This is a genomic window from Ewingella sp. CoE-038-23, from assembly GCF_040419245.1.
Classification (GTDB): Bacteria; Pseudomonadota; Gammaproteobacteria; order Enterobacterales; family Enterobacteriaceae; genus Ewingella; species Ewingella allii.
On record NZ_JAZHOH010000001.1, the window covers coordinates 1319518 to 1377188 of the forward strand.

The 57671-nt window shown below is 54.5% G+C and carries 44 protein-coding genes (1 of these 44 running past the window's edge); 19 read left to right on the forward strand and 25 right to left on the reverse strand.

Features of this window, described 5'->3' with window-relative positions; translation table 11 throughout:
• The 7 genes from V2154_RS06330 to V2154_RS06360 all read right to left on the reverse strand — a co-directional run.
• Window positions 1-1455: the 5' portion of an NAD-dependent malic enzyme gene (locus V2154_RS06330; protein ID WP_353501516.1), read on the reverse strand. It extends 243 nt beyond the left edge of the window; the window shows 1455 of its 1698 coding nt (coding positions 1-1455); it begins with the start codon at window positions 1453-1455; its stop codon lies off the left edge, out of view.
• Between the two features lie 285 nt (window positions 1456-1740).
• Window positions 1741-2625 carry a cytidine deaminase gene (gene cdd, locus V2154_RS06335; RefSeq protein WP_353501517.1) on the reverse strand — a complete coding sequence of 295 codons (885 nt, stop codon included), beginning with the start codon at window positions 2623-2625 and terminating at the stop codon, window positions 1741-1743.
• Window positions 2626-2856: 231 nt separating this feature from the next.
• A complete protein-coding gene (gene artM, locus V2154_RS06340) occupies window positions 2857-3525 on the reverse strand; it encodes an arginine ABC transporter permease ArtM (RefSeq protein WP_353501518.1) in 669 nt (222 codons plus the stop codon).
• Window positions 3525-4241, reverse strand: a complete 717-nt coding sequence (gene artQ, locus V2154_RS06345) for an arginine ABC transporter permease ArtQ (protein ID WP_353501519.1) — start codon at window positions 4239-4241, stop codon at window positions 3525-3527. Before artQ ends, artM begins: the two co-directional genes overlap by 1 nt.
• Window positions 4242-4253: 12 nt before the next feature.
• A complete protein-coding gene (gene artJ, locus V2154_RS06350) occupies window positions 4254-4985 on the reverse strand; it encodes an arginine ABC transporter substrate-binding protein (RefSeq protein ID WP_353501520.1) in 732 nt (243 codons plus the stop codon).
• Window positions 4986-5005: 20 nt separating this feature from the next.
• Window positions 5006-5734: an arginine ABC transporter ATP-binding protein ArtP gene (gene artP, locus V2154_RS06355; RefSeq protein WP_353503930.1), complete on the reverse strand. Its 729-nt coding sequence runs from the start codon at window positions 5732-5734 to the stop codon at window positions 5006-5008.
• Between the two features lie 262 nt (window positions 5735-5996).
• The gene (locus tag V2154_RS06360; protein WP_353501521.1) at window positions 5997-6572 is read right to left on the reverse strand and encodes a lipoprotein; all 576 of its coding nucleotides are present in this window, start codon (window positions 6570-6572) and stop codon (window positions 5997-5999) included.
• Between the two features lie 214 nt (window positions 6573-6786).
• Between V2154_RS06360 and V2154_RS06365 the strand changes: the two genes are divergently transcribed.
• On the forward strand, window positions 6787-7632 hold the full coding sequence (locus V2154_RS06365) for an N-acetylmuramoyl-L-alanine amidase (RefSeq protein ID WP_353501522.1): 846 nt from the start codon (window positions 6787-6789) through the stop codon (window positions 7630-7632).
• A gap of 11 nt (window positions 7633-7643) precedes the next feature.
• On the opposite strand, the gene V2154_RS06370 is transcribed toward V2154_RS06365, so the two are convergent.
• The 7 genes from V2154_RS06370 to V2154_RS06400 form a co-directional block, all read right to left on the reverse strand.
• A complete protein-coding gene (locus tag V2154_RS06370) occupies window positions 7644-8678 on the reverse strand; it encodes an NAD-dependent epimerase/dehydratase family protein (protein ID WP_353501523.1) in 1035 nt (344 codons plus the stop codon).
• A gap of 157 nt (window positions 8679-8835) precedes the next feature.
• A complete protein-coding gene (locus V2154_RS06375; RefSeq protein ID WP_353503931.1) occupies window positions 8836-10290 on the reverse strand; it encodes a DUF2867 domain-containing protein in 1455 nt (484 codons plus the stop codon).
• 78 nt (window positions 10291-10368) lie between these two features.
• The gene (gene ltaE, locus V2154_RS06380; protein ID WP_353501524.1) at window positions 10369-11385 is read right to left on the reverse strand and encodes a low-specificity L-threonine aldolase; all 1017 of its coding nucleotides are present in this window, start codon (window positions 11383-11385) and stop codon (window positions 10369-10371) included.
• Window positions 11386-11483: 98 nt separating this feature from the next.
• Window positions 11484-13205, reverse strand: coding sequence for a ubiquinone-dependent pyruvate dehydrogenase (poxB, locus tag V2154_RS06385; protein ID WP_353501525.1), 1722 nt, complete (start codon window positions 13203-13205; stop codon window positions 11484-11486).
• A 239-nt stretch (window positions 13206-13444) separates the two neighbouring features.
• Window positions 13445-14458: an NADH oxidoreductase gene (hcr, locus tag V2154_RS06390; RefSeq protein WP_353501526.1), complete on the reverse strand. Its 1014-nt coding sequence runs from the start codon at window positions 14456-14458 to the stop codon at window positions 13445-13447.
• A 45-nt stretch (window positions 14459-14503) separates the two neighbouring features.
• The gene (gene hcp, locus V2154_RS06395; RefSeq protein WP_353501527.1) at window positions 14504-16156 is read right to left on the reverse strand and encodes a hydroxylamine reductase; all 1653 of its coding nucleotides are present in this window, start codon (window positions 16154-16156) and stop codon (window positions 14504-14506) included.
• A gap of 171 nt (window positions 16157-16327) precedes the next feature.
• On the reverse strand, window positions 16328-17227 hold the full coding sequence (locus V2154_RS06400) for a LysO family transporter (protein ID WP_353501528.1): 900 nt from the start codon (window positions 17225-17227) through the stop codon (window positions 16328-16330).
• 164 nt (window positions 17228-17391) lie between these two features.
• Between V2154_RS06400 and V2154_RS06405 the strand changes: the two genes are divergently transcribed.
• Window positions 17392-19125 carry a DUF2813 domain-containing protein gene (locus V2154_RS06405; protein ID WP_353501529.1) on the forward strand — a complete coding sequence of 578 codons (1734 nt, stop codon included), beginning with the start codon at window positions 17392-17394 and terminating at the stop codon, window positions 19123-19125.
• On the opposite strand, the gene V2154_RS06410 is transcribed toward V2154_RS06405, so the two are convergent.
• Entirely contained in the window at window positions 19122-20045 is a 924-nt protein-coding gene (locus tag V2154_RS06410; RefSeq protein WP_353501530.1) for a VirK/YbjX family protein, read from the reverse strand. The genes V2154_RS06405 and V2154_RS06410 overlap by 4 nt on opposite strands.
• Before the next feature lie 381 nt (window positions 20046-20426).
• Window positions 20427-20648: a cold shock-like protein CspD gene (gene cspD / locus V2154_RS06415; RefSeq protein ID WP_034789106.1), complete on the reverse strand. Its 222-nt coding sequence runs from the start codon at window positions 20646-20648 to the stop codon at window positions 20427-20429.
• A 388-nt stretch (window positions 20649-21036) separates the two neighbouring features.
• Here cspD and clpS point away from each other — a divergent pair, with 388 nt between their 5' ends.
• Both clpS and clpA read left to right on the forward strand, forming a co-directional pair.
• Window positions 21037-21357, forward strand: coding sequence for an ATP-dependent Clp protease adapter ClpS (gene clpS, locus V2154_RS06420; protein WP_034789108.1), 321 nt, complete (start codon window positions 21037-21039; stop codon window positions 21355-21357).
• A gap of 27 nt (window positions 21358-21384) precedes the next feature.
• Complete coding sequence (clpA, locus tag V2154_RS06425) at window positions 21385-23667, forward strand: ATP-dependent Clp protease ATP-binding subunit ClpA (protein ID WP_353501531.1); 2283 nt, start codon at window positions 21385-21387, stop codon at window positions 23665-23667.
• A gap of 231 nt (window positions 23668-23898) precedes the next feature.
• Here clpA and infA read toward each other — a convergent pair whose 3' ends face one another.
• From infA to trxB, 5 genes are all read right to left on the reverse strand, one after another.
• Window positions 23899-24117 (reverse strand): translation initiation factor IF-1, encoded by a 219-nt coding sequence (infA, locus tag V2154_RS06430; RefSeq protein ID WP_002211347.1) that lies wholly within the window; start codon window positions 24115-24117, stop codon window positions 23899-23901.
• Window positions 24118-24210: 93 nt separating this feature from the next.
• Entirely contained in the window at window positions 24211-24945 is a 735-nt protein-coding gene (gene aat, locus V2154_RS06435; RefSeq protein WP_353501532.1) for a leucyl/phenylalanyl-tRNA--protein transferase, read from the reverse strand.
• Window positions 24946-24976: 31 nt separating this feature from the next.
• Complete coding sequence (gene cydC, locus V2154_RS06440; RefSeq protein WP_353501533.1) at window positions 24977-26698, reverse strand: heme ABC transporter ATP-binding protein/permease CydC; 1722 nt, start codon at window positions 26696-26698, stop codon at window positions 24977-24979.
• A gap of 2 nt (window positions 26699-26700) precedes the next feature.
• Complete coding sequence (gene cydD / locus V2154_RS06445; protein WP_353501534.1) at window positions 26701-28473, reverse strand: heme ABC transporter permease/ATP-binding protein CydD; 1773 nt, start codon at window positions 28471-28473, stop codon at window positions 26701-26703.
• Between the two features lie 313 nt (window positions 28474-28786).
• The gene (gene trxB, locus V2154_RS06450; RefSeq protein ID WP_353501535.1) at window positions 28787-29752 is read right to left on the reverse strand and encodes a thioredoxin-disulfide reductase; all 966 of its coding nucleotides are present in this window, start codon (window positions 29750-29752) and stop codon (window positions 28787-28789) included.
• A 736-nt stretch (window positions 29753-30488) separates the two neighbouring features.
• Between trxB and lrp the strand changes: the two genes are divergently transcribed.
• From lrp to V2154_RS06510, 12 genes are all read left to right on the forward strand, one after another.
• Window positions 30489-30983: a leucine-responsive transcriptional regulator Lrp gene (gene lrp, locus V2154_RS06455; RefSeq protein ID WP_013574775.1), complete on the forward strand. Its 495-nt coding sequence runs from the start codon at window positions 30489-30491 to the stop codon at window positions 30981-30983.
• Window positions 30984-31104: 121 nt separating this feature from the next.
• Window positions 31105-34578 carry a DNA translocase FtsK 4TM domain-containing protein gene (locus tag V2154_RS06460; protein WP_353501536.1) on the forward strand — a complete coding sequence of 1158 codons (3474 nt, stop codon included), beginning with the start codon at window positions 31105-31107 and terminating at the stop codon, window positions 34576-34578.
• 180 nt (window positions 34579-34758) lie between these two features.
• A complete protein-coding gene (gene lolA, locus V2154_RS06465; RefSeq protein ID WP_034789137.1) occupies window positions 34759-35370 on the forward strand; it encodes an outer membrane lipoprotein periplasmic chaperone LolA in 612 nt (203 codons plus the stop codon).
• Between the two features lie 7 nt (window positions 35371-35377).
• A complete protein-coding gene (locus V2154_RS06470; RefSeq protein WP_353501537.1) occupies window positions 35378-36721 on the forward strand; it encodes a replication-associated recombination protein A in 1344 nt (447 codons plus the stop codon).
• Window positions 36722-36827: 106 nt separating this feature from the next.
• On the forward strand, window positions 36828-38120 hold the full coding sequence (gene serS, locus V2154_RS06475; RefSeq protein ID WP_353501538.1) for a serine--tRNA ligase: 1293 nt from the start codon (window positions 36828-36830) through the stop codon (window positions 38118-38120).
• A 286-nt stretch (window positions 38121-38406) separates the two neighbouring features.
• Window positions 38407-40860 (forward strand): selenate/tellurate reductase subunit YnfE, encoded by a 2454-nt coding sequence (ynfE, locus tag V2154_RS06480; protein ID WP_353503932.1) that lies wholly within the window; start codon window positions 38407-38409, stop codon window positions 40858-40860.
• 92 nt (window positions 40861-40952) lie between these two features.
• Window positions 40953-43400: a dimethylsulfoxide reductase subunit A gene (gene dmsA / locus V2154_RS06485; protein ID WP_353501539.1), complete on the forward strand. Its 2448-nt coding sequence runs from the start codon at window positions 40953-40955 to the stop codon at window positions 43398-43400.
• A gap of 11 nt (window positions 43401-43411) precedes the next feature.
• Window positions 43412-44029, forward strand: coding sequence for a DMSO/selenate family reductase complex B subunit (locus tag V2154_RS06490; protein WP_100937623.1), 618 nt, complete (start codon window positions 43412-43414; stop codon window positions 44027-44029).
• 1 nt (window position 44030) lies between these two features.
• A complete protein-coding gene (locus V2154_RS06495) occupies window positions 44031-44888 on the forward strand; it encodes a dimethyl sulfoxide reductase anchor subunit family protein (RefSeq protein ID WP_353501540.1) in 858 nt (285 codons plus the stop codon).
• A 54-nt stretch (window positions 44889-44942) separates the two neighbouring features.
• Window positions 44943-45551, forward strand: a complete 609-nt coding sequence (gene dmsD / locus V2154_RS06500; RefSeq protein WP_353501541.1) for a Tat proofreading chaperone DmsD — start codon at window positions 44943-44945, stop codon at window positions 45549-45551.
• The gene (gene napF / locus V2154_RS06505) at window positions 45551-46111 is read left to right on the forward strand and encodes a ferredoxin-type protein NapF (protein WP_353501542.1); all 561 of its coding nucleotides are present in this window, start codon (window positions 45551-45553) and stop codon (window positions 46109-46111) included. Before dmsD ends, napF begins: the two co-directional genes overlap by 1 nt.
• A 139-nt stretch (window positions 46112-46250) precedes the next feature.
• Window positions 46251-47396, forward strand: a complete 1146-nt coding sequence (locus V2154_RS06510) for an MFS transporter (protein WP_353501543.1) — start codon at window positions 46251-46253, stop codon at window positions 47394-47396.
• 73 nt (window positions 47397-47469) lie between these two features.
• On the opposite strand, the gene pflA is transcribed toward V2154_RS06510, so the two are convergent.
• From pflA to ycaO, 4 genes are all read right to left on the reverse strand, one after another.
• Window positions 47470-48210 (reverse strand): pyruvate formate lyase 1-activating protein, encoded by a 741-nt coding sequence (gene pflA / locus V2154_RS06515; RefSeq protein ID WP_034789169.1) that lies wholly within the window; start codon window positions 48208-48210, stop codon window positions 47470-47472.
• A 312-nt stretch (window positions 48211-48522) separates the two neighbouring features.
• Window positions 48523-50805 (reverse strand): formate C-acetyltransferase, encoded by a 2283-nt coding sequence (gene pflB, locus V2154_RS06520; RefSeq protein WP_353501544.1) that lies wholly within the window; start codon window positions 50803-50805, stop codon window positions 48523-48525.
• A gap of 75 nt (window positions 50806-50880) precedes the next feature.
• Window positions 50881-51738 (reverse strand): formate transporter FocA, encoded by an 858-nt coding sequence (gene focA, locus V2154_RS06525; RefSeq protein ID WP_353501545.1) that lies wholly within the window; start codon window positions 51736-51738, stop codon window positions 50881-50883.
• A 493-nt stretch (window positions 51739-52231) separates the two neighbouring features.
• The gene (gene ycaO, locus V2154_RS06530) at window positions 52232-53995 is read right to left on the reverse strand and encodes a 30S ribosomal protein S12 methylthiotransferase accessory factor YcaO (protein ID WP_353501546.1); all 1764 of its coding nucleotides are present in this window, start codon (window positions 53993-53995) and stop codon (window positions 52232-52234) included.
• Between the two features lie 283 nt (window positions 53996-54278).
• On the opposite strand from ycaO, the gene serC reads away from it, so the two are divergent.
• The 3 genes from serC to cmk all read left to right on the forward strand — a co-directional run bounded on the left by serC (window position 54279) and on the right by cmk (window position 57656).
• Window positions 54279-55364, forward strand: coding sequence for a 3-phosphoserine/phosphohydroxythreonine transaminase (gene serC / locus V2154_RS06535; RefSeq protein WP_353501547.1), 1086 nt, complete (start codon window positions 54279-54281; stop codon window positions 55362-55364).
• A gap of 94 nt (window positions 55365-55458) precedes the next feature.
• Window positions 55459-56742 (forward strand): 3-phosphoshikimate 1-carboxyvinyltransferase, encoded by a 1284-nt coding sequence (gene aroA / locus V2154_RS06540; protein ID WP_353501548.1) that lies wholly within the window; start codon window positions 55459-55461, stop codon window positions 56740-56742.
• Window positions 56743-56957: 215 nt separating this feature from the next.
• Entirely contained in the window at window positions 56958-57656 is a 699-nt protein-coding gene (gene cmk / locus V2154_RS06545; RefSeq protein ID WP_353501549.1) for a (d)CMP kinase, read from the forward strand.
• Window positions 57657-57671 lie beyond the last annotated feature (15 nt).

Consider the following 57671-nt stretch of genomic DNA (forward strand, 5'->3'; position numbering starts at 1 on the left):
CTCGTCAGTCACGCGGGTTGCACCCGATGCCACGACACCCAGGCCGATGCCAGGGAAGATGTAGGAGTTGTTGCACTGGGCAATCGGGTAGACAGTCTCTTTGTAGGTCACTGGAGAGAACGGGCTGCCGGTCGCGACCAGCGCGTTGCCGTCGGTCCAGGTGATGATATCCACCGGCTGGGCTTCCACGCGAGAGGTCGGGTTGCTCAGTGGCATCACGATTGGGCGCTCGCAGTGCTTGTGCATTTCGCGGATAAGCTCTTCGGTGAACAAACCAGGCTGGCCGGAAACGCCAATCAGCACGGTAGGTTTTGCATGGCGAACCACGTCCAGCAGGGAGATGCTGTCGTTATCCAAGCCCCAGCCGGAGAGGTCGGCGCTTTTTTGCGTCAACTTGCTCTGGAAATCTAACAAGTTTGGCAGTTTGTCGGTCAGCAGGCCGAAACGGTCTACCATGAAGATGCGCGCACGGGCTTCTTCGTCGCTCAGACCTTCGGCTTTCATGCCGGCGATGATCTGCTCGGCGATACCACAACCGGCAGAGCCTGCACCCAAGAAGGTGACGGTCTGGTCGCGCAGGCGGCAGCCCGCGGCTTTACTGGCGGCAATCAGGCTGCCCAGCGTTACGGACGCGGTGCCTTGAATGTCATCATTGAAGCAGCAAAGCTCGTCGCGGTAGCGCGTCAGCAGCGGCATGGCGTTTTTCTGCGCGAAGTCTTCGAACTGCAACAGCACGTTCGGCCAGCGCACTTTCACGGCTTCGATGAACATGTTAACGAATTCGTAGTACTCGTCACCGGTGATGCGCGGATGGCGCCAGCCCATGTACAGCGGGTCGTTCAGCAACTGCGGGTTGTTGGTGCCCACGTCGAGAACCACCGGCAGGGTGTAAGCCGGGCTGATACCGCCACAGGCGGTGTACAGGGAGAGTTTACCGATTGGAATACCCATGCCGCCGATGCCCTGATCGCCAAGGCCCAAAATGCGTTCGCCGTCAGTCACTACTACCACTTTTACGTGCTGTTTGGTGGCGTTCTGCAACATATCGTCGATGTGAGCGCGGTTTGGGTAGGAGATAAACAGGCCGCGGGCGCGACGGTAGATATCAGAGAAATGCTCGCAGGCTTCGCCAACGGTTGGGGTGTAAATCACCGGCATCATTTCACTGAGGTGGGAATCAATCAGGCGGTAAAACAGGGTTTCGTTGGTGTCCTGAATATTGCGCAGATAAATGTGTTTATCGATATCGCTTTTGAAGTCTTGAAACTGGCGGTAAGCACGTTCGGCTTGTTCTTCTATGGTTTCAACGGCTTCCGGCAGCAGTCCATGCAAGTTAAAGTTGTTACGTTCTTCTTCTGTGAAGGCACTACCTTTATTCAGCAGCGGGAATTCAAGCAGGATTGGGCCAGCATGTGGAATATACAGCGGGCGTTTACTCTCGTATTCAAGTTCCATTGATTTTACTCTTCGGCTATCGGAGCGGGTTGCTGTTTTCTTATTATTTACTATCTCAGGGAGCTGATCCTAAAAGATAAAGTAAATATGTACAGTATTTGTTATCAGCCTATGACGAAAGGCAGAGGAAATGTGATTTGTGTCCTATTTCTGCACAGAAGGGTAACAACGGAAAATAACTATTTCAAATGCCAGACGGGGAAAGGGAATTAGGTAACTAAAAAAAGTGATTTCCGACGACAGAGGGTGGGTTTAATCCCTGCCGTCGGGGGAACAAATAATAATTTACAGCGTAATTGCCGTTAATTGCTGGCAGCCCAACGCGGCGAGGGTGGCGCGGGTGGCATCGAGCTGGCTGACCAGCGGCTGGTGGCGTTCGACGATCACCGCACGGCGGATTTTCAGGCAGTCTTCACCGGACAGATTCAGCAAAATCAGCGCCCCTTGCAGCGGCGGCAGGCTCGGATTAAATGCGGCGTTCTCCGCGTAGCGCCCGGCGAAAATCTTGCCAGTTTCCGTTTCCAGCGCGACGCCGCTGTGTGACTGGCTATAAGGTGCATGGCTCTGGTTACACGCATCTAAAGCCTGTTGGCTCAGGGCGTCTTGCTCGGCAATCTGATAACCGTGATTGACCTTGTCCATCAGCAGCGTGGTGATATCCAAGTCTTTCGGGCCGAAGGAGTAGGGCAGGTAGTCGCCCAGTGTGGCGACATCGCGGTCCGGTAGATGGATATTCAACTCAGTGCCGCTGTTCAGCTCATTCATAAACTGACGGCAGTGGCCGCACGGTGTGTAGTTGACGGTGATCGACGCCAGTTTGGCCTCTCCGCGCAACCAGGCGTGCGTCACCGCAGACTGCTCCGCGTGCACGGTTTGCTGCATGGAAGCGCCACTGAACTCCATATTGGCACCGAAGTACAGGTTGCCAGAAACACCTCGCGCTACGGCACCCACGTGGAAATGGGAGATAGGCGTCAGGGAGCAGGCGGCGGCCAGCGGCAGCAGGGTAAACGCCAATGCATCATCATCCAAGCCCGTCTGCGCTTTGACGTTCGCGACCTGATCGGCTGTCAACATGGCCGGGAAGTCGTCACGGCTGAGCAACGGTTCGAGTGCGGTCTGAAGAGTGGCGGGCAGTGTGGCGAATGCGTCGAGGAAACGAGAATGCATGGGTGTGATCCTTCAGGATTTACGGGAAATCATTCTATGAGTCTTTTGGGGAATGTTGTGTGACTTTCGTCACTATTTTTATGAAATGAGGTGATGTTGTTGCAGTAATGCGAGATATCTCGCAAGTTTCGGCTATGCCCACGAGGAATTGCATTGCATTCGGCATAAAAAAAGCGACCCGCAGGTCGCTTTTTAATCAAGGCAGAGCTTGCCGTGCAGTTTAGCTGCGGCTTAGTTGCGGCGTTCAAACGCCAGCGCGCGGCGCTCGATCAGGCGCATCATCAGCGTCAGCAGGCCGTTAACACACAGATAAACCAGACCCGCCGCGCCAAACACCATCACATCATAGGTTCGGCCATACATTAATTGGCTGTGGCCCATCACGTCCATCAAGGTAATGGTGTACGCCAGCGACGTACTTTTAAACACCAACACCACTTCGTTCGAATAGGACGACAGGGCGCGTTTAAAAGCAAACGGCAGCAGAATGCGCAGCGACTGTTTCTTCGACATGCCCAGTGCTTCGCAAGATTGCCACTGACCCGACGGAATAGCGCGCATGGCACCGGCAAACAGCTGGGTAGTGTAAGCCGCGCTGTTCAGCGCCAGCGCAAACATCGCACAAAGCCAAGGCTGTGACAGCAAGTCCCACAACCAAGGGATTTCGCGAATCGAGGGGAACTGGCCCGGCCCGTAATAGATAAGGAAGATCTGCACCAGCAGCGGCGTGCCGGTGAACAGCGTGATGTAACCTTTCACTATTTGGCTGAGTACCGGCACTTTGAGTGTCAGCACCACGGTAAAAATCAGCGCCAGCAGCAGCGCGACGATCAGCGCCGCAATGGTCAGCGTCAGGCTGGTGTGCAGCCCTTTGACAACTTCGGGTAAGTAATCCCACATCAGGAAGCACTCCGTTCAAAGCGGGTGGTACGGAGTTCGATGCGTTTGATGACAAACTGGCTGAACAGGGTAACTAACAGATAAATCGCGGCGGCAATCATGTACCAAGTGAAAGGTTCTTGAGTGCGGGTCGCGATGCTCTTGGTTTGCAGCATCAGGTCGTTGACGCTAATCAGCGACACCAGCGCGGTATCTTTCAACAGCACCAGCCACTGGTTGCTCAAGCCCGGTAGGGCGTGACGCCACATTTGCGGCATGATTAAGCGGAAGAAAATTGCTGTTTTCTTCATGCCCAGCACTTGTCCTGATTCCCACTGGCCTTGCGGCACGGCTTTCAGCGCGCCGCGCAGGGTCTGCGAAGCATAGGCCGAATAGAGCAGGGAGAGGGCAATTACGCCACAAACAAAGGGGCTGACTTCAAAGTTATCAATAGGCAGCTTCACCGGGATTTGGAACAGGCCCAAGTTGATGTTGAAGCCGTCGGCCAGCACCACTAATAGCTGCGAAGAGCCGAAATAGATAAACAGCACCACCAGAATTTCCGGCAGGCCGCGCAGAATCGTCACCCACGCCGTACCCAGCCAGCTGACGGGTTTCCACGGTGCAGATTCCCACACCGCAAAAATCATCGCCAAAAACAGGCCGAGGACCAGCGCACAAACGGCAAGGCCGACGGTCATCCCGGCGGCGCTTGCGAGAGGTAGAAGTTCAGTCATTGATGGCAAAACTTACTGTTGGAACCATTTTGAATACAGAGTCTGGTAAGTGCCGTCAGCCTTCACTTTTGCCAGTCCGTCATTCAGTTTTTTCAGCAACTCGGTGTTGTTCTGGCGAACAGCAATGCCCAGACCCACGCCGAAGTAGTCTTTATCGGTGATTTTGTCGCCGACGGATGAGAGGTTAGGATTCTGTTTCAGCCACTCGTTCACCACGGCGGTGTCACCGAATACGGCGTCAAGACGGCCATTTTTCAGATCCAGCACGGCGTTCTGATAGCTGTCGTAAGGCACGGCGGTGATCTCAGGGTGTTTTTCCATCAGGTATTTCTGGTGGGTACTGCCGTTTTGCATCCCAACGCGTTTGCCTTTCAGCGCGGCGAGGTCAGCGAACTTACCTTTCTCAGCGATGAACAGCGCGGAGTTTTCATAGTAAGGCGTGGAGAAGGCAACCTGCTTTTCGCGGTCAGGCGTGATGTCCATGCCGGAGATTACCGCGTCAAAACGGCGGAACTTCAGGCTTGGGATCAGGCTGTCGAACGCCTGATTGGTGAAGGTACAGTTAGCCTGAATCTCTTTACAGACGGCATTCGCCAGGTCAACGTCAAAGCCCTGAATCTTGTTGCCGGAGTCCACAAATTCAAACGGAGGATAAGAGGCTTCCATCGCGAAACGAATGTTTTCAGCTGCGCTGGCAGACAGAGTGACGCTCGCCAAAACAGCAGCAATTAATAATTTTTTCATCGCAAACTCCGTAGTAAACATCAATGAGACAGATAGCTGGCAAACTCTTTGGTTTGCGACTGGGTAAAGCAGGTGGCATCGCCTTGTTCAACGACGCGACCGTTTTCCATGTAAACCACGCGGCTGGCGGTTTTACGCGCAACTTCCACTTCGTGGGTCACGATAACCTGAGTAATACCGGTACCGGCCAGTTCGCGAATAATGCTGACGATTTGCGCGGTGATTTCTGGATCCAGCGCGGCGGTCGGCTCATCAAACAGCAGCACCTGCGGCTCCATCATCAGGGCGCGGGCAATGGCAACGCGCTGCTGTTGGCCACCGGAAAGATGCAGTGGGAAGCGCGACGCGTAGTCAGTCAGGCGCAGGCGGGTCAGCAGCTTTTCTGCCCGCTTCATGGCGACATCTTTGCTTAAACCCAATACGCGGATTGGCGCTTCAAGCAGGTTGTCGAGCACCGTGCGGTGCGGCCATAAGTTATATTGTTGGAAAACCATCCCGACGTTTTGGCGCAGTTCACGCACCGCCTTTTCGTCAGGTTTTTTGGTGAAATCGAAGGTGTTCCCGGCTATCTGCAACGTGCCTGAACGCGGCATTTCTAGCAGGTTTAACACGCGCAGAAGAGAACTTTTCCCGGCACCGCTTGGCCCGAGCAACACGAGGGTTTCTCCGGCTGGGCAGTCGAGCTGAATGTCGAACAACGCCTGATGTGCGCCGTAGAAGCAGTTGATGTTATTTAGTTGAATACTCATGCGCAAATAGTGAATAGCCATTGATGCCGCGGATGTTAACTTCTGTAGCATAGTTATGCAACGATCGCGGCTTAAAATTTATGAGTGAGGTGCTTTAGTAGTAAACCATAGCACATCATATTGTCTCCCCTTCATCCTTCAAGCCGTTTCTGCGTTGGCTGCCTTCACTCACCCCGGTCACTTACTGGAGTAAGCTCCCGGGGATTCGCTCAGTTGCCGCCTTGATCCAACTCGAATGATTTAGGGGAGCTACTCATCGCGATTATTGATTTTCCAGAACCTGACGCAGGGTACCGCTGGAGGCGAAGTCGAGGTCGGCCATGTAGCGCACGTCGTCGACAGTCCAGCATTGGCCTTCGCGCACCATCAACACTTCATCTTTCCAGGTTGAATTCGCGCCGTTGTCTTTGGCGTGGGTCATGGTCACGCGCAGCGGGATGTTGCGGGCGTCGGTATTCGGAATAGTGGAGGCATCATCAACCCAGGCCGAAGTCGGGCCGTCGAACAGGCTGGAGAACACGTCGCCGTCGCTAGCACCCTGTTTTTCATTCGGCGTGGCGGCGATATCTACTTTACGTTCAGACTGTGCCTTGAGCAGCGCGTTATACAGGCCGGTGCTCAGGTAAGGGCGGTATTGCGCCAGCTGGCTGCTATTCGGCAGGCCAGAACCGCCATTTTTAATGCGTAAATCATAGAATTTCTGCGCGACGGTGTCCGGGCCTCCATCAACGCAGGGCGCAGTGCGGCTGCCAATATCCTTAAAAGCCGGTTCAACCGTAGTACATGCGCTGAGGGTCAGCACCAGGGGGATCGCGGCGGCAAGTGTTTTATATTTCATCGTATTCCTTACTGAAAGATTGAACGTTTTCACCATGACTTTCTTTAGCATACAGTATAAAACCGATTTGGATTGATGCACGGTGCGGTGCGAAATCAACCTTAGCTCATAAGCTATACTCAAGGCTTTGGCCGATGACTGGCTGGCAAACGGACGAAAACTAATAAGGAATACTTATGCAACATTTCCTCACTGCTTCCTTTGAATTCTGCTTATGAAGGCGTTATGGCGCAACGGCGGAGCGATGATTGCCGCCATAATGCTGCTGACGGGCTGCCAAACCTCGCCGTCTTCCGAGCAGAATTTACCCTATCGGCTAGAAAGCCAGCGCCAGGCGCAGGGCGCTGACCAGCGCGTGCGTTTTCTGGTGATCCATTACACCGCCGAAGATTTCCACAACGCATTAAATACGCTTACTGATGAGCACGTCAGCGCACATTATTTAATTCCGGCGCACCCGCCGGTGGAAAACGGCAAACCCGTGGCGTGGCAGCTGGTGCCAGAGTCGCAGCGCGCCTGGCACGCCGGGGCCAGCGGCTGGCGCGGGCGCACCAATCTCAATGACACCTCTATTGGCATTGAGCTGGAAAATAAAGGCTACAGCCGCCATCTGCTGGGCAAGCATTTTTACCCATTCCCGCCCGCGCAAATTGACCTGCTTGCCGATCTCAGCCAGCAAATTATCCAGCGCTACCAGATTGAGCCGCGCAACGTGGTCGGCCATAGCGATATCGCGCCGCTGCGCAAAGACGATCCGGGGCCGCTGTTCCCATGGCGTGAACTGGCGAAGCGCGGCATAGGCGCGTGGCCCGACGCCCAGCGAGTCAGGGATAATCTGGCGGGGCGCGATCCGCATCAGACAGTGGATAAAGCCGACCTGCTAGCGAAGCTTCAGCAATACGGCTATCCGGTGACGCCAGACATGAACCAAGCCCAGCAGCGGCGGGTGATTGCCGCTTTCCAGATGCATTTTCGCCCGGCGGATTATCGCGGCGAGGCCGATGCTGAATCTGACGCCATTATCAGCGCGCTGTTACAACAGTATCCGGCAGGGAATTAAGAAGGGTGGGGTTAGTCGCGCTTATTACCGACGCCCTGCAAACCTTGCAGACGGCCGTGGTCGCGCAGCCAGTTGGCGGTGCGGATAATGCCCTGATCGAGTGAGATCACCGGGCGATAGCCCAATTCATCCTGCGCGCGCTGCGTGTCGAGGGTGAGATCGAAATTGAGCTTGGCGACGCTGTAGTGGGTCAACACCGGCTCTTTGTGCGAGTTCTTGCTGATCTTCTCCATGCCGCGCGCCATCATGTCCAGCAGCGGATAGGGCACCGAGCGAATGCGGTAATTCATCTCCAGCGCGTCCATCAAATGCTCCACCATGGTTCGCAGCGGTCGCGGCTGCTGGTTGGTGATGTTGAAGGCGCGGCCGGATTCGGTCTTTTGGGTCTGCGTCGCCAGCCACATGGCGTGCACGGCGTTTTCCACATAAGTCATGTCGACCAGCGCTTCACCACCGCGCGGCAGCATCAGCGTCCCGCCGTATTTCAACATTTGCAGCAGGCGCGGCAGCAGCACATTGTCGTGCGGCCCAAACACCCCCTGCGGGCGTAAAATCGTGAAGTGAGTCTGTGGATTGGACAGCGCCAGCGTGGTGATCACCTGTTCGGCCGCTGCCTTGCTGCGAGCAAAGGAGTTAGCAAAACGGTTGGGGCGAAAATCTTCTTTTATATTGCGATGATGGTGGAAGTCGAAGTAGATCGCGGGCGAAGAGAGGTGGACGAAGTTTTCGACACCGTAGGCCGTGGCCCATTCGCCAAGGCGGCGCGTGGCGCGCACGTTGGCCAGTTCGAACTCCTGCTCGCTGCCCCATGGGGAAATCATCCCCGAGCAGTGCCACAGGGTGTCCACATCTGCCAGCAGTACTTTGGCCTGCGATGACACCAGGCTGGTGAGGTCCGCGTGGACGAACTCCGCGCCCATTTTTTGCAACAGCGAGCCCATTGCAGCGTTACGCCCCGTCGCCCTGACGCTAATGCCTTTGTTACGCAGAAATTCTACGGCATTGCGGCCAAGACCGCTGCTGGCGCCTGTCACGAGTACTTTCATAAATAGGTCAATTCCAACGCTTTTTTACGGGGCTGAGGTTCAATCCAATACCCATGAGCAATAAGGGTGCCATTCTTTCGTGAAATTGTGCTACTTGCAATCGGAAAGGCGGAAAGCGTGACGCCAGCCGGTGCGACTGCGCGGGAAATAATCCGCGTCACAGGCCGCAGCGATCTTTTTGCCGGGCGAGGCTGGCAATGCGCTTCGCCATGCCACGAAAAATAAACTGATGAGCGGGCATCATGCTGAACCAGTAGAGCAAACCGCTAAAGCCCGCCGGGTGCCACCATGCCCGGACGTCGATGCTGCGGCTGTCGCCGTGATCGGTAATGGTGAAGGTGAGCCGCCCCAGCCCCGGCGCTTTCATGCCAAACAGCAGCGACAGTTCGCGCTGGGGCTGCAGCCCAATCACTTTCCAGCCGTCAATCTTGTCACCCAGCCGCAGCTGCGGGCGATCCGGTCGGCCATACTTCACGCGCCCACCGAGCAAATCATCGATTCTGGCGCGCAGCCGCCACAGTTTGTTGGCGTAGAAATAACCCTCTTTGCCGCCTAATTGCTGAATGACCTGCCACAGCGCAGCTTTAGATGCCGTGGTTTCCAGCTTAAATCCGGCCTGCTTCGGGTAGTAGCCGTAACCCGGACGCCAGCGGGCGCGGGCGTCAGCGTCGTAATGCCAGTCTGAGGAGTTGAGCACCTGCTGCTCTTCCTGCGCCAGCGTAGCGCGAATCGACTCGTTTACCGTGATGAGTTTCTGCGGAATAAGCTGGCGCAGCGCCGCGCTGTCGGCGGGTAAATCATGTTTCAGCCCCTGGATCAGCGCCTTCGCCAGCGGCGTCGGCACCGAGGTAATAAGACTCAGGAAGTAGACTGAAATCAGCGACGTCGGCAGAGGTAATGGCAGCAGCCAGCGGCGTTTGCCACTGATGGCGATAAAGCGTTCAAACAGCGTCTGGTAACTCATATATTCCGGGCCGCCCGCGTCGAAATGGCGATGTGACTGCGGGGGAAGGGCAATCAGCCCGCTGAGATAATTCAGCAAGTTTTCCAGCGCCAGCGGGGATGATTTCGAGCGTACCCAGCGCGGCGGCGTGAGGATTGGCAGGTTGTAGACCATGTCGCGCATCACTTCGAAGGCGGCAGATCCTGCGCCGATCACAATGCCTGCGCGCAGTTCCGTCACCGGAATATCACCACGTCGCAGCAGGTCGCCGGTGAGTTTTCGCGCTTGCAGATGGGCGGAGTGGCTGGCTTGCGGCTGCATCGAGCCGAGATAGACAATATGTTTGATGGAGGACTCTTTCAGCGCCAGCAGGGTGTTTTGCGCCGCCTGTCGCTCTTTCTCCAGCAGGTCGTCATCCTCGCTCATGGAGTGAACCAGATAGACCAGCACGTCGGCACCTGCGAACGCTTCTTTCAAACTTTTGCTGTTATACACATCCGCGAAGCAGCAGCGCACATTGGGCCATTTCTGCTGCTGTAGCCACTCGACGCGCCTTGCTGCCGCAGTGACCTGATAGCCCTGCTGGCTGAGATGTGAAGTCAGATGCTGGCCGATGTAACCGCTGGCCCCAAGCACCACGACCCTTGTGGTTGGTATTGACACTGGCATCATCCATTTCGCTCATTGAGGAAAAAATCGATGATAAAAAAGCGGCGCTTAAGCCGCTTTGTTTATTCATCGCAAAGCTTACTTGGCGTGATGTTGCAGGAAGTCTTGCCACAGAGACACGACTTTTTGCAGATCAGCCCGACTAATGTCGATATGTGTGATCAGACGAGTCAGCGGACCGGCGCTGAGGATCACCCCACGCTCGCGCATCCACGGGCCAAGTTTGGCGGCCAACTCGGCAGATTGCTTGATGTACAGAATGTTGGTCTGCGCGCCCGGCGCGGCGATTTCCACGCCAATTGCCCGCAACTGCTGCTCAAGCCAGACCGCGTTGTCGTGGTCTTCTTTTAGGCGTTCAACGTTGTTTTCTAACGCATAAATCCCCGCTGCTGCCAGAATGCCCGCCTGACGCCAGCCACCGCCGGTCATCTTGCGCCAGCGATTGGCGCGGGTAATGTACTCGCGGCTGCCGCACAGCACCGAGCCAACCGGCGTCCCCAGACCTTTCGACAGGCAGATGGTCAGGGTGTCGCAATATTGGGTTATCTCGATCAACGGCACGTTCAGCGCGACGCTGGCATTCATGATGCGTGCGCCGTCAATGTGCAGCGCCAGCCCTTTTTCGCGGGTAAATTCAAAGGCTTTTTGCAGGTAATCCAGTGGCAGTACCTTGCCGCTGTGGGTATTTTCCAGACTCAACAGACGAGTCCGCGCGAAGTGAATGTCGTCCGGCTTGATGGCGGCAGCCACTTTGTCGAGAGGAATGGAGCCATCGGCGTCCATCTCCAGCGGCTGGGGCTGGATACTGCCGAGCACGGCGGCACCACCGGCTTCATACATATAGTTGTGGGCTTTTTGGCCGACAATGTACTCGTCGCCACGCTGACAGTGGGTCAGCAGAGCCACCAAATTGGCCTGAGTGCCGGTCGGCATAAACAGCGCGGCTTCTTTGCCGGTAAGCCTGGCGGCCAATTCTTGCAATGCATTAACCGTCGGGTCATCCCCGTACACATCGTCGCCCACTTCTGCATGAGCCATAGCCTGACGCATTGCTTCGCTCGGGCGAGTCACTGTATCACTGCGTAAATCGATCAACGTCGGAGTCCTTTTGAAAAGTGGAGAAGGGGCGGAAGCTGCGCGGGCCGTTTTGCAACAACCCGCGCAGTACTCACAGCACTATATCCCCGACGGGGTTATCGCAGCCAGTTGGTTTTCGCCAGTTCTACCACTTCGTCGCCACGGCCGTTGATCACCGCGCGCAGCATATACAGGCTGAAGCCCTTGGCCTGCTCAAGTTTGATTTGCGGCGGCATCGCCAGCTCGTCGGTGGCGGTCACCACGTCAACCAGCACCGGGCCTTCGTAGGCAAAGGCGTCTTGCAGCGCGGCATCGACGTCGGAAGCTTTCTCCACGCGAATGCCTTTGATGCCCGCGGCTTCAGCCATGGCGGCGAAGTTCGGATTTTTCAGCTCGGTGCCGTCGGTCAGATAGCCCCCGGCCTTCATCTCCATCGCCACAAAGCCCAGCACGCTGTTGTTGAAAATGATGATTTTCACCGGCAGTTTCTGCTGCGCTAGCGTCAGGAAATCCCCCATCAGCATGGTGAAGCCGCCGTCGCCGCACATGGCGACCACTTGACGGTTACGGTCAATGGCCTGTGCGCCCAGTGCCTGCGGCATGGCGTTAGCCATCGAACCGTGGTTGAAGGAGCCAATCAGGCGGCGCTGGCCGTTCATCTGCAAGTAGCGGCAGGCCCAGACGGTTGGCGTGCCCACGTCACAGGTGAACACCGCGTCGGCATCAGCAAAGCGGCTAATCTGTTGCGCCAAATACTGCGGGTGGATCGCCTGTTTGTCATTCATCGTGGCGAGGCCGTCGAGGTCTTTGCGCGCCTCTTGATAGTGTTTCAGCGCCTTGTCGAGGAATTTACGGTCGCTTTTCTCCTGCAACTTCGGCAGCAGTGCGGTCAGCGTGGTTTTAATATCACCCACCAGCGCCATGTCCACCTGACAGTGCGCCCCAATGCTGCCCGGATTGATATCAATCTGGATGATAGTGGCGTCTGTTGGGTAGAAGGCGCGGTAAGGGAACTGGGTGCCGAGCAGGATCAGCGTGTCGGCATTCATCATGGCGTGGTAGCCGGATGAGAAGCCAATCAGGCCGGTCATCCCGACGCTATAAGGGTTGTCCCACTCAATATGCTCTTTGCCACGCAGGGCGTGAACCACCGGCGCTTTGAGGGTTTCTGCCAGTTTCACCACTTCATCATGGGCACCGGCACAGCCACTGCCGCACATCAGGGTGATGTTTTTCGCACCCTTGAGCACTTCCACCAGCTTTTCCATTTCGGACAGATTTGGCAGCACCAGCGGCAGCTGCGGCGGATACCATTTGGCCGTCGCGTCTTCCGGTGCAGGCTTTAGCGCCACGTCGCCCGGCAGCACTATCACCGACACGCCGCGATTGAGAATGGCTTTGCGCATGGCGATGCCCAGCACCTGCGGCAACTGGTCGGGATGGGTGATCATCTCACAATAGTGGCTGCACTCGCGGAACAGCTCGGTAGGGTGAGTTTCCTGAAAATAGCCGGTACCGATTTCGCTCGAAGGGATGTGGGCGGCAATCGCCACCACCGGCACGTGGTTGCGGTGGCAGTCAAAAAGACCGTTGATTAAGTGCAGGTTGCCCGGCCCGCAGGAGCCGGCGCATACCGCCAGTTCGCCCGTCAGCTGGGCTTCCGCGCCGGCGGCAAAGGCGGCCACTTCTTCATGTCGGGTGCCCATCCATTCGATGGTTCCCATGCGGTTTAAACTATCGCTAAGCCCATTAAGGGAATCGCCGGTGACGCCCCAAATCCGTTTAACGCCAGCCTCTTCAAGTGTTTTTGCCAGCAACGAAGCCACGGTGTGTTTCATAGATCCCTCCAGATAGACTGTTTAATCGATCGCATCGATAAGTTAAAAGCTCCGCTAATCATAGTTCATGATGCAAATGTGATTTGTTTCGAGAATGCTTTTAAGATTTCGATAGATTTCCGTATTGGTCTTCAACCTTACAGAAAAGGTCAGGGAGTGGGGTTGTAGTTTTGTAAATCTACCCGGCCTAACTGTAAATCCAGATGTCTACAGGCAGGCCGGGAGTCTGGGAAAGGGGATTAGGCTAAGGTCACGTCGCCATGCAGCTGGCAGCTACAGGCCAAGACGTAGCCTTCGGCTATCTCGGCGTCGGTCAGGGTCATTTGGCTGGTGGTCGTGAAATCGCCGCCGATCACGCGGGTTTTACAACTGCCGCAGACACCGGCGCGGCAGGCGGCATTGACCGGCAGTTGGTGCTGCTCCATCGCCGCCAGCAGGGTAGAACCGACGGGCACCTTGTAGTGGGCAAGCGGCGTCAGGCGAGTCATCGTCAGCAGCTTATTGCTTTGTGGCTCGGCAATCGGCTGGTGGAACTGCTCGGTGATGACGCTATTGTCCGCCGCGCCAAGGGCTTTAACCCACTGTTCAGCCAGCCGCATATAAGGCGCCGGGCCGCAAATCATCACCCGTCGCGCCGCCATGTCTGTCACACCAGTCTCCAACAGGTCTTGGCTCAGTCGCCCGGCGATAAAGCCCTCTGTTGCATTGTTCTCGGATAATAAAATTAAGCTTAACTGCGGGTGACGTGCGGCCAACTGCTGCCATTGGGTAGCGAAAATCACATCCTGAGGGCTGCGCACGCTGTAAAACACCGTCACGGGTCTGGCGGGCGTTTGCTGTAGAACTGCGCGACAAATCGACATAATCGGCGTCACGCCGCAGCCCGCCGCCAGTAGCAGCAGGGGCTGGTCGCCGTCGCAGACAAAGCTGCCCTGAGCATCTGAAAGCCAGAGATAGTCGCCAACTGTCACCTGTTGAGTCAGCCAATTCGAGCCTTGGCCGTCGGCAATTTGGCGAACCGTCAGGGTGATAAACGGACTGACGCCAGGAGTGGAGGAGAGGGTGTAAGCCCGCTGCACCTGGCCGCTAGTGCCAATATTCACCAGCGCAAACTGGCCGGGCTGGTAGTCATAAGGCACATGGCTGAACAGAGATAAAGTCCAGACATCGGCGGTTTCTTGTTGAATGTCATGCACCTGCAGGCGATTGGGGCACAGCAGCGTGGGTTGGTCGGCAAACAGAGGGAAAGTCATGGCGAGTTCCTCAAGGGGCCGGTGGGGCGCACCGGCCGGGTGAAATTATTGTGGCAACATCTGGCGCAGGTCGTCCTCAACCGAGGTGATGGCGCGCAGGCCGAATTTTTCATTCAGCACGTTCAACAGGTTTTCTGTCAGGAAGGCCGGAGCCGTCGGGCCGGTGGCAATATTCTTCACCCCGAGTGAGAGCAGAGTCAGCAAAATAACAATCGCTTTCTGCTCAAACCATGACAGCACCAGGCTCAGCGGCAGGTCGTTGACGCTGCAGCCCAGCTTGTCGGCCAGATGCACCGCCAGCATGATGGCCGAGTAGGCATCGTTGCACTGGCCGACGTCCAGCAGACGCGGCAGCGGGCCGAGGGTGCCGAAGTCCAGCTTGTTGAAGCGATATTTGCCGCAGGCCAGCGTCATGATCAGGCAGTCGTCGGGCACGGCGCGGGCTAAGTCGGTGAAGTAGCTGCGTTCGCCACGACTGCCGTCACAGCCGCCAATCAGGAAAATGTGGCGCAGCTGTTTGCTGGCCACCAAGTCAATTACCGTGTCGGCCGCGCCGAGCAGGGTTTCGCGGCCAAAGCCGACGGTGATCTCCTGCTCGATTTCACTGTATTTGAATCCCGGCTCGGCCAAGGCTTGAGCAATCACCGGCGCAAAATCTTCCCCTTCCAGATGCTTCACGCCCGGCCAGCCGACAATGCTGCGGGTCCAGATCCGGTCACCGTAGTTGCCGACATTCGGGTCAATAATGCAGTTGGAGGTCATCACCACCGGCCCCGGGAATTTGGCGAATTCAATTTGCTGGTTCTGCCAGCCGCTGCCGTAGTTGCCCGCCAGATGCGGATACTTCTTCAACTCCGGGTAGCCGTGGGCGGGAAGCATTTCACCGTGGGTATAGATGTTAATGCCAGTGCCGGCGGTCTGTTCGAGCAGCATCTGCAAATCTTTCAGGTCATGGCCGGAGATCAGAATGGCTTTCCCGGCGCGAGGCTTGACGTTCACCGCCGTCGGCTGCGGGTGCCCGTAGGCGTCCGTTTCGCCTTTATCGAGGATCTCCATCACGCGGAAATTCATCTTGCCGATGCCCATGGCATTTTCCAGCAGGGTGGCCATGTCGGCGGGCTGGGTGCCGAGCCACGCCATGAGGCGGTGATAATCGGCATAGATATGGGTGTCGGACTGGCCCAGCACGTGGGCGTGTTCCATATAGGCGGCGGCCCCTTTCAGGCCATACAGGCAGAGCAGGCGCAGGCCGTGGATATCGTCACCGACTTCGGCTTTATCGCTGTTTAAGGCAAACTGCTGGGCCTGAATCTGTAGCTGGTCGATGGCGTCGCTGGTCAAAGTCAGATTTGCCAAAGGGTGCGGGTTGCTGATGGCCGGATCCATCAGGCGGCAGCGGCTGGCAAGGGATTCGCGATAGCTAATGGCTTCGCGGGCATAAGCCACGATGCGCGCCGAGTCAAAGTTAACGTTGGTTAAGGTTGAGAAGAAGGCGCGGGGCGCAAAGGCGTCAATTTCGGCATCAATGATGTCATAGCCCCGGGCGATGAGCGCCCACGAGGATAGGCCCTGTAGCACCGCCACCAGCAGGTCTTGCAGGTCAGAGGTTTCAGCCGTTTTGCCACACATCCCCTGCGCATAGGCGCAGCCGCTGGTGGTCGGGGTTCTCACCGTTTGTTCACATTGCACACAAAACATTATCCACTCCTTTTATAAGTTGCATTTATAATGCATGTTTTAAGTTAAGCCTAAGACGCAACAGGCAAGAATTGAAGTGCTTTGTGGAATAAGTGCAGATGGGTTGATTTAGCGCAATTTCTGAAGAAAGGCCGTCGCGCTGGCGCAGAGGCCAGCGCGAGGTAAAACAGGTCAGGCGGAGAAGAAGGCCATCAGGATTGGCGCGATCAGGCTCAGCAAGAAGCCGTGCACCACCGCCGGTGGCACCATGTCCAATCCACCGCTGCGTTGCAGCACCGGCAGGGTGAAGTCCATGGAGGTTGCGCCACACAGGCCCAGCGCCGAGGAGCGGCTGGAGCGCACCAAGGTTGGGATCAGCATAATGGCGCACAGCTCGCGGGCTAAATCGTTAAAGAACGCCGCGCTGCCGACCACCGGGCCGAAAGCGTCCGTCAACACAATGCCGGAGAGGGAGTACCAGCCGTAGCCGGAGGCCATCGCCAATCCGGTATTCAGCGGCAGGCCGAGCAGCAGCGCGGCCAGCGCGCCGCCGACCAGTGAGCTGACGGCCACCACCGACGCCACTAATATGCCACGGCGGTTAAGGATGATTTGGCGCAGCGTCATGCTGCTATTGCGTAGCTGCATCCCCACTAGCGCCAGCAGGAAAATCAGCGCCACTTCGCTGGCTTCTGAGGCGTAAGTCAGCCAGTGCCACTGGGTCAGGCCGAGCAAGAAACCGGCGATCACCACGCCGCACAGCTTGAGTGAATCAATCGCCATATTCAGGCGAGAAGGCAGGGACTCTTGCTGATGATTGGATTTCCAGGGTTTACGCTTTTCCAACAGCCAAAGTGCGACAAAATTGAAAATGAAAATGCACAAGAAACAGACCGCCGCGTATTTGAAAATCAGCAGCAGATTCGTACTCAGATTATCGAGAAAGGCTAAGCTGACGCCCATGATGAATAGGATCACATACACCATCCAACTCAGCAGGCGGTTAATGGCATAAAGCAAAGCCGATTTTTTTAATGGAATGAGATAGCCGATGATCAGCGGCAAAAGAATGATCAGTAAACCTGAATACATGAAGCTTTCCGTGTAGTTGCGAGTCCTGAAGGGGCGGTCAACACGCTAACCAAAAGCCGTGTCGCTGTAAAGTCGCTTTAACCAGCAAATGGCGCGGCAATATCTTGACCAAACAGCATTTTTAACGCCATGCTGAACACAGGTGAAGCAGAAGGGAGCGCCCGATGTATCTGGAACATATCGATATTGCAGGATTTCGTGGTCTAAATCGGTTATCGCTAACCTTGACCCAACCCACGCAGCGCGGCGCCTCCATCAGCGGCCCGCTGGGCGAGGAGGGCGTCTCTTCCGTCACCACCAATACCGTGCTGGTGGGGGAAAATGCTTGGGGTAAGTCCAGCTTGCTGGATGCCCTGACGCTGCTGCTTTCGCCTGAACCCAAACTCTACTGCTTCAAAGAGGAAGATTTCTATTTCCCCGCCGGGGAACAGCAGTCCAAATCGAAATATCTGCACGTGGTTTTCACCTTCTGCGAGAATCAGGCCGGGCACCACACCTCGCCGCGATTCAACCCGCTTTCTCCTTTATGGGTGAAGTGCGCGGACAAGCTCACGCGCATCTATTATCGGCTAGAAGGGGAGCTGGACGATGACGGCAGCGTGCTGACGCTGCGCAGTTTCCTTTCCGCCAACGGCCAACCGCTGAACTTGCAAACTATTGATCCACTGGCGCAGGCGTTAATCACTTTAAATCCGGTGCTGCGGCTGCGCGATGCGCGGTTTATTCGCCGTTTGCGTAGTGAAACGCTGGCCCCGCGCCTTGCTAAAAATAATGAAGAAATGGCGAAGCAGCTCGACGACTTGACGCGCGGGCTGATCCATAACCCACAGAACCTAACCAACAGCGAATTGCGCAGCGGGCTGGCGGCGATGCAGCAGCTGTTAGAACACTATTTTGCCGAGCAGGGCACCAGCAGCAGCGCGCCGTGGCAGCAAAAGCGCCACGGCCGGGCCGAGAGCCGCCGCGCATGGCGCTCCCTCGACAATATCAACCGAATGATTGCCGAGCCGAACAGCCGCAGTATGCGCGTTATGCTGTTGGGGATGTTTTCCACATTATTGCAGGCCAAGGGTTCGGTGGTGCTGCATCCCGATGCTCGCCCGCTGCTATTAATAGAAGACCCGGAAACCCGTCTGCACCCGATTATGCTGTCGGTGGCGTGGGGGCTGCTCGACCAGCTTCCCTTGCAGCGCATTACCACCACCAACTCCGGCGAGCTGCTGTCGCTGGTGCCGGTAGAGCAGATATGCCGATTGGTGCGCGAGTCGGGGCGAGTCGCGGCTTACAGCATTGGCCCGGAAGGGCTAAGCTCGGAGGACAGCCGCCGCATCGCGTTTCACATTCGCTTTAACCGCCCGTCGTCGCTGTTTGCCCGCTGCTGGCTGCTGGTCGAAGGGGAAACGGAAGTGTGGCTGCTCAACCAGCTGGCGCGGCAGTGTGGCTACCACTTTGAGTCAGAAGGTATCAAGGTGATTGAGTTCGCCCAGTGCGGCCTCAAGCCATTACTGCGCTTTGCTCGTCAGATGGGAATTGAGTGGCACGTGCTGGTGGATGGCGACGAGGCTGGGAAGAAGTATGCCGCGACGGTGATCAGCAATGTTGAGAAATACGACGATACGCTGCGCTACCGGCTGACCGCGCTGCCTTCGCAGGATATCGAGCATTTCCTCTATCGCGGCGGCTTCGAAGATGTCTACCGGCGCAACGCGGCACTGCCAGACACGCTACCCATGTCGCCACGGCGTATCATCGACAAAGCGATTCACCGCACGTCGAAACCCGACTTGGCCATCGACGTCGCGCTGGCGGCGTCTCAACGTGGCGTGGGGTCTATTCCACCATTGCTGCGGCAAATGTTTTCCCGCGTCGCGTGGCTGGCGCGGGGCAGGGCTGACTAATCGTCGGTTTTACGAGGTGCGGCAAAACCCTGCGAGAAGGTTTGACGAATTTGCGCTTCCAGTGAATCCAGCAGCTGGTAACGACGGCGGTACTCAGAGCGGCGCTTGCTGGCGATCTCTTCCAGCGGACGGTGTGGGATCTGACGAGGCAAATGGTAATAATCGTCTTCCTCTAGCTCGCCCTGCAGCGTTTCCCAGAAGCTGTCGTAATCAGCGAAGATCATGCCCTTGCGTTTCTTATAGCGGGCATTTTCATAGATGTGGGTTTTATTGGCGACGGCAACAATTTGCGTCATTTGAGTCAGCTCGGCCAGCAGCAGGGTGGCCTCCATCACCAGTTTCTTCGGGAACAGGCCGTGACAGGCTTTGGTCGCTGATTGAATCTGCGAGTGCTCGACGTGGGCGCGCGGGCCTTGGATTGCTCCAATAAACAGCGTCGGCTGATCCCGGTAGTTAATCAACGCGAAGGTGACGGTAGCCAGCGGCTCGCCGTTTTCCAGCGTGAACATCAGCGTGGCTTCGCCTTCTTTATCTAAACGCCCGGCGGCGTTGAACTGAATAAAGTAGCGCTGGCCTTCTTTACCTTCTAGCGTGGCAATGTGCAGCGGCTGGCCGGAGAAATGCGCATGCCCCAGCGCGGGCGGCACCTGCGCCGCGAAGTGGTCGTAGTGGGCAATAATATTTTTCAAGGCTGTCTCGCGGTTCACCTTCACTGATTGATAAACGCGGTGCAGCTTGCAAGGCAGAGACGGCGCTGCGCGCAGCATCTCGTCGCGCATCGGGTGGCTTGCCAGATAATCCAGCAGCAACAGCGTGGATTTCGGCGCCAACAGCGTGCGCAGTAAAAATTTCAGGCGATAGCTGGTCCGGTTCCAGGCAGGGCCAGGCACCATGCGGCGGGAAACCAATGCGGATAACATCTGCATACCAGAGTGTATTTTTCTATTTTCGATTGGGTAGCTGATTGCACTCATCGTTATGTACCTGCTCTTCACAAGCCTCCAAGGCTGAATGACGTTATTTGAGCAGTTGGTGAATAAACCAAATATCAACGGTGATTTTGATCACAGCGGAATACTTACAATTGTTTGGGTTCTGTTTAGCTGAAGTTACAAAGTGTAAATCGTTAGCCTGCGAGGGATAAACGGCGGGTCAAAACTGACAATAATGTGCTTTTTTATTTTTCGGGGCTTGAAGGCCAATCGTTTCTCCCCCATAAATAAAAATGCCAGTCAAGATGAGACTGGCATTTGGCAAAGAGTACGCAACATGATGGTGCGGCAAAAAGGCAATGAGTACGGTCAGGCGACCGCTTCACTTTCCACCGGAATAATGAGGCTTGCATGATTTCCTTTTGGCCCTTCATGGACATCGAAGCTGACTAGCTGCCCGGCTTTGAGGGTGCGATAACCCTCCATCTGGATAGTGGAATAATGAGCAAAGATGTCTTCACCGCCGTTTTGCGGACAGATGAAACCAAAGCCCTTAGCATTATTGAACCATTTAACAGTACCCGTCTCCATGCTTCTACTTCCCTCTCAAGACTATTTGGTGAGTTGAAGAGATTGAGCTAATAAGTGAGCACGAATGCCCGTACGTCGCTGAATACAGGCACTTATCGCCGGTATTTTGCACACGAAATTACACTCTAGTGGAATTGATTTGGACGTCAAGGGAAGGGCATTTGTCATGCCGGAGCAGATAGCCAAACTTTGAAGCAGGTAACGATCCTGAAATAATGTGGTCATTATTTCAACGATTTTACCGATAGCAAAGAGTGGAAGATGCGCGGGGGCATGATGCTTTAAGAGATGGTAAAATGAATGTTAAACGTCATGACGAAAGCTAAGGCGCAAGGGTGCCAGACAATGCTGACGTCATAACAGACCTTCAGAAGGTGATGGACAGGCAATGGGTAACAATCAAGACTGGCTAAATTTCGAACACTTGGCGGCGGATAAGCTAAAGGATGAGGTAAAACCGCCATCTATGTATAAAGTTATATTAAACAACGACGATTACACTCCGATGGAATTTGTGATTGACGTTCTGCAAAAGTTCTTTTCTTATGATATTGAACGTGCAACGCAACTGATGCTCCAGGTGCACTATAAAGGCAAAGCTATTTGCGGAGTCTATACCGCTGAAGTAGCCGAAACCAAAGTCGCACATGTGAATAAGTACGCCAAGGAGAACGAGCATCCGTTGCTGTGTACGCTGGAAAAAGCCTGATTAAGGCAATCTATTTGGGAGGTGCCTATGCTCAATCAAGAACTTGAACTCAGTCTCAACATGGCTTTCGCAAGAGCCCGTGAGCACCGGCATGAGTTTATGACCGTGGAGCACCTGCTGTTGGCGTTGCTAAGCAACCCTGCAGCCCGTGAAGCGCTTGAAGCTTGTACCGTTGACCTGGTGGCGTTACGCCAGGAACTGGAAGCGTTCATCGAACAAACCACGCCCACCTTACCTGCCAGTGAAGAAGAGCGCGACACCCAGCCTACGCTGAGTTTCCAGCGCGTTCTGCAACGTGCGGTATTCCACGTGCAATCTTCCGGTCGTAGTGAAGTGTCTGGCGCAAACGTTCTGGTCGCGATCTTCAGCGAACAGGAATCCCAGGCCGCATATCTGCTGCGCAAACATGACGTTAGCCGTCTCGACGTGGTCAACTTCATCTCTCACGGTACCCGTAAAGATGAGCCAGGTCAGGCGCCAAATAACAACGCAGAGAACCCAGTTAACGAAGAGCAGTCGGCGGGGGAAGATCGTATGGAGAACTTCACCACAAACCTTAACCAGTTGGCGCGCGTGGGTGGTATTGACCCGCTGATTGGCCGTGACAAAGAGCTTGAGCGTGCGATTCAGGTTCTCTGCCGTCGTCGCAAAAATAACCCACTGCTGGTGGGCGAGTCAGGCGTCGGTAAAACCGCTATCGCCGAAGGCCTTGCTTGGAGAATCGAGCAGGGCGACGTGCCTGAAGTGATGGCCGACTGCACGCTGTACTCACTCGACATCGGCTCACTGCTGGCGGGCACCAAATACCGCGGTGACTTCGAAAAACGTTTTAAATCACTGCTCAAGCAGCTTGAGCAAGACAAAAACAGCATCCTGTTTATCGATGAAATCCATACCATCATCGGGGCGGGCGCGGCGTCTGGCGGCCAAGTTGATGCAGCCAACCTGATTAAGCCACTGCTTTCTAGCGGCAAAATTCGGGTTATCGGCTCAACGACCTATCAGGAGTTCAGCAACATCTTCGAAAAAGACCGTGCCTTGGCGCGTCGCTTCCAGAAGATTGATATTACTGAGCCAACCGTCGAAGAGACCGTGCAGATCATTAATGGTCTGAAAACTAAATACGAAGCTCACCACGACGTGCGTTATACCGCGAAAGCCGTGCGCGCCGCGGTTGAGCTGTCAGTGAAATACATTAATGACCGTCATCTGCCGGACAAGGCGATTGACGTGATTGACGAAGCGGGCGCGCGCAGCCGGTTGATGCCGGTCAGCAAGCGTAAGAAAACCGTTAACGTCAGCGACATCGAAAGCGTGGTGGCGCGCATCGCGCGTATTCCAGAGAAAACAGTATCGGCCACTGACCGTGACGTGCTGAAGAATCTGGGCGATCGCCTGAAAATGTTGGTATTCGGGCAAGATCCGGCGATTGAAGCACTGACCGAGGCGATCAAAATGAGCCGCGCCGGTCTGGGCCAGGATCACAAACCTGTCGGTTCCTTCCTGTTCGCAGGTCCGACCGGGGTCGGTAAAACCGAAGTGACCGTACAGCTGGCGAAAGCGTTAGATATTGAGCTGCTGCGTTTCGATATGTCCGAATACATGGAGCGTCACACCGTCAGTCGTTTGATTGGTGCACCTCCGGGCTATGTCGGCTTCGACCAAGGCGGTTTACTGACCGACGCCGTGCTGAAGCACCCGCACGCGGTTGTGCTGCTGGATGAAATCGAGAAAGCGCATCCGGACGTCTTCAACCTGCTGTTGCAGGTTATGGACAACGGTACGCTGACCGATAATAACGGCCGTAAAGCGGATTTCCGTAATGTCATTCTGGTCATGACCACCAACGCCGGCGTGCGTGAAACTGAGCGCAGATCTATTGGTCTGGTGCATCAGGATAACAGCCCGGACGCGATGGAAGAGATCAAGAAAGTGTTCACGCCAGAGTTCCGTAACCGTCTGGACAACGTGATTTGGTTCAACCACCTGTCTACTGAAGTTATTCAGCAGGTTGTCGACAAATTCATCGTTGAACTGCAGGCGCAGCTGGATGCGAAAGGCGTGTCTCTGGAAGTCAGCGACGAAGCGCGCGACTGGTTGACAGTCAAAGGCTACGACCGCGCCATGGGCGCACGTCCAATGACCCGTGCCGTGCAGGAAAACCTGAAGAAACCGTTGGCTAATGAACTGCTGTTTGGTTCGCTGGTTGATGGCGGTTCAGTCTCCGTGGGCCTCGATAAGAGTGCCGATAAACTGACGTACCATTTCATGAGTGCGCAGAAGAAAAAAGCGGAAGGCGCGGTGCACTAAGCATCAGCAGCAGTAGCTGAAAAGTAAAAAGGCGATGGAGATATCGCCTTTTTTTATGCCTGTTTTCCGCCGAGTATCAGTGGGATGGGGTAGATAACCTGAAGCTGATACCAGAGGGAAATAGCAGAAATTGCCGAATTGCGGATACCACAAAACGCCCTTGCAAAAGCAGGAAGGGCGAAGAGGGTATCCTCGGGTATCGCTGGAAATCAGCGATGAGTGAGCCGCCTGTTAGCGGCTACGGAAGACAATGCGGCCTTTGCTCAGGTCGTAAGGAGTCAATTCTACAGTGACTTTGTCACCCGTCAGGATGCGGATGTAGTTCTTACGCATTTTACCGGAGATGTGTGCGGTGACTACGTGCCCGTTTTCCAACTCAACGCGGAACATAGTGTTTGGCAGCGTATCAAGTACGGTGCCCTGCATTTCAATATTGTCTTCTTTGGCCATCGAATCCTCTAGGTCTAACTACCATAGTTTTTAACCGGCGTGATAATGCCGAAAAACCCACATTATGTAAAGAAGTATGGTTGACGATCGCATCTATTCCCTATCCATCGGGACTGTCGGCAGGTCTTCATAACGTGGGGATAAGTCTTGGGGCAGCCAGCATTCCGGCGGTAATTGTTGCTGTGAAAGCCGGGAAAGCGACTGCAAAAATTGGCGGCGTGGGATCTCTCTCGCACCCAGCGACGCAGTGTGAGGGTTGAGCACCTGACAGTCAATCAGTTCTCCACCATAGCGGGTAAAATGTTGGCAAAAAATCATTACGGCACACTTTGAGGCATTATCTCGGCGGCTGAACATTGATTCTCCACAGAATAATCCGCCGACGTTTACGCCGTACATGCCGCCTACCAGCTCGTCGCCATCCCACACTTCAATCGAATGCGCATGGCCCGCTTCATGCAGCTCCTGATAACCGCGCTTCACCAGCGGGCCAATCCAGGTGCCTTCATCACGCTGCTGAGAGCACGCGTGAATCACCTCAGCGAACGCTTTATTAAGAGTGAAGCGATAGGGTTCCCGACGCATAAAACGGCGCAGGCTGCGGCTGATATGACGTTCTTCGGGGTAGAGCACGGCCCGTGGGTCAGGGGACCACCAGAGAATGACTTCCCCCGGCTCGAACCAGGGGAAGATACCGCTGCGATAAGCCGAAAGCAGGCGAGGGGAGGTTAAATCCCCGCCCAGCGCCAGCAGGCCGTTAGGTTCATGCAGCGCCGTCTCCGGGTTAGGGAAGACGACGGAATTCGCTTCAAGCTTGACTAACCGCATAGGGTCCTTATTTATTGATCAAAAGAGTTTGTCAGCCGCGCGCCCGAAAACGTGCATAGCGACCCGCCATGCCGATCAGCGCTTGGTGAGTGCCTTCCTCAACTATTTGACCCTCTTCCATCACGCAGATCTTATCCATATTTTCCAAGCCGTAGAGGCGATGGGTAATTAAGATTAGCGTCTTTTTTTCACAATGTTGGCGCAACAGCGCCAGAATATGACGTTCGGTTTCTGCGTCGAGACCCTCTGTCGGCTCATCCAGCAGCCACAGCGGGGCGTCGTGCAAGATGGCGCGCGCCAAGCCAAGGCGACGCTGTTCGCCGCCTGAGAGCTGCCTGCCGCCTTCTCCCAGCCAGCTGTTTAAGCCATCACCGGCCAGCAAAGCTTGAAGATCAACGGCTTCCAACGCCTTGACCAGCTGCTCGTCGCTGCTGGCCGGGGCTACCATACGCAGGTTTTCCCGCAGCGTGGTGTTGAAGATATGCACCCGCTGGCTGACCACGGTCATCATCTGGCGCAGCGTGGCTTCATCGTAATCCGCAATGGCCGCGCCGTTAATGTTCAGGATGCCCTGGTTGCTGTCCCACGCGCGGGTGATGAGCTGTAACAGCGTCGACTTACCGCAGCCGGTTTGGCCGAGCAGCGCCACGTGCTCACCAGAATTAACCCGCAGATTGATGCCTTTGAGCACTGGTAGTGGCTGATCGGGATAGGTGAAGCTGAGATTTTCAATTTCCAACGCGACCTGCTGTTCAGCCTGTGGGCCGTGGGCCGGGAAGGTGACGGCGGGTTGCTGCTCAATGATCTGCGTTACTCGCTGGGCGGAGGCAATCACTTGCCCCAAATGTTGGAAAGCCGCCGCGACTGGGCCGAGTGCCTCAAAGGCGGCCAGCGGGGTGAAGACAAACAGGGCAATCAGCGCGCCGGGCTGGGCGATATCACCAATGCCACCGGCAGCCAGCCACAGCATCAGCGTGACGGTTAAACCGGCGCTGGCAATGATCATCGCCTGCGACAGACCTGAAAGCTTGGCTTGCTGCTGTTGGCGGCTCACCCAGCGGCTCTCCGTCTCATTCATACTCTGGCGAAAACGCGCCTGCGCGCCAAACACGGCTAATTCCGACTGGCCCTGCAACCATGAATTGAGCTGGGTGCGATAGGTACCGCGCAGCTCGGTCAATTCGCGGCCAATCGGCTGGCCCGCGCGGTAAAACACCAAGGGAAGCAACAGCATCAGTAACAGCATGATGCCGCCGAGTGTTAAGGCCAGATGCAGGTCGAGGAAGCTCAGGCCGAAGGTGACGACCAGAATAATCACCAGCGCGCTGACCAGCGGCGAGATAACCCGCAGGTAGAGGTGGTCGAGGGTGTCGACGTCGGCCACCAGCCTGTTAAGCAAATCTGCCTGACGGAAGCGCGCCATGCCCCCCGGAGAGAGCGGCATGATTTTGGTGAAGGTAAACACGCGCAGGTGCGCCAGCACGCGGAAGGTGGCGTCGTGGCTCACCAGACGCTCCGCGTAGCGCCCGGCGGTGCGGAAAATCGCCGCGCCGCGCACGCCCGCAGCGGGCAGCATGTAGTTGAAAGTATAAAGCCCTGCGAGGCCCGCCAGCGCCGACGCCGCGAGGAACCAGCCCGAAAGAGTCAGCAGGCCAATGCTCGCCAGCAGGGTGATGATCGCCAGCACGATGCCGAGCGATAAACGCAGCCAATGGCGGCGATAAAGCGCCAGATAAGGCAGTAGAATTTTCATGTTTATAGCTCCTGACTGCGCTGAGCTAACAATCGGGAAAATGCGCCATTCCCGCTCGCCAATTGTTGATAGCCGCCTTGCTCGATCAGCTGGCCTTTATCCATCACCCATACTTCATCGTACTGTCGGGTGTCTTCCAGCTGATGGGTCACCAGCAGCGTGGTTTGTGCTTGAGAGGCGTCGCTCAGCGCCTGCATCACCCGTTTTTCGCTGTGGGCGTCAAGGCTGGCTGTCGGTTCATCTAACAGCAGCAGGTGGCAAGGCGAGAGCAGGGCCCGAGCCACGGCCACGCGCTGAGCCTGCCCGACGGAAAGGCGCGCCGCGCTGTCGCCAAGCTCGGTGTCCAAGCCTTCGGGCAGTAGAGGGAGAAACTCGCTGACATAGGCGCGCTCGATGGCCGATTGCAGCTGCGCTTCGCTGGCATCCGGCCAGCCCAGCAAGATATTAGCCCGCAGGCTCTGCTCCGGAAGGTGCGGGTTTTGTCCCACCCAGCTGAGCTGCTGGCGCCAGTCCGCGCGGGCTATTTCCTGCAACTCTATGCCATTGGCTTTCAGCGAGCCTTGATAAGGCAGGAAGCCGAGCAGGGCGTTGAGCAGCGAACTTTTCCCAGCGCCGCTCAGGCCAACCAGCGCCACGCGTTTACCCGCGGGCAGGGTGAAATTAAGTGGGCCAGCCAGCGTTTTGCCGTCCGGCGAGCGGATAATCAGGTCGACGGCTTCCAGTGAAATGGCGCTCTCGGCTGCCGTCGGCCAAGACTGGGTGCCTTCTCCCTGACTTTCCGCTTCAGCACTCAGGAAGGTCAGCAGGCTCTCTGCCGCGCCCACCGCCTGTGCTTTAGCGTGATAGAAGGTGCCTAAATCGCGCAGCGGCTGGAAAAACTCCGGAGCCAGTATCAGCACCAGAAAACCGGCAAACAGCGTGACAGGCGTGCCGTAGCTGCCGAAATTCAGTTCACCAAGATAGGAGAAGCCAAAGTAGACCGCGACCACGGCAATGGAGATTGAGGCGAAGAACTCGAGCACGGCGGAAGACAAGAACGCCAGTCGCAGCACGTCCATAGTGCGGGCGCGGAAACTTTCGGTAGAGCGTTGGATCTGCGCGGTTTCGGCCTGAGCGCGGTGGAACAGGCGCAGCGTATCCAAGCCGCGCAGGCTGTCTAAGAAATTGCCGCTCAGGCGGGCGAGGGCGGTAAAGTTGCGGCGATTGGCATCGGCCGCGCCCATGCCGACCAAGGCCATAAAAATAGGAATTAATGGCGCGGTGACCAGCAGAATCATACCCGCGGCCCAGTTGATTGGGAAAATACTCACCAGAATCAGCAGGGGAATAATCCCCGCCAGCGCAATCTGCGGCAGATAGCGGGAGTAGTAATCCTGCATCTCTTCGATTTGCTCGAGAATGATGGTGGCCCAGCTTCCGGCTGGCTTGCCTTGGATCCACGCTGGGCCAAGCTTCTCCAGCCTGTTCAGCACGAGCTTGCGCATTTCGCGACGAATAATCTTGCCGCAAATAAAGCCCACCTGTTCACGCAGCCAAGTCACTACGGCGCGAAGAATGAAGGTCAGCGCCAAGAGCAGGAAGCTTTGCACCAGTTGGTCGCGCGGCGTGTTTTGAATAATTAAGCTGTGGAGCAGGCCCGCCATTAACCAGGCTTGGGCAAGAATTAATAAACCAGAGAGTAAACCCAGCATCATCGACAGGCGTATCCAGCCTTTGGCGCGTGAGCTTTGTTGCTTTAACCAGCGGGTGAGTTCTTGTTGTCGTGTTTTATTCATCAGGCAATCAGTCTGCGCAGCAATACAGAAATCACAGGGGTATTTCCGTATAGAGTGACATGCGATTGAACGGAGAGTCAGGATGACGCTGAAGAAGCCCGCTCGCAGGTCGCATGATCCAAAAAAGCGCCGCCACGGCGGTGCTATTACCCGTTGCATTCCGAGCTGAGTCGAAAGCTCGCTCATGTTACATGTTCGGACTTACGCTGAAAAATCTATTTCTATAAAAACGGTTATTTCCATAAAAAACAAAACAATGAGGCGGCCAATTGGCCGCCTCATGAGGAGTTAATACTTGTCTGGCATTCAGCGATTAGACAGCAGGTTTCGCCAAGCCGTCCAGATAGCGTTCTGCATCCAGCGCGGCCATACAGCCGGTGCCCGCAGAGGTGATCGCCTGACGATAGATATGGTCCATCACGTCGCCAGCGGCAAACACGCCAGGAATGCTGGTCTGAGTGGCATTACCCTGGATGCCGGATTGCACCTTGATGTAGCCATTTTCCAGCTCCAACTGACCGTCGAAAATGGCAGTGTTAGGGCTGTGGCCGATGGCGATGAACACGCCCGCGACGTCGAGCTTGCTCAGCTCGTCGGTGCGCGCATCGCGCAGGTTAGCGCCGGTTACGCCCATCTGGTCGCCCAGAACTTCGTCCAAGGTCTTGTTGGTGTGCAGCACCACGTTGCCCTTGGTGGCTTTCTCGTTTAGACGGTCGATAAGAATTTTTTCAGCGCGGAAGCTGTCGCGACGGTGAATCAAATGCACTTCTTCGGCAATGTTCGCCAGATAAAGCGCTTCTTCAACCGCGGTGTTACCACCACCGACTACCGCGACTTTCTGGTTGCGATAGAAGAAACCGTCACAGGTCGCACAGGCAGAAACGCCTTTGCCTTTGAACGCCTCTTCAGAAGGCAGGCCGATATAACGTGCAGACGCCCCGGTGGCGATGATTAACGCGTCACAGGTGTACTCTTCGCTGTCACCGAACAGGCGGAACGGGCGGTTCTGCAAATCAACTTTGTTAATGTGGTCGAAGATGATCTCGGTATTAAATTTCGCAGCATGTTCGTGCATGCGCTCCATCAGCCCCGGACCTGTCAGCCCCTCTGGGTCGCCCGGCCAGTTTTCCACTTCTGTGGTGGTAGTCAATTGACCGCCTTTTTCCATACCGGTGATCAATACCGGATTCAGGTTGGCGCGCGCGGCATAAACCGCTGCCGTGTAACCTGCTGGACCTGAACCTAAAATCAATAGTTTACTGTGTTTAACCGTACTCATGAGCAATTCATCTCCGTGATGGCGACTAGCAATGAACCGATTGTAGGGAAAACCGCGCAGTAAAAAAAGCAAACTCAGATGTTGTTAACGATTTGTCTGATAGTTTTTAATTTCAAACCCACGTACAACTACACCCCGGTTAGCTCTCATTTGAGGTAACCGATTGAAGATTGGACAAATAACCGGCAATGAATATGTTGTGAGCTTGTTATTTTTCCATCAAACGCTGGCCTTTTCGCGGCAAATCCCGACTTTATGTAGGCTTTAGCACGAAAAAGTAGGTTAATTGTTTTGTTATTATTGGTCGTTGAAAGATAGGTAAAAACGAGGCCGTGAGATTTCAATCTGGCACGTTCTTCTGATTTTGCTTCTTTTACTTTGACAATCCGCTGTGCATTTGCGAAAACATCTAGGGACGAAGAAATTAATCGCCTGCCTGTGACTTGAAATTCTACGATCAGCTGCTACCTGACTTGTTCAAGGTGTTGTTTCGCTGGTTTTTTCTTGTGCAGGATTTAGTGAAAACAGCGAGCGTTGCGCAAGCTATTCATTTCACAGCGATATTTCTTCTCGGTATAACGTCATTGAATGCGTTTTCTTTCGACAGGGGACTCACGCAATCAAACGGCATACTCAAACCTAAAACTATCGGGTCTTCGCTTGGGACAAACCCTGACACATTGAAGTTGGCTAGGGTATGGCAGGTGCAGGGAAGGACAGCAGAGAGACAATAATAATGGTAGACAACAAAAAGCGTCCGGGAAAAGATCTCGACCGTATTGACCGTAACATCCTCAACGAACTGCAAAAGGATGGCCGGATCTCCAACGTCGAGCTTTCCAAACGAGTGGGATTATCTCCAACACCGTGTCTGGAGCGCGTTCGTCGTTTAGAACGTCAAGGCTTCATTAACGGATATACCGCGTTGCTCAATCCACACTATCTGGATGCATCGCTGCTGGTGTTTGTTGAGATAACACTCAACCGTGGCGCACCGGACGTGTTTGAGCAATTCAATGCAGCAGTACAAAAACTTGAAGATATTCAGGAGTGTCATTTGGTTTCTGGGGATTTCGACTACCTGTTGAAAACCCGCGTGCCTGACATGTCAGCCTATCGTAAGTTGTTAGGTGAGACATTACTTCGACTGCCGGGCGTTAACGACACCCGCACCTACGTGGTGATGGAAGAAGTAAAACAAACTAACCGTCTGGTTATTAAGACCCGGTAAAGGTTCAGGTGCAAAACCTTATAAATTTAGCTACACTCCTGTGTATCTATACAGCCCCGGCGCCGAGGCCCGTTCTCGGCGCTGTTGCTTTTTCAGCCCACAGGAACCTGGAGAGCCTTTCTTGAGCCAGGAATATACAGAAGATAAAGACGTTACCCTGAAAAAACTGAGCAGTAGCCGCCGCGTGTTGGAAGCTGTTCTGGTAGTGGTAGCCGTTTTCGCCGTTTACCTTATGGCGGCGCTGGTGAGTTTTAACCCCTCAGATCCAAGCTGGTCGCAGACCGCATGGCATGGACCTATTCATAACTGGGGTGGTGGTGTAGGTGCGTGGATGGCCGACACCTTGTTCTTCATTTTTGGCGTATTGGCTTACGCTATTCCCCCTATCATGCTTTGCCTGTGTTGGGCGGCGTTTCGTCAGCGTGATAATCAGGATTACATCGACTATTTCTCTTTGTCGCTGCGACTTATTGGTACGCTGGCGTTGATTCTTACGTCTTGTGGACTGGCAGCCTTCAATATTGATGACCTTTATTACTTTGCCTCAGGCGGCGTGATTGGCAGTTTGCTGACCACGGCGATGACCCCTTGGTTTAATAATGTCGGCGCGACCATGGTTCTGCTCTGTATTTGGGCGGCGGGTCTGACACTGTTTACCGGCTGGTCATGGCTGACGATTGCAGAGAAAATTGGCGGCGTGGTGCTGGGTGTTACCACCTTCATGACCAACCGTTCGCGTCGTAACGATGATGATGACTATGAAGATGATCACCATGAAAATGTTGCTCATGATAGCCATGACGATCCGTTACTCGACTCTGATTACGTGCCTTCCGCAGCCGCTAAAGCCGCCGCGGCTGCGACCGCCAGTGCCAAAGTCGCACCGGCCAATGCCGCCGTGGATGATGAAGATGACGTACTGTTCTCCGCGCCGTCGCTGCATGACAATGCCGAGGCTAAAACTCAGCCAGAAACCGCGCCAGTTCAAACACCTGCTCCAGCGCCAGAGGTGACTCAGCATGCTGCGAGTGAGGTGAGGGCGCCAGCACCTGAAGTTGAGATGCCTGCTGCGCCGGAGCCAACTATTGCTCCCGCACCGCCGCTCTATAGCTTTGAAATTCCGCAAGAAACACCAGCTCCGCAGCAGCCAACCAAATCGCCATCTTATGATGACGATGAGCCACGCTTAGGCAATTGGCAGGCCAGCGCGCCTTCCGAGCCGGAACGTTCACCTTTTGACTTCAGCACCGCCCAGCGCGACAGCAGCGAAGTCAACAGTCTGGCGGCCACTGCGGCATTGGCGACAGGTTTGGCACAGGCCGGGCAGTCAGCCAGCTCTGCCAGCAATACCTTTATGCCTGCCTTCAGCGCGGTCAGTGACGGCAATTCGCAGGTCAAAAAAGGCGTGGGTCCCGAGCTGCCAAGGCCGAATCCGGTGCGTATTCCAACGCGACGTGAGCTGGCTTCTTATGGCATCAAGTTACCTTCACAACGCATTGCCGAGCAGCAGGAGCAGCTTGCTGCCCAGCAACAGCCCGTTATAGATGAAGCGGATAGCGAGCAGGGCGATGATCAAGCCGCATTACAAGAAGCGGCGTTGCGCCAGCAGTTTGCTGAGCAGCAGAGTCAGCGCTATGGCGATGAACACGTTGCTTCAGAAGAAGATGAAGAGGCGGCCTTGCAAGAAGCCGAGCTTCGTCAGGCTTTCGCTGCCCGTGAGCAGAACCGTTATCAGCAGGATGAGCAGCAGGACACTCAGCCTGCTTACTCTCAGCACAGCGCGCCACAGCAGAACCCAGTCTCTTCTGCGGCGGCGGATGCACTCGCGGCTGCCGCGATGAACATCAGCACGCATGATGCTTTCACCTTCTCGCCGATGGCGGATTTGGTGGATGACACGCCAACCGAACCTCTGTTTACGCTGTCACCGCACAAAGAAGAAGATGAGCCAGAAGTGCCGACCTTCGGCCAAAGCTATCGACAGACAGCGCCGAAGCACCAGCCAATCGAACAATATGAGGCGCCGGACCAATCTCAACCTGCTCAGCCGAATATGGATAGCCTGATCCATCCATTCCTGATGCGTCACGAGCAGCCGTTGGTGAAACCGACCACGCCGCTGCCGTCGCTCGATTTGTTGACCTCCCCGCCAGCCGAATCTGAGCCGGTGGATGAGTTTGCACTGGAACAGATGGGCAACCTGATTGAAGCGCGTCTGAACGATTACCGCATCAAAGCCGATGTTGTCGATAAGTTGCCAGGGCCGGTGATCACCCGTTTCGAATTGGATCTGGCGCCGGGCGTGAAAGCCGCGCGTATTTCGAATCTCTCGCGCGACTTGGCGCGTTCGCTCTCGGCGGTTGCGGTGCGCGTGGTTGAAGTTATCCCTGGAAAACCTTATGTCGGGTTGGAGCTGCCAAACAAGAAGCGCCAGACCGTTTACCTGCGCGAAGTGCTGGACTGTGACAAATTCAAAGACAGTCCGTCGCCGCTGACCATCGTGCTGGGCAAGGATATCTCTGGTGAGCCAGTCGTGGCTGACTTAGCGAAAATGCCACACTTGCTGGTGGCCGGTACCACCGGTTCTGGTAAGTCGGTCGGCGTCAACGCCATGATCCTCAGCATGCTCTACAAGGCAACGCCGGAAGAAGTTCGCTTCATCATGATTGACCCGAAAATGCTCGAGCTTTCGGTCTATGAGGGCATTCCACACCTGTTAACCGAGGTGGTAACTGACATGAAAGACGCCGCCAATGCGCTGCGTTGGTGTGTTGGCGAAATGGAACGCCGTTATAAGCTGATGTCGGCATTGGGTGTGCGTAATTTGGCGGGTTATAACGAGCGAGTTGAGCAGGCCGAAGCCATGGGCCGTCCGATCCCCGACCCATTCTGGAAACCGGGTGATGGCATGGCCGCTGAGCCGCCTTATCTGGAAAAAGAGCCATTTATCGTTGTGTTGGTCGATGAGTTTGCTGACCTGATGATGACGGTAGGTAAAAAAGTTGAAGAACTGATTGCGCGTCTGGCTCAGAAAGCCCGTGCGGCCGGTATTCACTTGGTTCTGGCGACTCAGCGCCCATCAGTAGACGTTATTACCGGCTTGATTAAGGCCAACATTCCGACCCGTATCGCCTTTACCGTGTCGAGTAAAATCGATTCCCGTACCATTCTGGACCAAGGCGGCGCCGAGTCCCTGCTGGGAATGGGTGACATGCTATACATGGCTCCAAACTCGTCGATTCCGGTTCGTGTTCACGGCGCATTCGTCCGTGACCAGGAAGTCCACGCCGTGGTTCAGGACTGGAAAGCGCGCGGGCGTCCTAAGTACATCGACAGCATCCTTGCGGGTGGTGAAGATGGCGAAGGGGGCGGCGGTGGTTTGGACAGCGATGAAGAGCTGGATGCGCTGTTTGATCAGGCCGTAGCCTTTGTGGTCGACAAGCGTCGTGCTTCGATTTCCGGCGTTCAGCGCCAGTTCCGCATCGGCTATAACCGCGCGGCGCGTATCGTTGAGCAAATGGAAGCGCAGGGCATTGTGAGTACGCCGGGCCACAACGGTAACCGTGAAGTCTTAGCCCCACCTTCTCACGAATAATATCGTCGAATGCACAAAGGTCGCCATGGTGGCCTTTGTGCAAAGAAGCGTAAACCCCTAGTTTTTCAGACGAATGAGCTACCTTTGTGCCAGCGCCTCGGCTAGAGTTCGCAACATGGGCCTGTGTATTAACACAAGGCAACGTCTGAATCAAAAATGGTTTCTGAGGTAGAGATAAGAATGAAAAAATTGTTAGTTGTTGGTTGTTTATTGACAGCATTTACTTCCGCCTCGGTTTTAGCCGATGCCAGCAGTGACCTGAAAAGTCGCTTGGGCAAGCTGAATACTTTCCATGCCAGTTTCACGCAAACCGTTACCAGTGATGACGGCGCCGCCGTGCAGCAAGGTGAAGGTGAACTGTGGGTTAAACGTCCTAACTTGTTTAACTGGCACATGACCTCGCCGGATGAAAGCATTCTGGTTTCCGATGGTAAAACCCTGTGGTTCTATAACCCATTTGTTGAGCAAGTCACGGCAACCTGGCTGAAAAACGCCACCGGTAACACGCCGTTTATGCTGATCACGCGTAACGACAGCAGTGACTGGGCCAAGTACAACGTTAAACAAAAAGGCGATGATTTCGAATTAACGCCAAAAACGGCAGCCGGTAATCTGAAGCAGTTTGCGATCACCGTGACACCAACCGGCACCATCAAAAGCTTTACCGCGGTGGAGCAAGATGGTCAGAAAAGCGCGTATAGCCTGAAAGGCGAGCAGAACGCGTCGGTTGATGATGCCAAATTCAAATTTACACCGCCGAAAGGCGTGACGGTGGACGACCAGCGTCAGTGAGGTCCCTTTGAGTAATCTGTCACTCGATTTTTCTCATAATGAGTTCCAGCCACTGGCCGCAAGAATGCGGCCAGTTTCACTTGCAGAATACATCGGCCAGCAGCACCTTTTAGCCGCTGGCAAGCCGCTACCGCGCGCGATAGAAGCGGGGCAGCTGCATTCGATGATTTTGTGGGGGCCGCCGGGCACCGGGAAAACGACGCTGGCGGAGCTGATAGGGCGCTACGCCAACGCCGACGTCGAGCGTATCTCGGCGGTGACTTCAGGCATCAAAGAGATCCGCGAAGCCATTGAACGTGCGCGGCAGAATCGCGACGCGGGCCGTCGCACCATCCTCTTTGTGGACGAGGTGCACCGTTTCAACAAAAGCCAGCAAGATGCTTTCTTGCCGCACATTGAAGATGGCACCATCACCTTTATTGGCGCGACCACCGAAAACCCCTCTTTTGAACTGAATTCGGCACTGCTGTCCCGCGCCCGTGTCTATCTGCTCAAATCGCTCACTGCAGAGGATATTGAAAAAGTTATCGAGCAGGCGCTGACCAACAAAGAGCGCGGCTACGCCGATCAGAAAATTGTGGTTCCCGCTGAAACTCGCCGCATGCTGGCCGAGCTGGTCAACGGCGATGCGCGGCGTGCGCTAAATAGTATCGAGATGATGGCCGACATGGCCGAAATCGACAAAAAAGGCGTGAGAACCCTGACGCCTGAATTGTTGAAGGAGATCTCCGGTGAGCGCAGCGCGCGTTTCGACAATAAAGGTGATCGATATTATGATTTGATCTCCGCGCTGCATAAATCAGTGCGCGGCTCATCTCCCGACGCCGCGCTGTACTGGTATGCGCGTATCATCACCGCTGGTGGTGACCCGCTCTATGTGGCGCGCCGCCTGTTGGCTATTGCCTCAGAAGATGTTGGCAATGCCGACCCGCGCGGCATGCAGGTAGCAATTGCCGCCTGGGACTGTTTCACCCGCGTCGGCCCGGCCGAGGGCGAGCGGGCGATTGCGCAGGCCATCGTCTATCTTGCCTGTGCGCCAAAAAGTAATGCTGTTTACACTGCGTTTAAAGCCGCGATGCGCGATGCCCGCGAACAGTCTGACTACGACGTCCCAGAGCATTTACGCAATGCGCCGACCAAGCTGATGAAAGAGATGGGACTGGGCGCAGAGTACCGTTATGCCCATGATGAACCCAATGCCTACGCTGCCGGTGAGAACTATTTCCCTTCACAAATGGCTAACACCCAGTACTATTATCCTTCTTCTCGCGGTCTGGAGGGTAAGATTGGTGAAAAGCTGGCATGGTTGACTGAACAAGATCAAAATAGCCCGACAAAACGCTACCGCTAATATTGCTGTTGCGGTAAGGTTACTTCTGATAACTCTTTGACATGCTGCCTATTCAGGCGGCGTGCTTCATCTAATTCACATTCAAAACAACACGTACAGGATTAGCATGCTCGATCCCAATCTGCTGCGTAATGAGCTAGACGCAGTTGCAGAAAAACTGGCTCGCAGAGGTTTTAAACTCGATGTGGAAACGCTGCGTTCTCAAGAAGAACGTCGCAAAGTCTTGCAAGTAGAAACGGAAACTCTGCAGGCAGAACGTAATGCACGATCGAAATCGATCGGTGCAGCGAAAGCCCGTGGCGAAGACATCGAGCCCCTGCGTCAGGAAGTTAATGAGCTGGGTGAGAGATTGGATGCGGCGAAAGCAGAACTTGATGCTTTGCAGACGGCTATTCGCGACATCGCTTCTGCGATCCCGAACCTGCCAGATGACTCTGTTCCAGCCGGCAAAGATGAAAACGATAATCAAGAAATCAGTCGCTGGGGCACTCCGCGCCAGTATGGCTTTGAAGTTCGCGATCACGTTTCACTGGGCGAACTGGCCGGTGGGCTTGATTTCGCTTCCGCCGTTAAGCTGACGGGTTCGCGCTTTGTGGTGATGAAAGGGCAGATCGCTCGCATGCACCGTGCGCTGGCCCAGTTTATGCTGGACCTGCATACTGAGCAGCATGGCTACAGCGAAACTTACGTGCCTTACTTGGTAAACCAAGACACGCTGTTCGGCACCGGTCAATTACCGAAGTTTGGTGAAGACCTGTTCCACACCAAGCCTTTGGGAGAAGAAGCGGGGAGCAGCAACTACGCGCTGATCCCAACGGCTGAAGTCCCACTGACCAACCTGCTGCGCGACGAGATTGTTGAAGAAGAGTCACTGCCAATCAAACTGACTGCGCATACTCCGTGCTTCCGCTCCGAGGCTGGTTCTTATGGTCGTGACACCCGTGGTCTGATCCGTATGCACCAGTTCGACAAAGTTGAGATGGTGCAGATTGTTCGCCCGGAAGACTCCATGCAAGCTCTGGAAGAGCTGACTAGCCACGCTGAAAAAGTGTTGCAGCTGCTCAACCTGCCATACCGCAAAGTGCTGCTGTGTACTGGCGATATGGGCTTCGGCTCAACCAAAACGTATGACTTAGAAGTCTGGTTGCCAGCGCAGGACACTTACCGCGAAATCTCTTCCTGCTCCAACATGGGTGATTTCCAGGCTCGTCGCATGCAGGCTCGCTGCCGCAGCAAAACTGAGAAAAAGCCGCGTCTGGTTCATACCCTGAACGGTTCTGGCTTAGCGGTTGGCCGTACTCTGGTTGCCGTGCTGGAAAACTATCAGTTGGAAGATGGCCGCATTGAAGTGCCAGAAGTTCTGCGTCCGTACATGCGTGGACTGGAAGTGATCGGTTAATAGCGCTATATATTTTATAATATAGCGAAAGGGCGCCTTCGGGCGCCTTTTTTACGTTTTAAAGTGTGCGCCACTCGAAACAATTCACTGCTCTGCTTAAGTAAAGCCCTCCTTTCTTGATAGCAAACAAAGTTTGCTAACCACTAATGAGTAATATCCCCTGCGTAAGAGTGGGTATAAATCATCTGATCATAACGTCTTAGCCCGCTCTCCCTTACCTGATAACTGATCTTCAATGCCCGTGTCGACATGGACTCGCTATCAGGAAAATCACATGGAGCAGAGCATGCGGGATAAAAAGCCAACACAACCTGTCGAAAAAGGCGGTATCAGCCGCCGTACCCTGATGAAATCATCAACTCTTGCCGGGCTAGCGCTGGCTTCGGGGAGTGTCTGTTTACCATTCAGCCGCAAAGCCGTCGCCGATGCCATCCAACCCGCTGCCCATCAGGCAGCAGAGAAAGTGGTCTGGGGCGCGTGCTCGGTCAACTGCGGCAGCCGCTGCGCTCTGCGGCTGCACGTGCGCGACGAAGAAGTTTATTGGGTTGAAACCGACAACACCGGCAATGACCAGTATGGCGATCATCAGGTGCGCGCCTGCCTGCGCGGGCGCTCTATTCGCCGCCGCATGAATCACCCCGAGCGACTCAACTACCCGATGAAGCGAGTAGGCAAGCGCGGCGAAGGCAAGTTCAAACGCATCAGCTGGGATGAAGCTTTCGACGAAATTGCCAATAATTTAAAGCGAATCGTCGCCAAGTACGGCAATGAAGCGGTTTACATCAACTATACGTCCGGTATCGTCGGCGGCAATATTACGCGCTCCTCGCCTTATGCCTCTTTAGTGGCCCGTCTGATGAACTGCTACGGCGGCTTCCTCAGCCATTACGGCACCTACAGTACCGCGCAGATCAGCTGCGCCATGCCTTACACCTATGGCAGCAACGACGGCAACAGCACCTCAGATATTGAAAACAGCAAGCTGGTAGTACTTTTCGGCAATAACCCGGCGGAAACGCGCATGAGCGGCGGCGGGATCACTTACTACCTCGAACAGGCCCGCGAGCGATCTAATGCGCGCATGATTGTCATCGATCCGCGCTATACCGACACCGCCGCCGGGCGCGAAGATGAGTGGATCCCCATTCGTCCGGGCACCGACGCCGCCTTGGTCGCCGGCCTGGCGCACGTGTTAATCACAGAAAATCTGGTCGATCAAGCCTTCCTCGACAGCTATTGCATCGGTTATGACGAGAAAACGTTGCCAGCAGGGGCACCAGAAAATAGTCATTACAAAGCCTATATTTTAGGGACAGGGACAGACGCCACGGCGAAAACCCCGGAGTGGGCTTCGCATATCACCGGTATTCCGGCCGAGCGAATTATCAAGCTGGCGCGTGAGATGGGTCAGGCGAAACCGGCCTATATTTCTCAGGGCTGGGGGCCGCAGCGCCAAGCCAACGGCGAGCTGACTTCGCGGGCTATCGCTATGTTGCCAATCCTGACCGGCAATGTGGGCATCAACGGCGGCAACAGCGGAGCGCGTGAGTCCACTTACACCATCACCATTGAGCGCATGCCGGTATTAACCAATCCGGTGAAGACGCAGATCTCCTGCTTTAGCTGGACCGACGCTATCTTCCGCGGTCCGGAAATGACGGCCGAAAAAGATGGCGTTCGCGGCAAAGCCAAGCTGGACGTGCCGATCAAGTTCATCTGGAACTATGCCGGTAACACCATCACCAATCAGCATTCGGACATCAATAAAACCCACGACATTCTGCAAGACGACAGCCAGTGCGAAATGATTGTCGTGCTGGAAAACTTCATGACCTCCTCGGCGAAATATGCCGACATCCTGCTGCCAGATCTGATGACCACCGAGCAGGAGGACATCATCCCGAATGATTACGCTGGCAACATGGGGTATCTGATCTTCATTCAGCCCGCCACCAAACCCAAGTTTGAGCGCAAAGGCATCTATGAGGTGATGAGTGAAGTCGCCCGTCGCCTTGGTCCAGAGGTACACAGCAAGTTTACGGAAAACCGTACCCAGCGCGAATGGCTTCAGTATCTGTACGCCAAAATGCTCGCCAAAGATCCGACATTACCGGCCTATGAAGAGCTGCGCCAGATGGGTATCTATAAGCGCAAAGACCCGAATGGCCACTTTGTCGCGTATAAAAAATTCCGCGAAGACCCGCAGGCTAACCCGCTGAAAACCCCTTCCGGCAAGATTGAAATCTACTCCTCGGCGTTGGCGGATATCGCCTCGCGCTGGGAGTTGGAGAAGGACGAAACCATCAGCCCGCTGCCGGTTTATGCCTCGACCTTTGAAGGCTGGGATGACCCAATGCGCAGCCAATATCCGCTGCAGATGTTCGGATTCCACTACAAGGCGCGTACCCACTCGACCTACGGCAATATCGATATTTTGCAAGCCGCCTGCCGTCAGGAGGTATGGATCAACCCACTGGATGCACAGGGCCGTGGCATTAAAAACGGCGACGCGGTGCGCGTATTTAACGGGCGAGGAGAGGTGCGAGTGGCCGCCAAGGTGACGCCAAGGATCATGCCGGGCGTGGTGGCGATGGGGCAGGGAGCCTGGCATCAGGCCAACATGGCCGGAGATCGCGTCGATCATGGCGCCTGTATGAACACCCTGACCACGCATCGCGCCTCGCCATTAGCCAAGGGCAATCCGCAACATACCAATCTGATTCAAATAGAAAAAGTGTAAACCGAGGCAATGGACCAAGAGATCCATTGCCCATCTAGCCATACCAAGTTTCGCCTCTGGGCAACACCCGTGAGGATATTTAGGAGCAAGTAATGTCGATAAACAAACAAGGGAAAGCGTCGCAGGGCGCGGGGTTAAGCCGCCGCACCTTGATGAAAAGTTCCGCTCTGGTTGGCCTGGCCGCCGCTGCCGGTGGCATCTCGTTGCCATTCCGACAGGCACGCGCCGACCAATCGCCAGCCACGGCTACCGCTCAGAATGAAAAAGTAGTCTGGAGCGCCTGTACCGTGAACTGCGGCAGCCGCTGCCCGCTGCGGATGCACGTGGTTGACGGCGAAATTCGCTATGTGGAAACCGATAACACCGGCAATGACGATTATGAAGGGCTGCATCAAGTTCGTGCCTGCCTGCGCGGCCGCTCCATGCGCCGCCGCGTGTATAACCCGGACCGCCTGAAATACCCGATGAAACGAGTCGGCGCGCGCGGCGAAGGCAAATTCGTGCGCATCAGCTGGGAGGAGGCTTTCGACACCCTCGCCGGCAGCATGAAGAAGATCATCAGCCAGTACGGCAACGAAGCGATTTATCTCAACTACGGCACCGGCACGCTGGGCGGCACCATGACCCGTTCATGGCCACCGGGCGCGACGCTGATTGCCCGCCTGATGAACTGCTGCGGCGGCTACCTCAATCATTACGGCGACTACAGCTCGGCGCAGATTGCTGAAGGACTGAACTACACCTACGGCGGCTGGGCGGATGGCAACAGCCCGTCGGATATTGAAAACAGCAAACTGGTAGTGCTGTTCGGCAACAACCCTGGCGAAACGCGGATGAGCGGCGGCGGGGTGACTTACTACATTGAACAAGCGAGGCAAAAATCCAAGGCGCGGATGATTATCATCGATCCGCGTTACACGGATACTGGCGCAGGCCGTGAAGATGAGTGGCTGCCGATCCGCCCTGGCACCGACGCCGCACTGGCCGCCGCGCTGGCCCACGTGATGATCAGCGAAAATCTGGTCGATCAGCCCTTCCTCGACAAATACTGCGTTGGCTACGACGAGAAAACCCTTCCTGCTAGTGCGCCGAAGAATGGTCATTATAAAGCCTATATTCTTGGGCAGGGCGCGGACGGTATCGCTAAAACCCCAAGCTGGGCGGCCAAAATTACCGGCATTTCGGCTGATAAAATCATCAAGCTAGGCCGCGAAATTGGGCAGGCCAAACCGGCGTTTATCACCCAAGGCTGGGGGCCACAGCGCCACTCCAATGGCGAAACCGCCACTCGCGCGATAGCCATGCTCGCCATACTGACCGGCAACGTGGGCATTAACGGCGGTAACTCAGGGGCGCGTGAAGGCTCTTACAGCTTGCCTTTTGTACGCATGCCGACCTTCGAAAACCCGGTTCAGACCAGCATTTCCATGTTTATGTGGACCGACGCGATTTTCCGCGCCACGGAAATGACTGCCACCCGCGACGGCGTGCGCGGCAAAGAGAAGCTGGATGTGCCGATTAAGTTCATCTGGAACTATGCCGGTAACTGCCTGATAAACCAGCACTCCGACATCAACCGCACCCACGATATTCTTCAGGATGATAAAAAGTGCGAGATGATTGTGGTGATTGATAACCACATGACTTCCTCGGCCAAATACGCCGATATCGTGCTACCGGACTGTACCGCCTCTGAGCAGATGGATTTCTGCCTCGACGCCTCGGCGGGCAACATGTCCTACGTGATTTTTGCCGATCAGGCCATCAAGCCGCGTTTTGAATGCAAAAACATTTATGAAATGACCAGCGAACTGGCCAAGCGCATGGGCGTGGAGCAGAAGTTCACCGAAGGGCGGACGCAGGAAGAGTGGCTGCGCCATCTCTACCTTCAATCCATGCAGGCTATTCCGGCGCTGCCGGATTTCGACACTTTCCGCCAGCAAGGCATGTTCAAACAGCGCGACCCCCAGGGCCATCACGTGGCTTATAAAGCCTTCCGCGAAGACCCAGTGGCAAACCCGCTGGCTACGGCGTCGGGCAAAATCGAAATCTATTCTGCCCAACTGGCAGACATCGCCGCTACGTGGCAGTTGGAAAAGGATGATGTGATCGACCCTCTGCCTGTCTACGCCGCCGGTTTTGAAAACTATGACGACCCGCTCGCCAGCACCTATCCGTTGCAATTAACCGGCTTCCACTACAAGGCCCGCGTGCACTCCACCTACGGCAACGTCGACCTGCTCAAAGCGGCCTGCCGTCAAGAAATGTGGATCAACCCATTAGACGCCGCGGCGCGGGGTATCAGCAATGGCGATATGATCCGCATTTTCAACGCGCGTGGTGAAGTGCAGATTGCCGCCAAAGTGACGCCGCGCATGATGCCTGGCGTGGTGGCTCTCGGGGAAGGGGCCTGGTACTCGCCGGACAGCAAGCGCATCGACCGCGCCGGCAGCATCAACGTTCTGACTTCACAACGGCCTTCCCCTCTGGCGAAAGGTAATCCTTCTCATACCAACCTTGTGCAAGTGGCGAAGGTTTAAAGGACTAAATTATGACAACCCAATACGGTTTTTATATAGATTCAAGCCGCTGCACCGGGTGCAAAACCTGCGAGCTGGCCTGTAAAGATTTCAAAAACTTAACGCCGGACGTCAATTTCCGCCGCATTTATGAATATGCCGGCGGCGACTGGCAGCAGGACGGCGACGGCTGGCATCAAAACGTCTATGCCTACTACCTCTCTATCTCCTGCAACCACTGCGAAGACCCGGCGTGCACCAAAGTCTGCCCGAGCGGCGCGATGCATAAACGCGAAGATGGCTTCGTGGTGGTCAATGAAGAGGTGTGCATCGGCTGTCGCTATTGCCACATGGCCTGTCCTTACGGCGCGCCGCAGTACAACGCGGCTAAGGGGCACATGACTAAGTGTGATGGCTGCTACGAGCGCATTGCCGAAGGCAAAAAGCCGATTTGTGTCGAATCTTGCCCGCTGCGCGCGCTGGATATGGCACCGATTGAAGAGCTTCGCGAGAAATACGGCACGCTGGCGCAGGTCGCTCCACTGCCGGGCGCGCACTTTACCAAGCCGAATATTGTGATTAAGCCGAACGCGAACAGCCGCCCGGTGGGCGACACCACGGGTTACTTAGCTAACCCGAAGGAGGTTTAAGATGGGAAACGGATGGCATGAATGGCCTTTGATGGTCTTTACGGTGTTAGGCCAGTGCGTGGTCGGCGGTTTTATTGTGCTGGCGATCGCGCTGTTGGGGAATAGAACGCGGGAAGAGACGCGCCGCATTCACCTTTCTATGTTCTTTCTCTGGGTGCTGATGGCGGTGGCGTTTATTGCTTCAGTGCTGCACTTGGGGTCGCCGCTGCGCGCCTTCAACTCGCTAAATCGCCTTGGCGCATCGCCGCTGAGTAATGAGATTGGCAGCGGCTCGCTCTTCTTCGCTTTGGGCGGCATTTACTGGCTGCTGGCGGTGTTGAATAAAATGCCGCAGGCGCTGGGCAAGGTTTGGCTGGTGGTCACTATGCTGGCGGGCGTTGGCTTTGTTTACGCCATGTGCCGGGTGTATGAAATCGACACCGTGCCGACCTGGGACAATGCTTTCACGGCACTCAACTTTGCTCTTACCGTGCTGATTGGCGGCCCGCTGCTGGGCTATTTGCTGCTGCGCGGCGCGAACATCCAAGGGTGCGGACTCAGGCTGCTGCCGATGATTAGCGTAGTGGCTCTGGTGGCGAGTATCGCGGTGATGATGATGCAAAGCGCCAGTCTGGCAGGCATTAACAGCTCGGTACAGGCCGCTTCGGCGCTTATCCCGCAATACGGCGCGCTCTCGGTATGGCGCGTGGTGCTGGTGGTACTCGGGCTGGGCTGCTGGATTTGCCCACTGGTGATGCGTAAACGCCCGGCGGTGGCCTCGCTGGTTCTGGCCTTCGTGCTGGTATTTGCCGGTGAGCTGATCGGACGCGCCATTTTCTATGGTCTGCATATGACCGTGGGTGTTGCCATCGGCAGCTAAGCTTCACAGGGCCCGCGCCGTCTTGAGGCCGCGCGGGCTAAAAACGAGTCAACTATGTCTACTGAAACTATCGCCGTAACTGGCAAAGTGCTGGGCGCACTGCTTTACTTCCCGCCCGATTCACCGCAGGTTTTCCCGCTGATCCAATGGCTGCAAGAGGGGGCGTGGAAAAGCGAATGGCCCTATTTAACGGCTAACGCTGCGGCTGATATCGAGGCTTTATTGCAGCAAAGTTTGAGTGAGGAAGAGTCCTGCGAAGAGGCGTTTCAGCGGCTGTTTGTCGGGCCGTACGCCTTACCGGCTCCGCCTTGGGGCTCAGTCTATCTGGATAAAGAGAGCGTCTTGTTTGGCGATTCAACCCTCAAACTGCGCGAGTGGATGCGCCAGCGCGGCATTGAATCTCAGCTTGTTCAGGCCGAACCCGAAGATCACATTGGCTTAATGCTGATGATGGCCAGCTGGTTGGCGGAAAACGATCCCCAGCACCTTGACGCGTTTTTGGCCGAGCACCTGCTGCCTTGGTCATCGCGCTATTTGTCCTTACTCGAGCAAGGCGCGGTGCATCCGTTTTATCAAGCCGTAGCGCGTCTGGCGCAAGTCACGCTGGATGGCTGGCAGCAGTTCTGCCCATTGGCCGTGGTTGAGCAGGAGCTTTACCGTTAATGAGCGATTCGCGTGATGCCAATTACTATCGGGCGTGGATGAGTTCGCGGGAAGTTAGCCGTCGCGGGCTGTTTCGCGGCTTCTTCGCCTCCGGCCAGCGCGCCGTTGAAGACAATCGCGATGCCGGCGTGTTAGTTCGCCAGTGCGCTCGCCCGCCACAGGCCATCGCCGAGCCGCTTTTTTTACAAGCGTGCGATGGCTGCGGGGCGTGCCGCGATGCCTGCCCGATGGGCATCATCGCCGTGGAACAGGGCAAGACCAGGCTGGAAATTGAGTACGCCGAGTGCGACTTTTGCGGCGCTTGCACTCACGCCTGTCAGCGCGGGGCATTAGAGGCGACGGTGGTGATGGATACCGGGCTGCGTCCGGTTATTTCTCAGCAGTGTCTGGGACGCCTCGATAACTTGTGCAGAATGTGTGAAATAGCCTGTCCACGGACGGCAATATTTTTTAATCAACATAATCAACCGGCGATAAATAACGATAACTGTAACGGCTGCGGTAAATGCAAACTCGTTTGTTATCATGGTGATATTAGTTTGTCATTACAGCCTTCATGAGTTCTTAGCGTTGGATTGATTAGCGTTTTAAATCATCGACTCACAGTTTGTGCTGATACCGATTTTCAGCCAATTGACTTTTAAATCGCCAGTGGCATGATGCGCGCAATTTCTTCGCTTCTTGGTCGCCAACTTCCCTATGTCCGCCTACTCTCGCCCGGTAATTTTATTATTATGTGGGCTACTTTTGCTGACGGTTTCTATCGCTGTACTCAGTACACTAGTGCCGCTTTGGCTCAGCCATGAAATGCTGCCTACCTGGCAGGTCGGACTGGTGAGTTCATCCTATTATTCGGGCAACCTGGTGGGCACGCTGATCGCCGGGGTGGTGATTAAAAAGCTCGGCTTCAACCGCAGTTATTACCTCTCCTGCATGGTGTTTGCCGCCGCGACCGCCGGACTGGCACTGTCAATGAGCTTCTGGAGTTGGATCAGCTGGCGCTTTATGGCCGGTGTGGGCTGTGCGCTGATTTGGGTCATTGTGGAAAGTGCTCTGCTGCGCAGCGGGACAGTGCGTAACCGTGGTCAGCTGCTGGCGGCCTACATGATCATCTATTATATCGGTACCGTGGTCGGACAGCTGATGCTCGGCATAGTCTCGACCGAGCTGTTCAGCGTGCTGCCGTGGGTGACATCGCTTATCGCCATTTCCATCCTGCCGCTGCTGTTCACCCAGATAACCAATCAGGACAGCGAGCTGCCGCGCACCTCTATTTGGCCGATGCTAAAACGCCGCAGCGCGCGCTTGGGTATCAACGGCTGCGTGATTTCAGGCATTATTCTCGGCTCGCTGTACGGCTTAATGCCGCTGTTCCTTAACCATCAGGGCATGAGCGATGCTGACGTGGGATATTGGATGGCGTTGCTGGTCAGTTCGGGGATCATCGGACAGTGGCCGGTAGGGCGTTTGGCCGACCGTTATGGTCGCCTGATTGTGCTGCGTGTGCAGGTGTTTGTGGTGATCCTTGGCAGTATTGCGATGCTCAGTGGCTATGCGATGGCGCCAACTCTGTTTATCCTCGGCTGCGCGGGCTTTACTCTCTATCCGGTGGCGATGTCATGGGCCTGTGAGAAGGTCCATCCGGAAGAGCTGGTGGCGATGAATCAGGCGCTGTTGATGAGTTACACCATCGGCAGCCTTGCCGGGCCAACCATGACCGCGATGCTGATGCAAAACTATTCCGACCGTCTACTCTTTGTGATGATTGCCGCCGTGGCTCTGGTTTATCTGGTGGTGCTGCTGCGTAAAGCTGACAAACATCAGACTCCGGTGGCAACCGCCTAAAGCCAACTCACGGTAAACAGACATAAAAAAGCCCGAACCTTCGGGCTTTTTTGTTTGTGCGGATAGGGAAGGGTTAGTACATCACTTTGTGGCCGTAGCCTTCAAGAATGCCTTTCACTCTGTCCATGATCTCTTTAGTTGGCGGGTTTACGCCGTCCAGACCATAGGTCTCGCCCATGGCGGTCCATTTGTGTTTACCCAGCTCATGGTAGGGCAGCAGCTCAATCTTCTCGATGTTGGTCATGTCTTTGGTGAACTCACCGAGCAGATGCGCCGATTTGTCATCATCCGACCAACCCGGAACCACTACATAACGGATCCAGGTACGCTGATTGCGTTTTGCCAGATAACGGGCGAATTCCAGCGTGCGGTGGTTCGACACGCCAACCAGATTCTGGTGAATATCGTCATTCATCTGTTTGAGGTCGAGCATGACTAAGTCAGTCACGTCGAGCAGCTCATCAATTACCGGGTCATAACGACGAACAAACCCGTTGGTGTCGAGACAGGTATTGATGCCTTCTTTCTGGCACGCGCGGAACCAGTCGCGCACGAATTCAGCTTGCAGGATCGCTTCGCCACCCGAAGCCGTAACCCCGCCGCCCGAGGCGTTCATGAAGTGGCGATAGGTGACCACTTCACTCATTAAATCTTCAACATTGATCTCTTTGCCTCCATGGGTGTCCCACGTATCGCGGTTGTGGCAATACATGCAACGCATCAGGCAACCCTGGAAGAACACAATAAAACGTATGCCTGGGCCATCTACCGTGCCACAGGATTCATAAGAGTGGATGCGACCTTGAACTGACATTGCGGGTTTTTCTCCAATATTGACCAATAAGTTGCAGTCTAAATGCGCGGATGCTGGCCTGGCAGAGATAAACTGAAAGTAACCCCATATCCTTGAGGATTCTCTGGTTGCTACTTGTTAATAATAACAGACAATTAGTAAGGTTGATTGCTATAGCATCGCGGATTTGCTTTGCCAGAAGCCTCTGTCATTAAGACTCTGGCAAAGCAGACTTATTCTATAAAGTCTTCATCAAAGAGCAGGGCTTGATGTTAAAAAGGCTCCACGGTTGTGGAGCCTTTATGTTTTGCGGCTAACTTACCGCCGTATTACTTACAGCGTTTTGGTGAAGGTACGGGTGATCACGTCTTGCTGTTGTTCTTTGGTCAGCGAGTTGAAACGCACTGCGTAACCAGATACACGGATGGTCAATTGCGGATATTTTTCCGGATTTTCCATCGCATCTAACAGCATTTCACGGTTCATCACGTTGACGTTCAGGTGCTGACCGCCTTCGATGTTTGATTCGTGGTGGAAGTAACCATCCATCAAGCCAGCAAGGTTGGCTTTACGGACATCATCATCTTTACCCAGCGCGTTTGGCACGATGGAGAAGGTGTATGAAATACCGTCTTTCGCGTAAGCAAACGGCAGTTTAGCGACGGAGGTCAGAGAGGCAACGGCACCTTTCTGGTCACGACCGTGCATTGGGTTAGCACCCGGACCGAATGGAGCACCGGCGCGGCGACCATCTGGCGTGTTACCGGTTTTCTTACCGTAAACCACGTTAGAGGTGATGGTAAGAACAGACTGAGTTGCCACAGCGCCGCGGTAGGTACGCAGTTTCTGAATTTTCTTCATGAAACGTTCTACCAGGTCACAAGCGATGTCATCTACACGAGAATCGTTGTTACCGAACTGCGGATATTCACCTTCGATTTTGAAGTCAGTCGCCAGACCGTCTTCGTCACGAATGGTCGTCACTTTGGCGTATTTGATTGCAGACAGGGAGTCAGCAGCCACGGACAGGCCTGCGATACCACATGCCATTGTGCGATAAACATCACGGTCGTGCAGCGCCATCAATGCAGCTTCGTAGCTGTATTTGTCGTGCATGTAGTGAATGATGTTCAGGGCAGTCACGTACTGTTTTGCCAACCAGTCCATGAAGTGGTCCATGCGGTCCATGACTTTGTCATAGTCCAGCACTTCATCCATCATTGGCGCTTCTTTCGGGCCAACCTGGATTTTCATTTTTTCATCAACGCCGCCATTGATGGCGTACAACATGGTTTTCGCCAGGTTGGCACGTGCGCCGAAGAACTGCATTTGTTTACCAACAACCATTGGGCTTACGCAGCAAGCAATTGCGTAGTCATCGTTGTTGAAGTCAGGACGCATCAGGTCATCGTTTTCATACTGTACGGATGAAGTATCGATTGAGACTTTCGCTGCGTATTTTTTGAAGTTCAGTGGCAGTTTTTCTGACCACAGGATGGTCATGTTTGGTTCCGGTGAAGGACCCATGGTGTACAGCGTGTTCAGGAAGCGGAAGCTGTTTTTGGTCACCAGAGTACGGCCGTCAACGCCCATACCTGCCAGAGATTCCGTTGCCCAGATTGGGTCACCGGAGAACAGTTCATCGTATTCAGGAGTACGCAGGAAGCGAACCATACGCAGTTTCATAACCAAGTGGTCAATCAGCTCTTGTGCAGCTTCTTCAGTCAGGGTGCCAGCTTTGATATCACGCTCGATGAACACGTCAAGGAAGGTAGATACGCGGCCGAAGGACATTGCTGCACCGTTCTGAGATTTAACCGCGGCCAGGTAGCCGAAGTAAGTCCACTGAACAGCTTCTTGTGCGTTAGTTGCAGGACCTGAAATGTCGTAGCCATATTTCGCTGCCATTTCTTTAATCTGGCCCAGTGCGCGGTGTTGCTCAGAAATCTCTTCGCGCAGTTGGATGGTCATTTCCAGATTTACGCCATTTTCCAGGTCATTTTGCAGAGACTGGAACTGTGCGTATTTGTCAGCCATCAGGTAATCAATACCGTACAGCGCAACGCGACGGTAGTCACCGATGATACGGCCACGGCCGTAGGCATCTGGCAGACCGGTCAGAACACCGGATTTACGGCAGTTCAGGATGTCTTTAGTGTAAACATCGAAAACGCCTTGGTTGTGGGTTTTGCGGTATTCGGTGAAGACTTTTTTCAGCGCTGGATCCAGTTCACGGCCATAAACTTTACATGAACCTTCAACCATCTTAATGCCGCCGAATGGGATCAGGGCACGTTTCAGAGGAGCGTCAGTCTGCAGACCGACGATGGTCTCGAGAGATTTGTTGATGTAGCCCGCATCGTGAGAGGTGATAGTTGCCGCGACATCGGTATCAAAATCAACTGGAGCGTGGGTGCTGTTCTCCAGTTTGATGCCTTCCATCACTTTTTCCCACAGGGTAGAAGTCGCTTCAGTTGCGCCAGCTAAGAAAGACTCATCACCTTCATATGGGGTGTAGTTTTTCTGAATGAAGTCACGGACGTTAACTTCATTCTGCCATTCGCCAGCACTAAAACCTTGCCATGCGTTGGTCAATTTTTCATTGAGCTTGGACATTATGCACCTACCTTCTAATTTGGCTTTCTTTATAAATCGGTTTGTAAACTTGTTGTGACCAGCAATTCACAGAACTTAGTGTTTTTGCTCATCACGGAGATAAATTACCCAGTACGTCAATCCGACCATTAAACCGCCACCAATGATGTTGCCGATGGTGACTGGGATCAGGTTGTCGATGATAAAGTTACTGATATTCAACTCTGCAAACTGTGCAGGTGTGGTACCAATCGCCTGCCAGAACTCAGGGGAAGCGAAGTTTTTAATCACGATACCGAGAGGGATCATAAACATGTTGGCGATGCTGTGTTCGAAGCCGCTGGCAACGAACATGCCGACAGGGAGGATCATGGCGAACATTTTGTCCATCAGGCTGCGGCCTGAGTAACTCATCCACACCGCCAGACAGACCATCAGGTTAGCCAAAATGCCGAGGCATACGGCTTCGATGAATGTGTGATGCATTTTATGGTCGGCGGTTTGTAGGACATTAAGCCCCCACAGGCCGTTATCAACCATATATTCACCCGAGAACCAGATGAGGGCGACAAAGAACAACGCGCCAATCAAGTTACCAATATAGACATTGACCCAGTTACACGCCAATTGGCCCCATGTGATTCGGCCGCTGGCCTTGGCTATCACAATCAGTACCGTAGAAGTGAAAAGGTCAGCTCCGCACACCACGACCAACATCAGGCCGAGAGAGAAGCAGATACCGCCGACTAATTTAGCCAGACCGAAAGGGACGGCTGCAGTGCCTGTGGTAGAGGTGATATAGAAAACAAATGCAATTGAGATAAAGACACCAGCGGTTATCGCTAAATAGAATGTTTTCAGCGGTTGTTTAGTGGCTTTATAAACACCAGCATCTTCGGCGACTTTCGCTGTAGCTGCGGGTAACAATAAATTGAAGGGGTTGTCAGCTTTCACAGTAACTCTCTCTGTAAGGGTTATCTACTGCACAACGAGATACTAGCAAAGCAGTATAACGTAAAAATTGACTTGGATCATAAGGGGGGGTTATATCCGAGCTGGGAGCTTATACCAAAGGAGTAAATTATGCCTTATCTTTTTGAAAAATAAAGAATAAAAACATTTTAAATCTTACAAAAAAAGTTGAATTGCCTTTTTGATGGTGAGAAAGAAATGTTAAAGTTTGAGGGGCAATGTAATGAAATCATTTCTTATTGTGCATATTATCTGCGATATTTTTTAATGGTTAGCAGAAGTGAAATAAAAAATAAGCGGGGAAATTAAAAATAGTTAAGACATAAAATTAAGCAGCAAATTGAATGAGTAGTCAAATAATCATATCGATGGTTTTTAATGCAAAAAAAACGGTTCCAGATTTTTGGTATTTAGGATTAAAAAACCGGCAGACAGGGCTACCGGTTTGGATTTGCTCAAGAAAGAGTGAAGCGAATTACTTCTTCAGCCAGTAACGGCGTTTAGCCGCCTGCAGCTTCTCATAGGCCGCTAGCAGTCCTTGATGGGACGGCAGGGCTTTCAGGTCAGCATCTACGGCAAACAGCCCATAGAAACGCTCTTCACCGCTGATGGCAGCCGAGGCGTGATCGACAGCATCCTGACCGTACATTTTGACGAAGGCGCCATAATACTGGGCCGGGTCGCGATCTTCTTCTAATGAGAGTTGCAGCAGGGTTTGCAAGCAACGGTAATAGTTGTTGCGCTCATCGCTGTAAACGGATGAGTTAAACTCGTGCGCCCACTCGGCCCAGGTCAGTGCCTGATCCAAGTCGCCGCCGGCCAAGGCCAGCATGGATTTCAGCTCGCCTACGCGCAGGGTGTACCAGCCGTTATCTTTGCCGCTGGCAATGCCCAGCAACTCGCGAACGCGGGTGAAGTCGTCCAGACCTTCGTCGTCCATCTGGGTGATCATTTCCAGATAGGTTTCCTGTGAGAAATCACTGTCTGGCAGAGCCAACAGCTGCTCGCGCAGGTGAGCGCCCATGCTGTTGTTGGCTAACAGCAAGTCTTCCGCCGGGTAGATGTCTGACATGCCAGGCACGATGATGCGGCACGCGTAAACGTCTAAGTGCTCGTAATCAGCGATATACACTTCAGCATCTTCTTTATCGAAGATTGCCATCAGCGTGGCGAACTCTTCTTCGGTGGTGCCGCTGAAGCTCCAGTCTGCAAACGGATAGTCCGCATCTTGCTTGAACATGTCCCATGAGATCAGGCCGCTTGAATCGATGAAGTGAGTTTCCAAGTTGGCGTGTTCAGCCACTTCTTCATCATCAAAGGTGGGTGCAGTAAACACATCCAGATCTTTCAAGCTACGACCTTGCAGCAGCTCGGTCACGGTACGTTCCAGCGCCACGCCAAAGTCCGGGTGCGCGCCGAAAGAGGCGAAACAGGTACCATTGGATGGGTTGAACAGCACTACGCAGATAACCGGATAGTTGCCGCCCAGAGAGGCGTCATAAGAAAGAATGGGGAAACCTTCTTCTTCCAGCTTGGCAATGGCTTCCACCACGCCCGGATAGCGCGCCAGCACGTCAGCAGGGATTTCCGGCAGACTGATTGACTCAGCGATAATGCGGTTTTTAACGTAACGCTCGAAAACTTCGGACAGCCCCTGAACGCGCGCTTCGTTAGCGGTGTTACCCGCAGACATGCCGTTGGAAACATATAAGTTGCCGATGATGTTCATCGGGATATAGACGGTTTGCAGGTCAGATTGGCGAGTGAACGGCAGGGCGCAGATCCCGCGCTCCGGGTTGCCGGACTGCAGGTCTACCAAATCGCTGCCGGTAAGCTCTTTATCGGCATCATAAAAATCATGCAGACGCTCATCCAAAATCCCCGCTGGCAGGCTGTTATCTGCTGGGATTGGGAACCATTTCTCGTTTGGATAATGCACGAAATCGCCATTGGCAATCTCTTTACCCAGATAGAAATCGGCGAAGAAATAGTTGGTCGACAGACGCTCGAAATATTCACCTAAGGCAGAAGCCAATGCCGCTTTTTTACTGGCACCTTTACCGTTGGTAAAGCAGAGCGGGCAGTCGCGATCGCGAATATGTACCGACCAAACGTGGGGTACAGGATTCAGCCATGAAGCCTCTTCAATATTGAAACCGAGGTCGGCGAGTTTTTGTTGGAAGCGGGAAATAGAGTCTTCCAGCGCGGCGTCTTTACCAGGAATAAAAGTTTGCGTCATTGAGTTCACTTTTGAGCGTTCTAAAAACGCGCAATGATACGGGGTTTTGGCCTATAGCTCCACGTATTCATACAGCTATTGCGTGCACGGGATAAAGCATCAGCAACATAGTCTTTATTTTTCATTTTTTAACGATTTAAACGCGGTGAATGGGGTGATATTCAAACGACAGCAATGTGATCCTGCTCTCAGGAACAATAAGCGTTGCAGACTGCTTGTATCGAATGATAAAACCGTTAAATTGATTGTATCGATGGTTAGCTCAGTGGAGTGGTGAGGGGAAATGACTCAGGTTTATAATTTCAGTGCAGGTCCGGCAATGATCCCGGCAGAAGTGTTACGTCGTGCGCAACAAGAATTATGTAATTGGCATGGTTTGGGCACGTCTGTGATGGAAATCAGTCACCGTAGTAAAGAGTTTATTCAGGTTGCCGAAGAGTCGGAACGTGATATCCGCGAGCTGATGAATATCCCCTCGAACTACAAAGTCCTGTTCTGCCACGGCGGCGCGCGCGCGCAGTTCGCTGCGATCCCACTGAACTTACTGGGTGATAAAACCACCGCTGACTATATTGACGGCGGCTACTGGGCACATAGCGCGGTCAACGAAGCGCAGAAATACTGCACGCCAAACGTTATCGATGTGACAACCACCGTCGACGGCAAACGCGGCATTTTGCCGATGAGCCAATGGGCGTTGAACAAAGATGCCGCCTACGTTCACTACTGCCCGAATGAAACCATTGATGGCGTCGCGATTGATGAAGTGCCTGACTTTGGCGACAAACTGGTCATTGCTGACTACTCGTCATCTATTTTATCTCGTCCGGTAGACGTGAACCGTTTTGGCGTGATTTATGCCGGCGCGCAGAAAAACATCGGCCCGGCTGGCCTGACACTGGTGATCGTGCGCGAAGATTTGCTGGGCCGTGCTCGCAAAGAATTGCCTTCGATTCTTGATTACACCGTGCTGGCTGAAAATGACTCCATGTTTAACACGCCGCCGACCTTCGCCTGGTATCTGTCTGGCATGGTCTTCAAATGGCTGAAAGAGCAGGGCGGCCTGCGCGAAATGGAGAAGCGTAATCGGGCGAAAGCTGAATTACTCTATGGCACTATCGACCGTTCTGATTTTTATCGTAACGACGTGGCTCAGGCCAACCGTTCGTGGATGAACGTTCCTTTCCAAATGGCGGATGCGTCTCTGGACAAACTGTTCTTAGAGCAGTCGCAGAAAGCGGGCCTGCATGCTCTGAAAGGGCACCGCGTTGTTGGCGGAATGCGCGCATCGATTTATAACGCGATGCCGATTGAAGGTGTTAAAGCATTGACCGATTTTATGGCTGATTTCGAGAAAAGCCACGGTTAATCATCTGTAATAATCGCCGTGCGCAGCATGGCTTGAAAATGACCTCGGCCTGAAATCCGGGGTCATTTTATGAATAAAGAATAATGGAGAAAGCGTGGAATCCCTGACATTACAACCCGTTGCATTGGTTAACGGCACTATCAATTTACCGGGCTCAAAAAGTGTTTCCAACCGTGCACTTTTGCTGGCGGCCTTTGCCCAGGGTACAACCCGCTTAAATAACTTACTCGACAGTGACGATGTGCGTCACATGCTCAACGCGCTGACCAAACTGGGCGTGACTCACCGCCTGTCAGCAGATCGCACGCATTGTGATATTGACGGCTTAGGGGGAGCTTTCCAGCCTTCTGAAGCTTTAGAGCTGTTTTTAGGTAATGCGGGCACCGCGATGCGTCCTCTGGCCGCAGCCCTGTGCCTCGGCGCGCATGACGTGGTGCTGACCGGCGAGCCGCGCATGAAAGAGCGCCCAATTGGCCATCTGGTTGATGCTTTGCGTCAGGGCGGAGCGGAGATTGAGTACCTCGAACAAGAAGATTACCCACCCGTGCGCCTGCGCGGTGGATTCAAAGGCGGCGAAGTTACGGTCGATGGCAGCGTTTCCAGCCAGTTCTTGACCGCGTTGCTGATGACCGCGCCTCTGGCGGCGGCAGATACTACTATTCGCATCAAAGGTGATTTGGTTTCCAAGCCTTACATCGATATCACTCTGAATCTGATGAAGACTTTCGGCGTGACGGTAGAGAACCAGAACTACCAAGAGTTCCGCATCAAAGGCCAGCAGACCTATGTCTCTCCGGGCACCTATTTAGTCGAGGGTGACGCTTCTTCAGCTTCTTACTTCCTGGCCGCGGCAGCCATCAAAGGCGGCACCGTTCGCGTGACCGGCATTGGTAAAAACAGCATGCAGGGCGACATTCGCTTTGCCGACGTGCTGGAGAAAATGGGTGCGAAAATCACCTGGGCTGAAGATTATATTGAATGCTCTCGTGGCTCTCTGACCGGGATTGATATGGATATGAACCATATCCCTGACGCCGCGATGACCATTGCTACCACCGCGCTATTCGCACAAGGCCCGACCACGTTACGCAACATCTACAACTGGCGCGTAAAAGAGACTGACCGTCTGGCAGCGATGGCAACCGAGCTGCGCAAAGTGGGTGCCATAGTGGAAGAAGGTGAGGATTACATTCGCGTTGAGCCGCCGCAGTCTCTGACCTTCGCTGAGATTGGTACCTATAATGATCACCGTATGGCGATGTGCTTCTCGCTGGTGGCGCTGTCGAATACGCCGGTGACCATTCTTGACCCGAAATGCACCGCGAAAACTTTCCCTGACTATTTCGACAGACTAGCTGGCATTAGCACTCTGGCGTAACTCCCAAGCTGTATCTGGGTTTCAGCGATAACGGGCATCAGTCGATGCCCGTTTTTTTATGCAGTAATGAACTATTCTTCTTCAGACATAGTCTGCTTTTTCGCCAACTGGATGATGTGGGGTAACAGTTGACGCAAAGGCAGCGTATAATGCCGCTCCTGAATTAGCCTTATCGGGTTAATGATGAGGGTTTACCCCACCCAAAGGAGACAGAAATGACGGCTTTAGCCCCGGTAATTACCGTTGATGGGCCAAGTGGCGCAGGTAAAGGCACCTTGTGCAAGGCGCTGGCAGAGGCTCTGGAATGGCGTTTGCTGGACTCTGGTGCCATTTATCGCGTTTTAGCACTGGCTGCTTTACATCATCAGGTTGATATTGTCTCTGAAGATGCTTTGGTGCCGCTTGCCGCACATCTTGATGTGCGTTTTGTGGCTCAGGATGGGCAATTAAAAGTGATTTTAGAAGGTGAGGATGTCAGTAATGAAATCCGCACCGAAACGGTAGGAAACACCGCGTCACAGGCTGCCGCTTTCCCTCGGGTTCGCGAAGCGTTATTGCGCCGTCAGCGCGCATTTCGTGAGGCCCCAGGGCTGATTGCCGATGGCCGAGATATGGGCACCGTGGTGTTCCCCGACGCGCCGGTAAAGATATTCTTAGACGCCAGTGCGGAAGAACGTGCAAACAGAAGAATGCTACAGTTGCAGGAAAAAGGCTTTAGTGTTAACTTTGAACGTCTTTTAGCCGAGATAAAGGAACGGGATGACCGTGACCGTAATCGTGCTATAGCGCCTTTGGTCGCTGCTTCTGACGCGCTTTTGCTGGATTCAACCAGCATGTCGATCGACGAAGTTATCCAACGTGCGCTGGCTTATGCCACTGAAATTCTAGGATTGCCGCAAAAACAAACCCGGTGATCGAGCTTGTTAACT

Bases quoted from the DNA above. Each gene is read 5' to 3' on its own strand.
- poxB (WP_353501525.1), bottom strand. From the start codon at position 13,205: ATGAAACACACCGTGGCTTCGTTGCTGGCAAAAACACTTGAAGAGGCT.
- V2154_RS06360 (WP_353501521.1), bottom strand. From the start codon at position 6,572: ATGAAATATAAAACACTTGCCGCCGCGATCCCCCTGGTGCTGACCCTC.
- V2154_RS06510 (WP_353501543.1), top strand. From the start codon at position 46,251: ATGTCCGCCTACTCTCGCCCGGTAATTTTATTATTATGTGGGCTACTT.
- artP (WP_353503930.1), bottom strand. From the start codon at position 5,734: ATGAGTATTCAACTAAATAACATCAACTGCTTCTACGGCGCACATCAG.
- dmsA (WP_353501539.1), top strand. From the start codon at position 40,953: ATGTCGATAAACAAACAAGGGAAAGCGTCGCAGGGCGCGGGGTTAAGC.
- cdd (WP_353501517.1), bottom strand. From the start codon at position 2,625: ATGCATTCTCGTTTCCTCGACGCATTCGCCACACTGCCCGCCACTCTT.
- pflB (WP_353501544.1), bottom strand. From the start codon at position 50,805: ATGTCCAAGCTCAATGAAAAATTGACCAACGCATGGCAAGGTTTTAGT.
- infA (WP_002211347.1), bottom strand. From the start codon at position 24,117: ATGGCCAAAGAAGACAATATTGAAATGCAGGGCACCGTACTTGATACG.
- artJ (WP_353501520.1), bottom strand. From the start codon at position 4,985: ATGAAAAAATTATTAATTGCTGCTGTTTTGGCGAGCGTCACTCTGTCT.
- artQ (WP_353501519.1), bottom strand. From the start codon at position 4,241: ATGACTGAACTTCTACCTCTCGCAAGCGCCGCCGGGATGACCGTCGGC.
- lolA (WP_034789137.1), top strand. From the start codon at position 34,759: ATGAAAAAATTGTTAGTTGTTGGTTGTTTATTGACAGCATTTACTTCC.
- ycaO (WP_353501546.1), bottom strand. From the start codon at position 53,995: ATGACGCAAACTTTTATTCCTGGTAAAGACGCCGCGCTGGAAGACTCT.
- napF (WP_353501542.1), top strand. From the start codon at position 45,551: ATGAGCGATTCGCGTGATGCCAATTACTATCGGGCGTGGATGAGTTCG.
- V2154_RS06375 (WP_353503931.1), bottom strand. From the start codon at position 10,290: ATGCCAGTGTCAATACCAACCACAAGGGTCGTGGTGCTTGGGGCCAGC.
- cydC (WP_353501533.1), bottom strand. From the start codon at position 26,698: ATGAAAATTCTACTGCCTTATCTGGCGCTTTATCGCCGCCATTGGCTG.
- serS (WP_353501538.1), top strand. From the start codon at position 36,828: ATGCTCGATCCCAATCTGCTGCGTAATGAGCTAGACGCAGTTGCAGAA.
- V2154_RS06400 (WP_353501528.1), bottom strand. From the start codon at position 17,227: ATGTATTCAGGTTTACTGATCATTCTTTTGCCGCTGATCATCGGCTAT.
- clpA (WP_353501531.1), top strand. From the start codon at position 21,385: ATGCTCAATCAAGAACTTGAACTCAGTCTCAACATGGCTTTCGCAAGA.
- dmsD (WP_353501541.1), top strand. From the start codon at position 44,943: ATGTCTACTGAAACTATCGCCGTAACTGGCAAAGTGCTGGGCGCACTG.
- pflA (WP_034789169.1), bottom strand. From the start codon at position 48,210: ATGTCAGTTCAAGGTCGCATCCACTCTTATGAATCCTGTGGCACGGTA.
- cspD (WP_034789106.1), bottom strand. From the start codon at position 20,648: ATGGAGACGGGTACTGTTAAATGGTTCAATAATGCTAAGGGCTTTGGT.
- lrp (WP_013574775.1), top strand. From the start codon at position 30,489: ATGGTAGACAACAAAAAGCGTCCGGGAAAAGATCTCGACCGTATTGAC.
- ynfE (WP_353503932.1), top strand. From the start codon at position 38,407: ATGCGGGATAAAAAGCCAACACAACCTGTCGAAAAAGGCGGTATCAGC.
- hcr (WP_353501526.1), bottom strand. From the start codon at position 14,458: ATGACTTTCCCTCTGTTTGCCGACCAACCCACGCTGCTGTGCCCCAAT.
- V2154_RS06405 (WP_353501529.1), top strand. From the start codon at position 17,392: ATGTATCTGGAACATATCGATATTGCAGGATTTCGTGGTCTAAATCGG.
- trxB (WP_353501535.1), bottom strand. From the start codon at position 29,752: ATGAGTACGGTTAAACACAGTAAACTATTGATTTTAGGTTCAGGTCCA.
- cmk (WP_353501549.1), top strand. From the start codon at position 56,958: ATGACGGCTTTAGCCCCGGTAATTACCGTTGATGGGCCAAGTGGCGCA.
- artM (WP_353501518.1), bottom strand. From the start codon at position 3,525: ATGTGGGATTACTTACCCGAAGTTGTCAAAGGGCTGCACACCAGCCTG.
- aat (WP_353501532.1), bottom strand. From the start codon at position 24,945: ATGCGGTTAGTCAAGCTTGAAGCGAATTCCGTCGTCTTCCCTAACCCG.
- V2154_RS06410 (WP_353501530.1), bottom strand. From the start codon at position 20,045: ATGTTATCCGCATTGGTTTCCCGCCGCATGGTGCCTGGCCCTGCCTGG.
- hcp (WP_353501527.1), bottom strand. From the start codon at position 16,156: ATGTTTTGTGTGCAATGTGAACAAACGGTGAGAACCCCGACCACCAGC.
- serC (WP_353501547.1), top strand. From the start codon at position 54,279: ATGACTCAGGTTTATAATTTCAGTGCAGGTCCGGCAATGATCCCGGCA.
- V2154_RS06370 (WP_353501523.1), bottom strand. From the start codon at position 8,678: ATGAAAGTACTCGTGACAGGCGCCAGCAGCGGTCTTGGCCGCAATGCC.
- V2154_RS06490 (WP_100937623.1), top strand. From the start codon at position 43,412: ATGACAACCCAATACGGTTTTTATATAGATTCAAGCCGCTGCACCGGG.
- cydD (WP_353501534.1), bottom strand. From the start codon at position 28,473: ATGAATAAAACACGACAACAAGAACTCACCCGCTGGTTAAAGCAACAA.
- clpS (WP_034789108.1), top strand. From the start codon at position 21,037: ATGGGTAACAATCAAGACTGGCTAAATTTCGAACACTTGGCGGCGGAT.
- V2154_RS06495 (WP_353501540.1), top strand. From the start codon at position 44,031: ATGGGAAACGGATGGCATGAATGGCCTTTGATGGTCTTTACGGTGTTA.
- V2154_RS06365 (WP_353501522.1), top strand. From the start codon at position 6,787: ATGAAGGCGTTATGGCGCAACGGCGGAGCGATGATTGCCGCCATAATG.